The 44,109-nt window shown below is 52.0% G+C and carries 40 protein-coding genes, 3 pseudogenes and 1 riboswitch; of the genes and pseudogenes, 10 read left to right on the forward strand and 33 right to left on the reverse strand.

Annotation, left to right across the window (positions count from 1 at the left end; genetic code table 11):
- Window positions 1–217 (forward strand): annotated as a pseudogene (locus BZJ18_RS11285) (hypothetical protein); the annotation flags it as partial.
- A gap of 256 nt (window positions 218–473) precedes the next feature.
- Here the strand turns inward: BZJ18_RS11285 and BZJ18_RS11295 are convergent.
- The 4 genes from BZJ18_RS11295 to ftnA form a co-directional block, all read right to left on the reverse strand.
- Window positions 474–1,658, reverse strand: a complete 1,185-nt coding sequence (locus tag BZJ18_RS11295; RefSeq protein ID WP_077456801.1) for an NAD(P)/FAD-dependent oxidoreductase — start codon at window positions 1,656–1,658, stop codon at window positions 474–476.
- Window positions 1,659–1,734: 76 nt separating this feature from the next.
- On the reverse strand, window positions 1,735–2,856 hold the full coding sequence (locus tag BZJ18_RS11300; protein WP_077456803.1) for a mechanosensitive ion channel family protein: 1,122 nt from the start codon (window positions 2,854–2,856) through the stop codon (window positions 1,735–1,737).
- A 100-nt stretch (window positions 2,857–2,956) separates the two neighbouring features.
- A complete protein-coding gene (locus tag BZJ18_RS11305; protein ID WP_077456805.1) occupies window positions 2,957–3,304 on the reverse strand; it encodes a universal stress protein UspB in 348 nt (115 codons plus the stop codon).
- A 50-nt stretch (window positions 3,305–3,354) separates the two neighbouring features.
- Window positions 3,355–3,885, reverse strand: a complete 531-nt coding sequence (ftnA, locus tag BZJ18_RS11310; protein WP_069590230.1) for a non-heme ferritin — start codon at window positions 3,883–3,885, stop codon at window positions 3,355–3,357.
- Between the two features lie 221 nt (window positions 3,886–4,106).
- Here ftnA and BZJ18_RS11315 point away from each other — a divergent pair, with 221 nt between their 5' ends.
- Window positions 4,107–4,532: a universal stress protein gene (locus BZJ18_RS11315; protein ID WP_069590228.1), complete on the forward strand. Its 426-nt coding sequence runs from the start codon at window positions 4,107–4,109 to the stop codon at window positions 4,530–4,532.
- Between the two features lie 141 nt (window positions 4,533–4,673).
- Window positions 4,674–5,558, forward strand: coding sequence for a carboxylate/amino acid/amine transporter (locus BZJ18_RS11320; protein WP_077456807.1), 885 nt, complete (start codon window positions 4,674–4,676; stop codon window positions 5,556–5,558).
- Between the two features lie 87 nt (window positions 5,559–5,645).
- On the opposite strand, the gene fre is transcribed toward BZJ18_RS11320, so the two are convergent.
- From fre to trxA, 5 genes and pseudogenes are all read right to left on the reverse strand, one after another.
- Window positions 5,646–6,362: an NAD(P)H-flavin reductase gene (gene fre, locus BZJ18_RS11325; RefSeq protein WP_077456809.1), complete on the reverse strand. Its 717-nt coding sequence runs from the start codon at window positions 6,360–6,362 to the stop codon at window positions 5,646–5,648.
- Between the two features lie 131 nt (window positions 6,363–6,493).
- Window positions 6,494–7,945: pseudogene (ubiD, locus tag BZJ18_RS11330) on the reverse strand (4-hydroxy-3-polyprenylbenzoate decarboxylase); the annotation flags it as partial.
- Between the two features lie 74 nt (window positions 7,946–8,019).
- On the reverse strand, window positions 8,020–8,931 hold the full coding sequence (locus BZJ18_RS11335; protein ID WP_131825283.1) for a hypothetical protein: 912 nt from the start codon (window positions 8,929–8,931) through the stop codon (window positions 8,020–8,022).
- A gap of 239 nt (window positions 8,932–9,170) precedes the next feature.
- Window positions 9,171–10,436, reverse strand: a complete 1,266-nt coding sequence (gene rho / locus BZJ18_RS11340; RefSeq protein WP_069590220.1) for a transcription termination factor Rho — start codon at window positions 10,434–10,436, stop codon at window positions 9,171–9,173.
- A 183-nt stretch (window positions 10,437–10,619) separates the two neighbouring features.
- Window positions 10,620–10,946 carry a thioredoxin TrxA gene (gene trxA / locus BZJ18_RS11345; protein ID WP_069590219.1) on the reverse strand — a complete coding sequence of 109 codons (327 nt, stop codon included), beginning with the start codon at window positions 10,944–10,946 and terminating at the stop codon, window positions 10,620–10,622.
- Window positions 10,947–11,058: 112 nt separating this feature from the next.
- Here trxA and rhlB point away from each other — a divergent pair, with 112 nt between their 5' ends.
- Together rhlB and gppA are read left to right on the forward strand one after the other, a co-directional pair.
- Window positions 11,059–12,351, forward strand: a complete 1,293-nt coding sequence (rhlB, locus tag BZJ18_RS11350; protein WP_077456815.1) for an ATP-dependent RNA helicase RhlB — start codon at window positions 11,059–11,061, stop codon at window positions 12,349–12,351.
- A gap of 30 nt (window positions 12,352–12,381) precedes the next feature.
- Window positions 12,382–13,899, forward strand: a complete 1,518-nt coding sequence (gppA, locus tag BZJ18_RS11355) for a guanosine-5'-triphosphate,3'-diphosphate diphosphatase (RefSeq protein ID WP_077456817.1) — start codon at window positions 12,382–12,384, stop codon at window positions 13,897–13,899.
- A 60-nt stretch (window positions 13,900–13,959) separates the two neighbouring features.
- On the opposite strand, the gene prlC is transcribed toward gppA, so the two are convergent.
- Window positions 13,960–16,002 carry an oligopeptidase A gene (gene prlC, locus BZJ18_RS11360; RefSeq protein WP_077456819.1) on the reverse strand — a complete coding sequence of 681 codons (2,043 nt, stop codon included), beginning with the start codon at window positions 16,000–16,002 and terminating at the stop codon, window positions 13,960–13,962.
- A gap of 298 nt (window positions 16,003–16,300) precedes the next feature.
- Here prlC and gorA point away from each other — a divergent pair, with 298 nt between their 5' ends.
- Window positions 16,301–17,656, forward strand: a complete 1,356-nt coding sequence (gene gorA / locus BZJ18_RS11365; RefSeq protein ID WP_077456821.1) for a glutathione-disulfide reductase — start codon at window positions 16,301–16,303, stop codon at window positions 17,654–17,656.
- Between the two features lie 45 nt (window positions 17,657–17,701).
- Here the strand turns inward: gorA and BZJ18_RS11370 are convergent, their stop codons facing one another.
- The 4 genes from BZJ18_RS11370 to BZJ18_RS11385 all read right to left on the reverse strand — a co-directional run bounded on the left by BZJ18_RS11370 (window position 17,702) and on the right by BZJ18_RS11385 (window position 22,702).
- Window positions 17,702–18,061, reverse strand: coding sequence for an Hpt domain-containing protein (locus BZJ18_RS11370; RefSeq protein ID WP_077456823.1), 360 nt, complete (start codon window positions 18,059–18,061; stop codon window positions 17,702–17,704).
- Window positions 18,062–18,401: 340 nt separating this feature from the next.
- On the reverse strand, window positions 18,402–18,704 hold the full coding sequence (locus BZJ18_RS11375; RefSeq protein WP_077456825.1) for a hypothetical protein: 303 nt from the start codon (window positions 18,702–18,704) through the stop codon (window positions 18,402–18,404).
- Window positions 18,705–19,484 carry a class I SAM-dependent methyltransferase gene (locus tag BZJ18_RS11380; protein WP_077456827.1) on the reverse strand — a complete coding sequence of 260 codons (780 nt, stop codon included), beginning with the start codon at window positions 19,482–19,484 and terminating at the stop codon, window positions 18,705–18,707. It lies immediately after the preceding gene.
- A gap of 35 nt (window positions 19,485–19,519) precedes the next feature.
- Window positions 19,520–22,702, reverse strand: coding sequence for an ABC transporter substrate binding protein (locus BZJ18_RS11385; protein ID WP_241824953.1), 3,183 nt, complete (start codon window positions 22,700–22,702; stop codon window positions 19,520–19,522).
- A 95-nt stretch (window positions 22,703–22,797) separates the two neighbouring features.
- Here BZJ18_RS11385 and asnC point away from each other — a divergent pair, with 95 nt between their 5' ends.
- Complete coding sequence (gene asnC, locus BZJ18_RS11390; RefSeq protein WP_069588218.1) at window positions 22,798–23,259, forward strand: transcriptional regulator AsnC; 462 nt, start codon at window positions 22,798–22,800, stop codon at window positions 23,257–23,259.
- Window positions 23,260–23,368: 109 nt separating this feature from the next.
- Here asnC and hemB read toward each other — a convergent pair whose 3' ends face one another.
- From hemB to rmuC, 9 genes and pseudogenes are all read right to left on the reverse strand, one after another.
- A complete protein-coding gene (gene hemB / locus BZJ18_RS11395; protein ID WP_077456829.1) occupies window positions 23,369–24,421 on the reverse strand; it encodes a porphobilinogen synthase in 1,053 nt (350 codons plus the stop codon).
- A gap of 69 nt (window positions 24,422–24,490) precedes the next feature.
- Complete coding sequence (locus BZJ18_RS11400) at window positions 24,491–25,273, reverse strand: TatD family hydrolase (RefSeq protein ID WP_077456831.1); 783 nt, start codon at window positions 25,271–25,273, stop codon at window positions 24,491–24,493.
- Entirely contained in the window at window positions 25,270–26,022 is a 753-nt protein-coding gene (gene tatC, locus BZJ18_RS11405) for a twin-arginine translocase subunit TatC (RefSeq protein WP_069588224.1), read from the reverse strand. Before tatC ends, BZJ18_RS11400 begins: the two co-directional genes overlap by 4 nt.
- 15 nt (window positions 26,023–26,037) lie before the next feature.
- Window positions 26,038–26,394 carry a Sec-independent protein translocase protein TatB gene (gene tatB / locus BZJ18_RS11410; protein ID WP_077456833.1) on the reverse strand — a complete coding sequence of 119 codons (357 nt, stop codon included), beginning with the start codon at window positions 26,392–26,394 and terminating at the stop codon, window positions 26,038–26,040.
- Between the two features lie 2 nt (window positions 26,395–26,396).
- Window positions 26,397–26,645 (reverse strand): Sec-independent protein translocase subunit TatA, encoded by a 249-nt coding sequence (gene tatA / locus BZJ18_RS11415; RefSeq protein ID WP_069588228.1) that lies wholly within the window; start codon window positions 26,643–26,645, stop codon window positions 26,397–26,399.
- Between the two features lie 54 nt (window positions 26,646–26,699).
- Window positions 26,700–28,346 (reverse strand): ubiquinone biosynthesis regulatory protein kinase UbiB, encoded by a 1,647-nt coding sequence (gene ubiB, locus BZJ18_RS11420; protein WP_077456835.1) that lies wholly within the window; start codon window positions 28,344–28,346, stop codon window positions 26,700–26,702.
- A complete protein-coding gene (locus BZJ18_RS11425; protein WP_069588232.1) occupies window positions 28,346–28,957 on the reverse strand; it encodes a ubiquinone biosynthesis accessory factor UbiJ in 612 nt (203 codons plus the stop codon). The genes ubiB and BZJ18_RS11425 overlap by 1 nt, the downstream gene beginning before the upstream one ends.
- A 9-nt stretch (window positions 28,958–28,966) precedes the next feature.
- Entirely contained in the window at window positions 28,967–29,734 is a 768-nt protein-coding gene (gene ubiE / locus BZJ18_RS11430; RefSeq protein WP_069588234.1) for a bifunctional demethylmenaquinone methyltransferase/2-methoxy-6-polyprenyl-1,4-benzoquinol methylase UbiE, read from the reverse strand.
- Window positions 29,735–29,808: 74 nt separating this feature from the next.
- Window positions 29,809–30,939, reverse strand: a pseudogene (rmuC, locus tag BZJ18_RS11435) (DNA recombination protein RmuC); the annotation flags it as partial.
- Between the two features lie 257 nt (window positions 30,940–31,196).
- On the opposite strand from rmuC, the gene BZJ18_RS11440 reads away from it, so the two are divergent.
- Window positions 31,197–32,108, forward strand: coding sequence for a DMT family transporter (locus BZJ18_RS11440; protein ID WP_077456837.1), 912 nt, complete (start codon window positions 31,197–31,199; stop codon window positions 32,106–32,108).
- Window positions 32,109–32,173: 65 nt separating this feature from the next.
- On the opposite strand, the gene tsrA is transcribed toward BZJ18_RS11440, so the two are convergent.
- Together tsrA and BZJ18_RS11450 are read right to left on the reverse strand one after the other, a co-directional pair.
- Window positions 32,174–32,467, reverse strand: a complete 294-nt coding sequence (gene tsrA / locus BZJ18_RS11445; RefSeq protein ID WP_069588237.1) for an H-NS-like global regulator TsrA — start codon at window positions 32,465–32,467, stop codon at window positions 32,174–32,176.
- 208 nt (window positions 32,468–32,675) lie between these two features.
- Window positions 32,676–33,881: a multidrug effflux MFS transporter gene (locus tag BZJ18_RS11450; RefSeq protein ID WP_077456839.1), complete on the reverse strand. Its 1,206-nt coding sequence runs from the start codon at window positions 33,879–33,881 to the stop codon at window positions 32,676–32,678.
- A 98-nt stretch (window positions 33,882–33,979) separates the two neighbouring features.
- On the opposite strand from BZJ18_RS11450, the gene BZJ18_RS11455 reads away from it, so the two are divergent.
- Window positions 33,980–34,960 (forward strand): LysR family transcriptional regulator, encoded by a 981-nt coding sequence (locus BZJ18_RS11455; protein ID WP_077456841.1) that lies wholly within the window; start codon window positions 33,980–33,982, stop codon window positions 34,958–34,960.
- Between the two features lie 63 nt (window positions 34,961–35,023).
- Complete coding sequence (locus BZJ18_RS11460) at window positions 35,024–36,811, forward strand: aminopeptidase P family protein (RefSeq protein WP_077456843.1); 1,788 nt, start codon at window positions 35,024–35,026, stop codon at window positions 36,809–36,811.
- Between the two features lie 53 nt (window positions 36,812–36,864).
- Here BZJ18_RS11460 and BZJ18_RS11465 read toward each other — a convergent pair whose 3' ends face one another.
- The 8 genes from BZJ18_RS11465 to crcB form a co-directional block, all read right to left on the reverse strand.
- Window positions 36,865–37,095, reverse strand: coding sequence for a glutaredoxin family protein (locus BZJ18_RS11465; protein ID WP_069361819.1), 231 nt, complete (start codon window positions 37,093–37,095; stop codon window positions 36,865–36,867).
- A gap of 13 nt (window positions 37,096–37,108) precedes the next feature.
- Window positions 37,109–38,260: a 2-iminoacetate synthase ThiH gene (gene thiH, locus BZJ18_RS11470; RefSeq protein ID WP_077456845.1), complete on the reverse strand. Its 1,152-nt coding sequence runs from the start codon at window positions 38,258–38,260 to the stop codon at window positions 37,109–37,111.
- A complete protein-coding gene (locus BZJ18_RS11475) occupies window positions 38,260–39,033 on the reverse strand; it encodes a thiazole synthase (RefSeq protein ID WP_077456847.1) in 774 nt (257 codons plus the stop codon). The genes thiH and BZJ18_RS11475 overlap by 1 nt, the downstream gene beginning before the upstream one ends.
- A 2-nt stretch (window positions 39,034–39,035) precedes the next feature.
- A complete protein-coding gene (gene thiS, locus BZJ18_RS11480; protein WP_046074603.1) occupies window positions 39,036–39,233 on the reverse strand; it encodes a sulfur carrier protein ThiS in 198 nt (65 codons plus the stop codon).
- Window positions 39,217–39,984 (reverse strand): HesA/MoeB/ThiF family protein, encoded by a 768-nt coding sequence (locus BZJ18_RS11485; protein WP_077456849.1) that lies wholly within the window; start codon window positions 39,982–39,984, stop codon window positions 39,217–39,219. The genes thiS and BZJ18_RS11485 overlap by 17 nt, the downstream gene beginning before the upstream one ends.
- Window positions 39,974–40,636: a thiamine phosphate synthase gene (thiE, locus tag BZJ18_RS11490; RefSeq protein ID WP_077456851.1), complete on the reverse strand. Its 663-nt coding sequence runs from the start codon at window positions 40,634–40,636 to the stop codon at window positions 39,974–39,976. The genes BZJ18_RS11485 and thiE overlap by 11 nt, the downstream gene beginning before the upstream one ends.
- Window positions 40,633–42,609 carry a phosphomethylpyrimidine synthase ThiC gene (thiC, locus tag BZJ18_RS11495; RefSeq protein WP_077456853.1) on the reverse strand — a complete coding sequence of 659 codons (1,977 nt, stop codon included), beginning with the start codon at window positions 42,607–42,609 and terminating at the stop codon, window positions 40,633–40,635. Before thiC ends, thiE begins: the two co-directional genes overlap by 4 nt.
- 93 nt (window positions 42,610–42,702) lie before the next feature.
- Window positions 42,703–42,802: riboswitch (TPP riboswitch) on the reverse strand.
- Between the two features lie 56 nt (window positions 42,803–42,858).
- On the reverse strand, window positions 42,859–43,239 hold the full coding sequence (gene crcB / locus BZJ18_RS11500; RefSeq protein WP_069586806.1) for a fluoride efflux transporter CrcB: 381 nt from the start codon (window positions 43,237–43,239) through the stop codon (window positions 42,859–42,861).
- Window positions 43,240–44,109 lie beyond the last annotated feature (870 nt).

Here is a 44,109-nt window from a genome sequence, read left to right on the forward strand (position 1 = left end):
TCCGCAAACTGACGAAGACCAAGGGTGGCTTTGCCTCCGCAAACTGACGAAGACCAAGGGTGGCTTTGCYAACGAGAACGCATTGCTCAAGTTGCTGTATGCAGGTATGTTGAAGGCGTCAGAGAAGTGGACGCATCCGGTGCAGAATTGGAACCTGACATTGTCCCAATTGAGCATCCACTTCGAAGGACGGCTCGACGACTACGTAGATCTTTAAACGTTGGGTGACACAGAACTATGAACACCCTCAATTAAGGGGGAGTAACGGGAATTGCTCTCGAATATCAATAACACTATCTGAAAACTCACTTAGATAAAACAGTTGGTTTTCTATCGAAGATGGGAGATGGTGAACTCGCTGAGTTTTCCGATCATAAATCTGAGAACGTCCCATAGCTGATCTAATAAAGTTTCCTTTAATAGAAATAGAACATGTGGCTCTTAAGGGCAAACTTTATTGTCTCTAAACATTTTTACACATGCTGCCCGGCTACCCAGCCGGAACTCCAAGCCCATTGGAAGTTATAGCCGCCGAGCCAGCCGGTGACATCAAGCACTTCACCGATAAAATACAGGCCGGGGATATCTCGCGCTTCAAGGGTTTTTGAGGAAATTGCGTGGGTATCCACCCCACCAAGCGTCACTTCTGCGGTGCGGTAACCTTCAGTGCCATTTGGGGCAATGGACCACTGGTGAAAGTAGTAATGAAGCTGATCGAGCTGCTTGTCATCGAGCTGCTTGAGCGGTTTATCCGGCAAGCTATCGCGCGCAATCAAGACCTCGACCAAGCGTTTGGGGAATAGGCGAGACAGTGAGGTTTTTAAGGTTTGGTTGGGGTGCTTATCACGCATCGCCACCAGCACGTCTTTTAGCGACTCACTGGGGAGTAAATCGATAGTGACCGCTTCGCCCGGTTGCCAAAACGAGGAGGTTTGCAACACCGCCGGTCCCGATAAGCCGCGGTGGGTAAAGAGCAGGTTCTCGCTAAAGCAAACGCCAGACTCGGTGGTGATCGAACACGGCACCGACACCCCAGAAATATCGGCAAAGCGGGTTTTGTCTTCTTGATGCAAGGTATACGGCACCAAGGCAGCGCGGGTGGGCAGTACCTTTAAACCAAATTGCTCGGCAAGCTGGTAACCAAAGGGCGTGGCACCGAGCTTGGGCATGGAAAGGCCGCCCGTGGCGACCACCAACGACTGGCAGCGCACCGGCTCACCATTGAGTTTAAGACGAAAGCCGGCTTCTTCTTGTTCGATATCATGCACTTCACAGCGATAGCGTTGACTGATGCTGGCTTGGTCGCATTCGGCCAAGAGCAGGTTAACGATATCTTTGGCGCTGTCATCACAAAATAACTGGCCGTGGTCACGCTCGTGATAGGCCACACCATGGGTGGCCACTAGGCCAATAAAGTCCCATTGGCTGTATTGCGCCAATGCGGATTTGACGAAGTGCGGGTTCTCACACAAGAAGTTATTGGCGGTGACGTCATAGTTGGTGAAATTGCAGCGTCCTCCGCCCGAGATCAGGATCTTGCGGCCCGGCTTTTTGGCATGGTCCACCACCAAAACGCGGCGGCCACGTTGGCCGGCTTGTGCCGCACACATCAATCCGGCGGCACCGGCGCCAATCACAATTACATCATACTCAGTCACACGCTTACCTGTTTATTCTCTGCTCACCCTGTGGGAGCGGCATTGTAGCAGTCCGCACGTGAGCGGCAAGCGCGATTTAACGCGCCTGCGCGTCAGGCGGTGCCATCATGGCACCTGCGTTTTGCTCAATCATACGAGGGTCCATATGCAACGTACGGGTTGGGAAAGCAATATCCGCACCATGCTGATGAATAATTTCAATCACTTTTAATAACACGTCTTGTTTTACCTGATGATAACGCTGCCAGTTGACCGTTTTGGTGAAGGTGTAAATAAAGAAATCAAGTGAATGCGGGCCAAAACTGTTGAAGTTCACAATCAAGGTTTGCCGCGTTTCAATATCTGCATGCGCTTCTAACATCGCATACACATCATCAATTACCGTACTGATTTTATCGGCGTCTTGATAACGCAGCCCAATGGTTTCGTAAATCCGACGGTTCAGCATCCGCGAGGGGTTTTCCACCACCACGTTACTGAATACCGAGTTGGGCACGTATAAAGGGCGCAAATCAAAGGTGCGCACTACCGTCATGCGAATACCAATTTTTTCCACCGTGCCCTCAATGTTGCGATCGGGGGAGCGCACCCAGTCGCCTACTTTAAATGGCCGATCAAAGTAGATCATCACCCCACCGAAGAAGTTGGAGAGCAAATCTTTGGCGGCAAGACCGACAATTAAGCCCCCCACACCACCAACCGTGAGTAACCCGGAGACACTGACACCCAGGCTTTGTAGCAGCGTAATCACGCCAATGCAGACGGCGAGTGCGCGTAAGACGTTGCCAATGGCGTTAATCGTGGTGTGATCACGGCGCCCTTCGTCAAATAACAGCTGCTCACCACTGTTGACCAATCGAAGCAAAAACCAGATCAATAAGAACACGACCAGCAGTTCTCTGATCACACTCACCCAGCTTAAGTTCAAGTGACCTGCGGTATTATCAAGAAAAATTTCTAGCGCATGAAACGCAGGCCAGCCCCAGATCAAGAGGGAAAATGGCGTATCAATCGCGGGCCACAACACATCATCCCAACGTGTTTGCGTGCGCTCTGCCAGTGCCTTTAAGCGCCCCATCAACACACGCCATATCGCCCAGACGACGGCTCCAAGCCCCATCAAAATGACAATATCTGAGATCCAGTCCCACGCGGCGGCTTGATAGAGTGACTGCCACCATTGGATTAGGCTTTGCATGCTTCCCTCACAATTACGGTGTCTAGGCGTTTATGCTTGTCAGACTAACAAAAAAAATGCTGACCAAGGTCAGCATTTTGTCTAAAGGATGGTTATCCGTTTACCAGCCCGCAAAAGCGACAAGAAAAAAGGTCGCGAGCAAGGCACCGGACAATGCCACATTGAGCATAAACAGGTGACGAACTTTATTGCACTTACCCACAAACAGCTCGTCATGATGGTGCAAGTACTCTTGGCTACGAATGTACTGGTACAGGCGCTTTTGACGCGAAATATCGCCTTGGGGTGAGAGTGAGAAAAAGTTGTTATCTCCACGACAAATTTGCTGATAAAGCAATGGATTGGCGTCGCGTAACATCACAACCAGTGCGCGTAGTGAAGACAAGTAGCGCGCAAAATTAACCAATGTGACGGCAAACACTGCCACAATTAGGATATCACCGTTCATATACATCTCCCTCCGCAACCCAGTGAGGCGGCCGAGGGAGAAAGATAAACTTACAGCCCTGCGGTGCCGTCCATCACTGACGATGAGTCCTCTTGAGCCATGGCAGACAAGTCTTTATCAATAAAGAACAAGGCCTTGCCATCTTCGCCCACCAACTCGATCTTATCGAGTATGCCTTTAAACAGCTTTTCTTCCTCGTGCTGCTCAGCCACGTACCACTGCAGGAAATTAAAGGTTGAATAATCCTGAGTTGTAAACGCAACGTGCGCTAGGCTATTGATCTTTTCCGTGATTAAACGCTCGTGTTGATAGGTTTCACGGAACACTTCGCCCAATGATGCGAACTCGTGGCGCGGTGCGTCGATTGAGCCCAAAATAGGCATCGCACCAGTCTCGCTCACGTAGGTGAAAAGACGCTGCATATGCTGCATTTCTTCCTGCGCGTGCTTATGGAGGAATCGCGCAGCGCCTTCAAATCCTTTGTCTTCACACCAAGCACTCATTTGTAAGTATAGATTTGATGAGAAAAACTCCAAATTGATCTGCTCATTGAGCCTGTCAACCATGGCGGGTGCTAACATATAAAACGTCCTCTTTATTTGGGGTTAGCTGTCATTCTGACCAGCAGCACGTCCCTTTTCAAGCGGATATCGCCGACAAACGTGTGTGGTGCAGAGTCATCTGCCGAATTTATGACAAACATCATTGTCGAATTCTTAATCGGAATGCGATCGCAGTGACTGTTTTTAATACGCAAGCTCGCTAGACTGCGATGACAACCTCACATAAAAAGGATAACTCTATGTCATATAAGCATATTTTGGTTGCTGTTGATTTGTCGGAAGACAGCGAACGTTTGGTTGCCAAAGCCGATTCTCTTGCCCAAGCTGTCGGCGCGAAATTATCACTGGTCCACATCGATGTGAATTACGCCGAGCTTTATACCGGACTTATCGATATTAATTTGGTCGAATCGCGTAACCGCGTCATTGAAGAAGCTCAGCACAAACTAAATCAACTGGCGGGCAACGCACAGGTGCCAGTGACTCATACCCTGGTTAGCAGCGGCGACCTTGCTGAAGAGATCACAGAATCGATTCAAAACATGGGAATTGATTTGGTTGTCGTTGGCCATCACCAAGACTTTTGGAGCTCACTGCTCTCATCTACCAAGCAGCTTATCAACAAAACACCGGTCGATCTGTTGATGGTGCCGATCCGCGACTAATCTCTGGCGTCACACAGGGCGATGAAGGCGGTCAATCCGCCTTCTTTTTGACCTTATTGCACTGTGTTCAGCGAACCAATTGCGTCCCCGTAATGAAACGGTACACTGCCTTTTTATTTACGATATCGAAGGAACCGAGTCATGGGGTATCTTAGCGGGGTCACACTGCTGTGGGCCTTTTCATTTAGTTTGATTGGGGTGTATCTCGCCGGCCAAGTGGACAGTTATTTCGCAGTCCTGATGCGGATTGTACTCGCTGGGTTGGTTTTTTTACCCTTCTTGCGTCCTCGCCAAGTAAGGCCGGCCTTTGCCGCTCAACTGATGCTGGTCGGGGCATGTCAGCTCGGCATCATGTACTGCTTCTTCTATCAGTCTTTCCTATTCTTGTCAGTGCCAGAAGTGCTGCTGTTTACCGTCTTTACCCCGCTCTACGTCACATTGATTTACGATGCCTTGAAGCGTCAGTTTAGCGCGTGGTATCTGGTCACCGCCGCGATGGCGGTGCTCGGCGCCGTGGTGATCCGCTACGCCACCGTCAACCCAGACTTTCTGATCGGCTTTTTGGTGGTGCAAGGGGCGAACCTTTGCTTTGCGATTGGCCAAGTCGGTTACAAATACCTGATTGAGAAGGAACAAACGCCTCTTCCCCAACATGCGGTGTTTGGTTGGTTTTATCTTGGCGCCTTAGTGGTGGGCGTGCTGGCTTTTGCACTGTTGGGCAACAGCGACAAACTGCCTGCTACGCCAACCCAGTGGGGTGTATTAATTTACCTAGGCACTATCGCGTCAGGGCTGGGCTATTTCTTTTGGAACAAAGGCGCTACGCTGGTCAACTCGGGGGCACTCGCGGTGATGAACAATGCGCTTATCCCAGCGGGGATTGTGGTGAACGTGCTGATTTGGAACCGCGACGCGGACCTTCTGCCGCTACTCAGCGGTGGGATACTGATTTTAGCCGCGCTGTGGTTTAACCAAACGTGGGTAAAGCGCCGCGTCGAGGCCCAGCGGGGTGCCGCCCAGCGGTAGGTAGGCCGTCCCAAGACCTCGGTGTCTCAAGTACAAAACAGGCAGGGAAATCCCTGCCTGTTTACTTAGCCGATAAAGAAGGCTCAATCAGATAAAGGCAAACGCGTCTGAGTAGAGATGATCACGACTCACACCGCGCTCTTTACAGAACATGTCGCGTGCCACACCTGCCATTTCAAAACGGCCCGCGATATAAATGTCATAAGCGCCAAGGCTGACAAAATCTTCCATCACCGCTTCTAACACATTGCCCACTTTACCGCGCCACTCGCCTTCAGCTTGCTCCACAACAGGCATAAAGGTAATGTGCGGATGCTGTTCCGCCAATGCTTGCATCTCGTCATGGGCATAAAGCTGACAAGGGGTACGGGCGCCCCAATAAATAAAGATCGGCGACTGTATCTTCTGACTAACACAGTGATCGACCATGCTGCGCACGTAAGAAAAACCGGTCCCGCCAGCAATCAGTAGCAAGGGACGATCGCTCTCTCGCAGCCAAGCATCACCGGCAGGCTCAGTAATTTCAAAGCCCGCTTCACCGCTTTCTAGTACGGCTTTGGCTTTCTCAACCACTTCTAACGCAAACGGATTCTCGTCCGCCGCACCAACGTGCAGCTCGAGTTCACCGCCATTTTGACGACAAGGGCTACTTGCCAGCGAAAACGGGCGCTTATCTTTTTCGCCCATCACCGCCATCACGTATTGCCCTGGTTGATAACGCACCGCTTGCTGCGGCTTCAGGACAATGCGGTAGGTGTGACACGCCAACGGCTCAACGGCTGTCACTTCACATAGTATCGACATTCTGTTCCTCTGTTCGTTTTGCTACAGCCGATGAGGTTATAAGAGGCGGCATCACTACCGCCTTGGGCTGTGTTTTTATCGTTAACGGTGAATGCTAGCGCATTCCAATAGGATTAGTCTAAGATCCCTAATTCATCCCAAATCGCGTCGATGCGCGCAACCACGTCTGGGTCTTTAGCAATGGGCGTGCCCCACTCGCGATCGGTTTCCCCTTGCCATTTGTTGGTGGCATCGAGGCCCATTTTCGAGCCCAGCCCCACCACAGGTGAAGCAAAGTCGAGCGAGTCGATAGGGGTATTTTCCACCATCACGGTATCGCGCGCGGGATCCATACGCGTGGTAATCGCCCAAATGACGTCATTCCAATCACGTGCGTTGACGTCATCGTCACACACTATCACAAACTTGGTGTACATAAACTGACGCAAGAACGACCACACGCCCATCATCACCCGCTTGGCATGACCGGGGTATTGTTTTTTCATAGTCACCACCGCCATGCGGTACGAGCAGCCTTCAGGCGGTAGGTAGAAATCGACAATCTCTGGGAACTGCTTTTGCAAAATCGGCACAAACACTTCGTTAAGTGCCACGCCTAAAACGGCAGGTTCATCCGGTGGACGCCCCGTGTAGGTGCTATGGTAAATCGGTTTTTTGCGCATGGTCAGATGCGTCACAGTGAACACATGGTGACGCTCAACCTCATTGTAATAACCGGTATGATCGCCATACGGCCCTTCATCCGCGTATTCATTGGGGTCGATATAACCTTCCATCACGATTTCCGCACTGGCCGGCACATCCAAATCGTTGCTGATACACTTAGCCACTTCGGTTTTACTGCCGCGCAATAAGCCAGCAAACGCGTATTCCGATAAGGTATCAGGCACCGGTGTCACTGCCCCGAGAATGGTGGCAGGGTCAGCGCCATAAGCCACGGTCACCGGAAACGGTTCATTAGGATGGGTTTGCATCCAATCATGCAAGTCTAACGCGCCGCCGCGATGAGCCAACCAACGCATGATCACTTTGTTTTTGCCAATTTTTTGCTGACGATAAATGCCAAGGTTTTGTCGCTTTTTGTTGGGTCCGCGGGTAATGGTCAGCCCCCAAGTCAGCAAGGGTGCCACATCACCGGGCCAGCAGCGCATCACCGGAATTTTATCCAGATCGACCTCATCGCCGCTCAGCACCACCTCTTGGCAACGCGGACGCCGCACGGTTTTCGCTGGCATGTTGAGCACTTGACGAAACACGGGCAGTTTATCGAGCGCATCTCGAAAGCCTTTGGGCGGCTCAGGTTCTTTCAAGTAGGCAAGCAGTTTACCCACCTCTCGCAGCTCAAGCACATCCTCACGCCCCATGCCCATCGCAACGCGTTTTGGGGTTCCAAAGAGGTTGGCAAGCACGGGCATCTCATAGCCAATCGGGTTTTCGAACAATAACGCCGGACCGCCCGCTCGCAGGGTACGGTCGCATATCTCGGTGATCTCCTGATCAGGGTCCACCGGTTGGGCGATGCGTTTGAGCTCGCCTTGGGCTTCAAGATAATCGATAAAATCGCGCAGATCGGAAAATTTCATATCAGGCTCAACGGGTTAATAAACGCCTTAATGATACCAAGCAAACCGGTATCCGGATCGGTGAAGCGGTGACATTAGCGCGACGACAACGCAGATGCAATGTGCTGACGGCCTAGCGGACCCAACTCGGCTTGTAAGCCGGTTAGCCATTCCCCTTTACCCGCCTCGACGAGCAGTTGCGCTACCTGATCACCTTGGCGCAATGACAACTGTGCCACGAGAAAATCCGCAACCGGCGCTGGCAACGGTGACRAGCTGGCAAGCTGGCGAATCGCGGTGTCGCGCAAAGAGGGATTTCTCGCCGCTGCCATCATTTGGCTCACCGAAAAGCTATCACTCACCTGTCCTTTCAAGGCATGTAAGGCCTCTAAGCTATACGCATCCGTGCCTCGACGCCATAATCGGGCGTACAGTTCCGGATGCTGCGTTTTCTCAGCAAGCACCGCCAAGATCGCGTTGTCAGGCAGCCAGAGTAATCGTGGGTCATGCAGGTATTGCTCGGCCAAATAGGCCAAACCATTGGCCTCACAGTCACCAATCATCGCCACCAAGGCATCACGTCTCCGCGCATAATCTGCGCCGTCAGGTTTCACCCAATCAGCAATCACCAACTGGCGATAGCTTAATAACATGCCGAGCTCTTGGGTCAGTTGCTCGTGCTGATAACGGTTTAATTGCTGACGTGCCGCGGCCGCATAGTGGAAAGCGGGGGTGGTAACCCAATAGCCGTCTTGCTGATGACGTAATAAAAAATGCGGTTGCTGGTGACTAAGATCGCGCAAGAAAGTGCGCCAATCGGGGTTATCCAAACGTGTGGGTGTGGAAAGGAGTCGGAACAAGGTCGCCTCTTGGATCAACGGCGACAGGCTTTGTAGGTGAGCACGCAATCCGTCAATATCATCAGCCATTTGTCGCTGAAACGCGATCGCCATGGCTTGCTGGGTAGAAGGCGTCTCTAATAAGCCATCAATAAACGCCTGCGTCACGATTTGTCCGCTCGGCGTTGACGCCTCCGTGACCGCTGCGCGGCTGGGCATTGTGCCTACGACTAGGCATGCTATCAGCACTAACACGCGAAAACATCTTGCCATCCGTTGCAATCCTGTACCACTTGTAGCAATCCGGCTACATCCATGTAGGGTGAGACCATTGTGCGAAGTCAGCGTTCAATASGCAATAAAAAAGCACTGCCCGCAGACAGTGCTTTTCACAATTACGATCCGGATCAGGAGTTTTGACGTCGCATGGCGTCAAAGAACTCATCATTGGTCTTCGACATGGCCAGCTTATCAATCAAGAATTCCATGCCTTCGATTTCCCCCATTGGGTGGACAATCTTACGCAGGATCCACATCTTCTGTAGTTCATCCGCTTTGGTCAGCAACTCTTCGCGACGAGTGCCAGAGCGCGTGAAGTCGATGGCTGGGAAGACACGCTTCTCAGCAATCTTGCGTGACAGGTGCAGTTCCATGTTACCCGTCCCTTTAAATTCTTCGTAGATGACTTCGTCCATCTTCGAGCCTGTATCCACTAGCGCAGTCGCGATAATGGTCAAGCTACCGCCTTCTTCCACGTTACGGGCCGCACCAAAGAAGCGCTTAGGACGGTGCAAGGCGTTGGCGTCGACACCACCAGTCAATACTTTACCGGAAGACGGTACAACTGTGTTGTAAGCACGCGCCAGACGAGTAATCGAGTCCAGCAGGATCACCACGTCTTTTTTGTGTTCGACCAAACGCTTGGCTTTTTCAATTACCATTTCGGCCACTTGTACGTGACGGCTTGCTGGCTCATCAAAGGTCGATGCCACCACTTCCCCTTTCACCAAGCGCTGCATCTCGGTCACTTCTTCCGGACGCTCATCGATCAACAGCACCATCAACTCACATTCTGGGTGGTTGTAAGCGATACTTTGCGCGATGTTTTGCAGCAGCATGGTTTTACCCGCTTTTGGCGGCGCAACAATCAAACCACGTTGACCTTTACCGATTGGCGAGGCTAAGTCGAGCACACGGGCAGTGATGTCTTCTGTCGAGCCGTTTCCGCGCTCCATCACCATACGTTCGCTGGCGTGCAAAGGGGTTAAGTTTTCGAAGAGGATTTTACTGCGGGCGTTGTCTGGTTTGTCGCTGTTAACTTGGTTAACTTTCAATAGCGCGAAGTAGCGCTCGCCGTCTTTAGGGGGACGAATTTTACCCGCGATGGTATCGCCTGTGCGCAAGTTAAAGCGACGAATTTGGCTTGGCGACACATAGATGTCATCAGGGCCGGCCAAATACGAGCTGTCTGCGCTACGCAGGAAGCCAAACCCGTCTTGAAGAATTTCCAGCACGCCATTGCCGAAAATGTCTTCACCGCTTTTTGCGTGCTGTTTGAGGATCGAGAAAATGATGTCCTGTTTACGCAAGCGAGCTAGGTTTTCGAGTCCCATGCTTTCGCCAAGCGCAACCAGCGTCGAGACGGGTTGAGTCTTCAGTTCGGTAAGATTCATAGTGGTGAGTGTCTTGTTTGTCAAAGTTGAGGTCTGAAATTAGTTAGCGTGTCGAGACCAGTGGCATGTTCGAGAGATGAACAGAAGTACAATTTCCGTGCAATAAGGTAGCACCAAAATGGGGTATCGTCTAGTTGACAGAAAAACAACCGCCACTGGGAGGCAGTGGCGGCCGTCTTAACATTATAGGTTAGCGTCAAGGAACTCTTTCAACTGAGTTTTTGACAATGCACCAACCTTAGTTGCTGCCACGCCGCCATCTTTAAATAGCAGCAATGTCGGGATACCACGGATGCCGAACTTAGGCGGTGTACCTGCGTTCTGGTCAATGTTCAGTTTTCCGATGGTGACTTTACCTTCGTACTCGTCGGCGATTTCGTCCAGGATTGGCGCGATCATTTTACATGGCCCACACCATTCTGCCCAAAAATCAACCAGTACAGGTCCTGCAGCATTTAAAACGTCTGCGTCAAAGCTGTCGTCGGTTAGCTGCAAAATTTTGTCGCTCATCTTCTACTCCAATACATGTTTTTGTTACTGGCTAAATTGCGACCAGTAAATAATGGCACTATTTGACTGGATTCGCTTCCGTATTGCAAGCCTAAGCTGATATTCTATCCGGATGAAAATGACGCATATCACAGAGCAGAAATTTGCCGAGCTCGGCTTGCACGCCGATGTTCTCAAGAGCTTGGAGGCCAAAGGGTTCACCCAATGTACGCCTATCCAAGCAAAGGCATTGCCGGTCCTGCTCACCGGCCAAGACATTGCAGGACAGGCGCAAACGGGGACAGGCAAAACCCTGGCGTTTCTGGCTGCGACGTTTCATCACTTGTTAACCACTGACGCACCAGCGTCACGGAAAACTAACCAACCACGGGCAATCATATTAGCTCCTACGCGCGAATTGGCCATTCAGATCTATAACGATGCGGAACCATTACTTGCGAATACCTCGATCACTGCAGGGCTTGCCTATGGTGGCGAAGGTTATGACAAACAGCAACAGACACTTGAGCAAGGCGTTGATATTTTAATCGGCACCTGCGGCCGTATCATCGACTTCTATAAGAAGAAAGTGATTGATTTGCATGGCATTCAGGCAGTGGTGTTGGATGAAGCGGATCGCATGTTCGATTTAGGCTTTATCAAAGATATTCGCTTCTTGTTTAACCGTATGCCTGCGGCTAACAAGCGCTTGAATATGTTGTTTTCTGCCACCTTATCTTATCGCGTTCAAGAACTGGCCTTCGAGCACATGACCAACCCAGAGCATGTGGTGATCGAGCCAGAACAAAAAACCGGCCATCGCATTAAAGAAGAGCTTTTCCAGCCTTCTAACAACGAAAAAATGCCGTTGTTGCAAACCTTGATCGAAGAAGACTGGCCGGAGCGCGCGATCATTTTTGCTAACACCAAGCATCGCTGCGAGTCAATTTGGGCCCACCTTGCGGCAGACGATCATCGCGTTGGTCTACTGACTGGTGACGTTCCGCAGAAAAAGCGGGTGAAAATCCTCGAGCAATTCACCAAAGGTGAGATTGATTTGTTGGTGGCCACCGATGTCGCTGCGCGCGGCTTGCATATTCCGCAAGTCACCCACGTGTTTAACTACGACTTGCCCGACGATGCTGAAGACTATGTGCACCGCATTGGCCGTACCGGTCGTGCTGGTGCCAGTGGTAGCTCCATCAGCTTTGCCTGTGAAGAATACGCCATCAATTTGCCCGCCATTGAGGAATACATTGAACACAGTATTCCAGTCAGCGAATTTGATCGCAGCGCACTGCTCACGGATTTACCGGCCCCGAAAAAGATAGCCAAACGTCAGGTGAACAGTCGTCGTAATACTGGCAAAAACAACAGCGGCAACAACCGCAACCGTCAACGTCGACGCCCACAAAAGTCGGCATAACATTCGGCAGTTATGAGGTAAGGTCGCGCCATGCGTCGTGATGGAACCACCGCTCACACATCGTCGCTTTATGCGGCGATTGATTTAGGCTCTAACAGCTTTCACATGCTGGTTGTGCGTCAAGTGGCTGGCAGTGTGCAAACGCTCGCTAAAATTAAGCGCAAAGTCCGCTTAGCGGCGGGAATGAACGCACAACGCCAGCTCAGTGATGAAGCCATGCAGCGCGGCTGGGAATGCCTCGCGCTTTTCGCTGAACGATTGCAAGACTTTGAAGCCGATCACATTCGGGTGGTGGCGACAGCCGCATTACGCCGAGCCTCGAACGCTGATGCGTTTCTCGCCAAAGCAAACCAGCTATTAGGCCACAACATCGAGATCATCTCTGGTGAAGAAGAAGCGCGCACCATCTACCAAGGGGTAGCTCATACCTCGGGCGGCCCAGGAAAACGCTTGGTGGTAGATATTGGTGGGGCCAGCACCGAGCTGATCATTGGCCAACAATTCGAGCCCGCGCTACTGCAAAGCCTTAATATGGGCTGCGTGACCTTCCTTGAAGACTACTTTGCCGACCGTGTCCTCAATCAAGCGGCGTTCGATGCCGCAATTGCCGGAGCTAAAGCGGAATTAGCGCCTCATATGGCCGCTTATCGCGCCCTCGGGTGGGATTGTTGCGTAGGCGCCAGCGGAACAGTGCAAGCCTTGCAAGAAATCATGGTCACGCAAGGCATGGACGAAGTCATCACACTGGAAAAACTCCATCGTCTACGCGACCAAGCCATTGCGTGCGGTCAAATGGATGCTCTCGACATTGACGGCCTCACGCTTGAACGCGCCTTGGTTTTCCCAAGCGGCTTATCGATACTGATCGCCATTTTTGAATGCTTGGATGTCACCAGCATGACACTGGCTGGCGGCGCACTCCGTGAAGGTCTGGTGTATGAAATGATGACCGCAATGCGCCACAGCGATATACGCGCGCGCACCATCGCCAGTATTCAATCTCGCTATCAGCTCGATGAAGCGCATGGCATGACGGTAGCACAAACGGCGTTGGACTTACTTCACCAATGCCCGCCTGACTGGGTGCCAGAGCCCCACGCCAGTAGCTTGCTTCATGCCGCAGCCTGTGTGCACGAAATTGGCTTAAGCATTGGCTTTAAACAAGACGGCGACCATGCGGCCTATTTGATCACCCATCTCGACTTACCCGGCTTTACGCGCGCCCAAAAGCAGCTGATTGCCACCTTGCTTCGCTACTACCGTGAGCAACTGGTTCACATTGATGGCCAACATGCTTTGTCAGCGCAAAGTGCCAATCGCCTCCTGCGTTTGCTGCGTTTGGCGGTGATTTTGTGCCACCGCCGAGACAGCCGCGTACGGCCACTCAGTCGCCTTTGTGCAGACGGTGATGCGCTCACCTTAACCTTAGACACCACGTTGCTGGATACCAGCCCATTGCTGAGTGCCGAGCTGGAGCAAGAAGCCTTGCGTCAATCCAGCCTTGGTCAACCGCTGGTAGTGATCACCCACGCCGATGGCGGTGTCTAAATCGCACTCACCCATCCCGTTGAGCACAAAAAGGCCCGCATTGCGCGAGCTCTTATTTGGTCAATCCGCGGAAATACCACTGTGGCGCAGCAGCGCATCAGGGCTTGGCTCACGGCCACGGAAGCGAACAAACAACGCCATCGGCGCTTCGCTTCCCCCACGACTGAGGATATGGTTGAGGAAATCTTCACCGGTTTCGCGATTAAAGATCCCCTCTTCTTCAAAGCGAGAGTAGGCATCGCTCGACAGCACTTCAGCCCATTTGTAGCTGTAATAACCTGCGCTGTAGCCACCCGCAAAGATGTGCCCAAACGCATGCGGGAAGCGATTCCACTCCGGCGTGGGCACCACAGAAACCTGCTCACGTACGGCGTTGAGCCTTTCCATGATCCGTGGACCCACCTCGGGGTCAAATTGACTGAACAAGCTAAAGTCGAACAAGCTGAATTCGAGCTGGCGCAACATCGCCATCGCTGAATTGAAGTTTTTCGCCGCCAGCATCTTCTCTAGCATATCGTCCGGCAAGGCTTCTCCGGTTTGATAGTGGCCCGAGATAAAGCTCAGCGCCTCTTGCTCCCAGCACCAGTTCTCCAAAAACTGACTCGGTAGCTCTACCGCATCCCAAGGCACACCGTTGATCCCCGAGACATCCGCCACTTCGACTTGTGTCAGCATGTGGTGAATGCCGTGACCGAATTCGTGGAACAGGGTTTCAACTTCGTCATGGGTAAACAGCGCAGGATCATCACCGACCGGTGGGTTGAAGTTACAGGTCAAGTACGCCACCGGCGTTTGTAACTCGCCATTTGTTTTACGGCGACGAACGCGACACTCATCCATCCATGCACCGCCACGCTTATTCTCACGTGCGTACAAGTCTAAATAGAAGCTCCCGCGCAGCGTGCCCTGACTGTCGTGAATGTCATAAAAACGCACATCTTCATGCCACGTATCGACACCTTGGCGTTCGGTTACCGTCATGCCAAACACACGCTTCATGACTTCAAACAGGCCACTTAGCACGCGCGATTCTGGAAAGTAAGGACGTAGCGCTTCATCAGAAATCGCATAGCGCGCCTGCTTGAGTTTTTCGCTGTAGTAAGGGATATCCCAAGGCTCCAGCGTCTCTACCCCAAACTCTTGCTTGGCGTAAGCTTTTACTTCCGCGAACTCTCGCTCGCCTTGTGGACTGGCTTTGCTAACCAGCTCATTCAAAAAGCCCATCACCTGCTCGGGGCTCTCTGCCATTTTGGTCGCCAGCGACAACTCGCTGTAATTGTTAAAGCCCAACAAGCGCGCCAGTTCATATTTTAAACGTAGCGACTCGTTCATCAGCTCGGTGTTGTCCCACTGGCCGGCCTGCGGGCCACGWTCAGAGGCTCGCGTTGAGAAAGCTTCATACATTTCTTGACGTAATGCTTGGTTATCGCAGTACATCATGACTGGTAAGTACGAAGGAATATCGAGGGTCAGTAAGTAACCTTGCTGAGATTTACTCTCAGCTTGCGCTTTCGCTGCGTTCAGCGCTGATTCGGGCAAGCCCGCTAACTCACTTTTATCACTCACCAGCTTGCTCCACCCCATGGTGGCATCCAGCACATTGTTGCTAAATGAAGAGGAAAGCTCCGACAAGCGTTTTTGAATTTCACCAAAACGGTGTTGTTGATCGGCAGGCAGCGCAATGCCAGACAGCTCGAAATCACGCAGCGCATCGGTGATGGCTTTTTGCTGGGCCGTATCGAGTGATGAAAAGTCCGCGCTGTCTTTGATGGCTTTGTAGGCGTGATACAAGCCTTTGTGCTGACCGCGCCACGTCGAATATTCCGACAACAGCGGCAGACAGCTTTCGTAGGCTTCACGCAGTGGTTTGCTGTTAACTACCGCGTTCATATGGCTTACTGGCGACCATAAACGGCTGAGACGATCTTCGACTTCGGCGAGCGGAGCACAAACCGTCTCCCAACTTGGCGACGCTTGCTCAGCCGCCTGCTCGACTGCTTGGCGACAATCGGCAATTGCGGCGTCCACTGCCGGCTTAACATGCTCTGGATTGATCGCTGAAAATGGAGGTAAATCCTCAAACTGAAGTAGCGGGTTGGACATAATGCCTTCCTTTTTGCTGACGAGACGCCCGTGCTTCGCGCGTCTATCTAAACGATAAGTGACCTCATGTATATGCCGTCTGTGAGAACGCTTTTCAATCCCCACACTCCAACTTATACAGATTGCGACCGTTACAAAATGATTCTGAGACTGCCGCCACACCACAGGTTTGATAAGCTTACATTCACTCAACCTCAATGGTCAGCGCGGCGCCACTTTACAAGCGACCTGAAACGCGACAAGCTGACCACGAAACAAAAGCCAGAAGCACGCTCGTGCGTATAAGATGGAGAAAGACATGGCGAAGCATTTCGACTACATCTGTATTGGTGGCGGCAGCGGCGGTATTGCCTCTGCCAACCGTGCCGCGATGCACGGTGCCAAAGTCGCCCTGATTGAAGCAAAACACCTCGGTGGAACCTGTGTAAACGTGGGCTGTGTACCCAAAAAAGTGATGTGGCATGGCGCGCAAGTTGCCGAAGCCCTCAATCTTTATGCCCCGGATTATGGATTTGATGTTGAAGTGAAAGGCTTTGACTGGTCAACCTTGATCAATAACCGCGAAGCCTACATTGGCCGTATCCACAAAGCCTACGAAAACGTGTTGGGTAAAAACAACATTGATGTCATTCACGGCTTTGCGCGCTTTGTCGATAACAAAACCGTCGAGGTGGACGGCGAACACTACACCGCCGATCATATCTTGATTGCGGTTGGTGGCACCCCCACGATTCCGAACATTCCCGGTGCTGAACATGGCATCGACTCAGATGGTTTCTTTGCCCTCACCGAACAACCTAAGCGTGTCGCCGTAGTCGGTGCTGGCTATATTGCGGTTGAAATCGCAGGCGTACTGCATGCGCTAGGGTCAGATACCCACTTGTTTGTGCGCAAAGACCGTCCGCTGCGAAGCTTTGACCCCTTGGTGACTGACACCTTGGTCGAAGTGATTGAAAAAGAAGGCCCGACTCTGCATACCCAGTCGGTGCCTGTCTCTGTCACCAAAGAAAGCGACGGCAGCCTGACCCTTGCGTTCGAGAACGGCACCACGCATAACACAGACACACTGATCTGGGCGATTGGCCGCCATCCAACCACCGACAAGATCAATTTGGCCGCGACCGATGTACAAACCACCGCGGACGGCTACATTAAGGTAGACCCTTACCAAACCACCAGCGTGCCGGGCATTTACTGTGTCGGTGACATTATGGATGGTGGCATTGAGCTCACCCCTGTGGCGGTAAAAGCAGGTCGTCTGCTCTCGGAGCGCCTATTCAATGGCCAGAGCGAGGCAAAAATGGACTATGACCTCGTCCCAACCGTGGTATTTAGCCATCCGCCAATCGGCACTATTGGCTTGACCGAGCCCGAAGCGCGCGCCAAATATGGGGATGACAATATCAAGGTCTACACCTCGACGTTTGCTGCGATGTATACGGCCGTCACCCAGCACCGCCAACCTTGTAAAATGAAACTAGTGTGTGCCGGTGACGATGAAAAAGTCGTGGGCCTTCACGGTATCGGCTTCACCGTCGATGAAATGATCCAAGGATTTGCCGTCGCGATGAAAATGGGAGCGACAAAAGCAGATTTTGACAGTGTGGTCGCGATTCACCCGACCGGTTCAGAAGAGTTTGTTACCATGCGCTAAACCCGGTATCGGTAAGAGCAACGCCGAGCACTGTGCTCGGCGTTTTTATTTACTCCACTGCGCACAAAAGCGTGCCAAGCCTTCTTTGATATCCACCAACAACACGGACGCGGCATCAGCATTATCCTGTTTTGCTGCCAGCTCCAAGGCTAACGCTTGTTGTTGCAGTTCAATCGCCGCTAGGTTACTGGCACTACCCTTTAGCTTGTGCGCTTCACGCGCCAAGTTAGCAAAATCTGCCACTGCAATCTGTTGTGCCATGGTTGGAAGCTGCTCCTCAGTCTCTTCGACAAAGATGGTACAGGCTTCATCGAGCAAGGCTTGGCTATCCATCAACCGACTTAAGGCTTCCTCTTTGTCCCACACGCTTGCGTCGTGATCTGTCTTTCCGTGGCTGTCACTCATGCTCAATCCTTTTTTACTGAAGACGGTGATTCACCTACAAGCGACAAGGGCTTGTTGATTAGCTTATCATCACCTTGTTTCTAATCGTTACTAAGATTAACCGCCTGCGTCTAGCACATTGTAGATGTGGCAAAACTCAGGTCCAATCATGCTCGCTTTTCCCCCAATATCAATAATAGAAGTGAGTGCGAATCATGATGGATATGTTGCCTTGGTTAATCGTTTCTGGCCTGATCGTTTCCGTTATCACGGGTCTGTTGACCGTGTTGATGGTTAAAGGCCTCGATTAATCACCGCTGACTCCATGGGTAACCATGGAGTCTATTCCTGTACCTTCAGGCTAGGCGTTTTTACTGGCTTTGGCCTTTTTCTTCTCTTTTTTGCTTTTTGCCGTCTTTGTGCTTTTCTTACCCTTTTTCAGGGCTTTTTTGGTTAGCTTTTCATCCTTGGCTTTTTTCTTCACCTTTTTCGTCACTGATTCAGACGATGCAGGCAAAGGCGTAGGTCGACACAAATAGCTTTTATCTCTGGCCACACGCGCACATTTACTGCACGCCACGCAAGGCGGCGAAACAATCGTCGCGAGCAGCTCTAACTCAGCATCCACATCTCCGCGACGCCATTTACACAGCGACTTAGCCACCTAACGCTCCACCGTAAGTGCTGCATTGATATACATATCAAAGCGGTTTTTCTTTGTCTCAATGCTCGAATGGGGGGCCATGCCGGCTAACGGCTCAGCATAATCTGGGCGTTTAACCACCACACGACTGCGTGCCAGTGCCAATGCAGGGTCTAACAGGTTATCTGCATCTGTGTCCGCCCCGACTAAGGATTGAAAGACACGCATTTCTTTTTTGACTAACGCGGCCTTTTTTTTATGCGGATACATGGGGTCAAGATAAACCACATCTGGCCGCTGTAGCCCGGGTGTTTGCGCCATCTCGGTGAGAGCCTGCGCGCTGCTTGCATGCAACAAGGTCATGCGTGCGCGCATCCAAGTGCCAATTTCTGCATCCTGATAAGCGCGCTGCAGACCATCATCCAACAACGCTGCCACCACAGGATGACGTTCAATCAACTGTACCTCACAGCCAAGCGAGGCAAGAACAAACCCATCACGCCCAAGCCCAGCGGTGGCATCAAGAACACGCGGTGTCACGCCTTTATTTAATCCCACCGCTTTCGCGATCGCTTGGCCTTTGCCACCACCAAACTTACGGCGATGACCGACCGCCCCGTCGACAAAATCAACGTAGACCGCCCCTAATTTAGGCTCATCTTGTTTGCGAAGCTCCAACCGTGTCTCTGTCATCACCAACGCAAACGGCGAATCATCCTCATGAGTGAGTGACCACTTACTTGTTAGCCTTTCAAATTCTTGTTGTTTCTCTGCCACATCACAGATAAGGGTCAGTTGCACGTTGGATCTCCACAGCCAATGATTGGCCGAGTATATCAGAGATGGATTTTTTCCTTCACGCTGTTCTGTGTCTCGGGCCAGCCTCTCACTTGCTGCTCCAGCGGCGCTGGTACACTAAAGTGATAACCTTGTGCGTAATCGACCCCGAGTAAACGCAATTTCTCTAAAATCTCGCTATTTTCAACAAACTCAGCCACGGTTTTTTTGCCCATTTGCTTGGCAAGGTCGTTAATGGCTTTCACCATCGCAAAATCGGTGTCGTCCTTGGCAATGTCACGCACAAATTGCCCATCAATTTTCACGATATCAACCGGTAAACGCTTCAAGTAACCAAACGATGAGATACCCGCACCAAAGTCATCGAGTGCAATAAAGCAGCCTAACGCTTTAAGACGTGAAAATAAATCCATCGCACTGGTCATGTTGCTGATGGCGGCCGTTTCAGTGATCTCTAAGCAGATGCGTCGGCTGGGTATCACACTGTCTTTGATAGCGTGTACCAAAAATTGCACAAACTCTTTTTGCGCAATAGAGCGGCCGGATAGATTAATCGACACCATACCCAGCTTATCAACGTGCTCGGGATGCGCGGCGAACCAGGCCAAGGTTTTCTTCACCACCACCGTATCGAGTTGATGCGCCATGTTGTAGCGCTCTGCAGCGGGAATAAATAGCCCAGGTGAGATCCAGCCACCTTGGGTATCCCGCATCCGAACTAACACTTCCATATACAGCTTACGCTGGGGTGCGCCGCTAATATTCACAATGCGCTGTGCATACACTTCAAAGCGGTCTGCGGCAATGGCTTCATGAATATGGCTGACATAGGCCATTTCTTGCTCGCGACGTTTCAATTCTTCATCGTCCGGATGATAAAGATGGAGCCGGTTACGCCCCTCATCTTTAGCGGCATAGCAGGCTGTATCAGCTTGGGCATGCACTTGCTGCGGAGAGCCGGCGGTGCGGTCCAGTAAGCGGATCCCTAAGGAGCACTCCAACCGCATCCGGCTGTCATGCCAAAAGAACTCACTTCGCGCCAAGGCTGCCAGCAATGATTTCCCCCAACTCACCGCACGGGTAGCATCACAGTGATACACTAAAACGCCAAACTCATCGCCCCCAAGCCTTGATAGTACCGCGCCAGAAGGTAAGTGATGACTTACAATCAACGCCACTTGCTTTAACGCTTCATCCCCGGCTTCATGGCCTGCGGTGTCATTAATCAGCTTAAATTGGTCCATATCGATATAGAACATCGCATGGCACTGATCGTCTTCGCGGGCCTGAACCAAGGCATCGGCCAGCTTCTGTTCAAAATAACTGCGGTTATAGAGACCGGTTAAGTAGTCATGATGCGCTTGATACATCAGTTGGCTTTCCATCTCTCGGTGCGCAGTAATGTCTTCGCCGACCACCAGTATCTGTGCCTGAGTGTGCATGGCACGAACCGTTTCTCTCACCCACAAGGTCTGGCCCTTTTTAGAGCGATAAGGGATCTCTCGGCGCCAAAGTTGCTCGTCATTGTCTTGTGGGCGGCGCACCATTCGGTGGGGTGGCTCATGCTGCTCGGCATACAACTCAGTGATTTTATGGCCAAGGAGGCTTGATTTGTTGTAACCGAAAAGCTCTGCCGCATATTGGTTGATAGATTGGATCCGTGCTTGCTGATCGACGGTCAGCAAGATCACCGGTTGCTGTTCGTAAAGCATCCGGTATTCAATTTCACTGCGTTGCAGTTTCTCCTCGGTGTGCTTACGTTGGGTAATATCGCGCGCTTCAAACAGAATACGGGGTTGACCGGCTTCACCAGGAAAGCTTTTAACCGCCACATCCAAGATCAATTCACGGTGCGCCTCACTCAAACACAGTTCAAAACGCCGGGGCTGGGTCGTTTCAGTTAACTTTAGGTGCGACTCTAAGCGTGCAGGGTTACGCCATATCGGCCAAAACCAGAGCGGTCTTGCCTGATATTGGCGAGTTACATCCACCAACTGATTAAAACTGGAATTGCCTGACAGCAGAATCCCATTGCCATCAAGCAAGGCGATAAACTGATTACTCTGGTCGAACACCCCTTTGAGCATGGCACGGTGACGCATTAGTGCCGACTCACTACGACGCAGCTGACGCACATTGGCCCAAAGCATAACAATGATGCTACCCAACACCAGCACGGACAAAGACACCGCTTGTACGGTTATTTTGTGGGCCTGCCATAACGACTGCGGACGATTAGTGATCACCGCTGAACGTAGATCGCTAATATCCAAATCCCACCGTTTGACCAAAGGGTAATCAAACATGGTGACATTGGTGCTGTCGCGCTCAGCGGGCAGATCACCCGACAGCACTTTCAGTAGCAACTCACCTTGGTTCTTACCCTGCTCAACCCCATCAATCACCACACCGCCAATCACCCCGTGGCCGAGCATAAAGCTCATCGCCCCATACACGGGAACGGGGGCTTCACCCACAATGGTTTCGAGGTATTCTTGACGGGTCATAAAGCCGCCTTGGTTGTCGCGAAAGTAAGAAAGATAAAAGACGCCCTCACCCTCATGCATCGCTTGGATACGGTCATGCAGTGCCTGAAACGATAAGTCTGATAGGCGAACCACTTCGATACCCGACAAATCACTGTGCGCTAGCTGCGCTTGTACCACATTCCAGTACTGACGACTTGAAAAGGTGTTATCCAGCAACAGGTAAACACGTTCTAAATCAGGATGGAGGCGTTTCATCAACGCCAAGTTGCGAGGTAAGTCGACCTCTTCTTTCACCCCAGTCACACGCGGTAGCAGCGGGTAATGTTGGCGGCCAAAGTTATTCAGCCCCGCGTACACCACGGGCGTGTCTCCTACGTAGTCGTGGAGCTCGTGCATCAACCATAGCGCGGCGTTGTCTGTGGTTAAAATGGCATCGAAACGCTGGCTGGCGAGTTTTTGGATATAGAGTTTTTTCAGCTGTTCGCGATAGGCTTCTGATTGGTAACGCTTACTTTCTAAGTAAGTATGCTGAAAGCCGATATCGTGCCCTTGCGTCGCCGTATTTAATCCTTCGACCAACGCTTGATTCCAAAAGAACCCGGGATGATAGGAGTGCACGACCAAGACTTGTTGTTGAGCTGCACTCACGGCGCAGGTACACATCAGTAWTAACACGCCAAAAAGGTATTTGATCCCCACGCCCACTTCCTGTTGGTTTATTGGTATCTTCATAGACAACGCGATACCCTACATTAGATGCTCAATTGACTGTCAAGCAACTGAGACAGCGGAAAACATGGCTTAGCTACAACTACAAGACGACAACAATGAACGATTTACCCAAACTGGATGATCTCGATCGTCGTATTCTGTCCACACTCCTCGACGATGCGCGCGTGCCTTACGCGGAAATGGCCAAGCAGTTCCAAGTGAGTCCCGCGACAGTTCACGTGCGCGTGGAGAAAATGAAAGCAGCTGGCATTATCGAAGGTACCGAAATATTGGTGAACACCAAAAAGCTTGGCTACGACGTGTGCTGCTTTATTGGCATCAACCTCAAAGCCGCGCGGGACTATCACTCTGCGCTCGATAAGCTGAATCAGCTTGATGAGGTCGTTGAGGCTTACTACACCACCGGCGCCTATAACATCTTTGTGAAGCTGATGTGCCGCTCCATTGAAGAGTTACAGTTTGTGCTGATTGACAAGCTACAAGCCATCGATGAAGTCCAATCCACCGAAACGCTGATCTCACTACAGAACCCCATCAACCGCAACGTAATCCCCTAATTTTTGCGTGGTGATACGCTTTATCCCTGTATCTATCATGACGCAACCGCCACACAACCAAAACGCCCTGACCAAATAGCCAGGGCGTGGTTGATCGCGCGGTCTTTTTTTATCCCACGGTCTCTTCAGGACGCGGCGGCAACGGCACACCTGCATCTTCAGCAAGCCACTCGGCAACTTGTTTAGCAAAGTAAGTCAAAATGCCGTCCGCACCCGCACGTTTAAAGCACAAGAGTGATTCCATCACTGTCTCGCGCTCTTTTAACCAGCCATTATCGATCGCCGCTTTGTGCATGGCGTACTCACCAGAGACTTGGTAAGCAAAGGTTGGCACTTTGAGTTCACTTTTCACCCGGCGCACCACATCCAAATACGGCATCCCCGGTTTAACCATGACGGTATCCGCCCCTTCAGCAATATCCATCGCCACTTCATGCAGCGCTTCGTCACTGTTGGCCGGATCCATTTGGTAATTGGCTTTATTGCCCCCTTTCAGGTTCGCCGCAGAGCCTAACGCATCGCGGAACGGGCCATAATAGTTAGAGGCATACTTGGCAGAGTACGCCATGATTTGGGTATTGATGTGGCCGTTTTTCTCTAGTGCGTCTCGAATACGACCGATGCGCCCATCCATCATGTCTGACGGCGCAACAATATCCACACCCGCCTCGGCGTGTGACAAAGCTTGTTTGATCAGCACTTCGGTAGTGGGCTCGTTCATCACATAGCCGTCGTCATCAATGATCCCGTCTTGGCCGTGGATGGTGTAAGGGTCCAACGCCACATCAGTGATCACACCCATTTGTGGCACGTGCTCTTTGAGCAAGCGTACCGCGCGTGGCACCAGCCCTTCGGGGTTAAAGGCTTCAGAGGCACAGACGGTTTTAAATTCCTTCGGGATAACCGGGAATAGTGCAATCGCCGGCACACCTAGCTTGGCCAAGTAATCCGCTTCATACAACAGCAGGTCAATCGACATCCGCTCAATACCGGGCATCGACTCCACCGGCTCACGACGATTTTTGCCCATCAAAATGAAAACAGGGTAAATCAAATCGCTCGCGGACAATGAATGTTCCGCCACCATACGGCGGCTAAAGTCAGTTTTGCGTGTACGACGCAGGCGTCGAGCAGGAAAGGCGCCTTGAATGGATACGCTCACTGTATCCTCCTTTATGTTGCAGACCTGGGCTTTGGGGCAGAAGACTGCCTCACTGGGTTGTTCACCCCGTCACTGAATCGAAAAACAGCGCAGGGTGTTTTTTGTTGTACAGTCAATAACATGTTCGACAGGCTGTTGGCGAAGCCGTGCTACAGTTTGTGCGATATGGGGCAAATATTTAGGCTCATTACGGCTGCTTTTCGGCCGAGGACGTATATCGCGGGGCTGCAAATACGGCGCGTCGGTTTCTATCATCAGCCTATCATCTGGGATCCAACTAATCTGCTGCTGTAAGGCTTGTCCACGGCGCTCATCACACACCCATCCGGTGACGCCGATGTATAATCCAGCGTCCAAACACTCACGCAATGCGCGATCATCGCCGGTAAAGCAATGCAGCACCGCTGCGGGCAGTTTATCGAGCCAAGGGCGTAAAATCGCGAACCAGCGATCGTGCGCATCGCGACAGTGCATGAAGACAGGCATCGACAGCTCAGCCGCCAGCGCAAGCTGCGCATCAAAGACCACTTCTTGTTGCGGCCGTGGCGAGAAATCTCGATTAAAATCGAGGCCACACTCACCGATCGCCACCACCTCGGCGCGCTGCGCTAATTGCCGGATAACGGATAAATCCGCGGGGTCGACAGACTTGGCATCATGCGGATGGACGCCAGCGGTGGCATAGGCAAACGCCGGATAATGGGTGGCGAGATCCGCCGCTGCTTGGCTTTCTTCCAGATTAGTGCCTGTCAGCAGCATACCGGTGACGCCCGCTTGCTGCGCGCTCGCAACCACCGCGTTTCTGTCCTTATCAAATCGCGTGCTGGTCAAGTTCACGCCAATATCGATCATTCACTGGCCTCTTGTGATTCCGATGACGCACGTGGCACGTAAAAGCGCGATAGCAACACACCTAGCTCGAACAATAAACACATAGGAATCGCGAGCAAGGTTTGCGAAATCATATCCGGTGGCGTCAGCATCATACCGACTACGAACGCGGCGACGATAACGTATGGACGTTTTTGACGCAGGCTTTGTGCACTGGTCGCGCCGGTCCAAACCAGCAAAATAATGGCAATGGGAATTTCAAACGCGATCCCAAACGCCAAAAACAGTGCCAAGATAAAATCGAGGTAACTAGCAATATCGGTCGCCACTTGCACCCCTTCGGGCGCTATCGAGGTGAAAAAACCAAACACCAATGGCAGCACCACCCAATACGCAAACGCGACGCCCGCGTAGAAGAGCAACGAACTCGATACCAATAAAGGCAACACTAACCGCTGTTCATGCTTATACAAACCGGGGGCTACAAACGCCCAAATTTGGTACAAAATCACCGGTACCGCCACGAACACCGATATCACTAACGTCAGCTTTATCGGAGTGAAAAACGGTGACGCCACATCCGTGGCGATCATGCTCGCGCCTTCTGGCAGCTTATCAATCAGCGGCTGTGCCACCACGCTGTATATATCGTTAGCAAAATAAACCAAGCCAATAAAGACGACGAGAATCGCAATGATCGCTCGCAACAAGCGGTTGCGCAGCTCCATCAAATGGCTAATGAGCGGTTGGGTATCATTTACGGAGGACATAGTAGCCTTGCTCGTTTATCGCTTATCGGTCGGCGACGGCTCTGAAGACGATGCCTCAGGGCGCGGTTTCTCTGTCGACGATGCATAAGGGCGTTGGACATCCGCAGCATGCTGACGCAAGGTATCCACCGATTGCTGCAGCTCAGGGTCAAGGTCTTTCATGCCAGCCTGCTCGGCTTTGCGTAAGTTGTCTTGCAGCTCTTTAATTTTAAGCTCTTGCTCGAGCTCGTCTCGAACAGAGCCCGCCATACGCTTCGCTGCCCCCACCCAACGCGACACATTCCGTATCGCGACGGGCAGTCGCTCTGGGCCCAGAACCACTAAGCCAATCACGGCGATCAGCACCAGTTCCCAGAAACCTATATCAAACACGGTTATACCTGCTCTTTATCTTTACGTGCTTGCTCGTTTGTTGACGTCTCAGCCCCAGTATCATCAAGGGTCTTTTGCTGGAAGTCTGCGTCTTTGCCTTTTTGGCTGTCTTCGTCGTCGTTCATGGCTTTCTTAAAGCCTTTCACCGCTGAGCCTAAATCGCCGCCCATGTTACGAAGCTTTTTCGTGCCAAATAGCAATACCACAATCACTGCGATAATCAGTAACTGCCAAATACTAATTCCACCCATACTGGTTCCCTTCCACGTGTTGGTTTACATCAATTGAACGCAGCAGTGTAGCTGCTATTTATTACAGGTTTTATTACAAAGTCGCCAACCCCACAACCAAAAAATCACCGCGCCGCCGGCTGCGACCGAAGGTAAGACCTCTACCTGATTGGCAAACAGTATGGTTGCTGTCAGTAGCAAGGTGGCGCCAATACCGAGCATGTAAGTGGCGCGTGAATGACGTTGCCGTGTTTGCAAATAACCATGATAGTAAGCATCGAGCCGTTGGTTGATTTGTCGCCCTTGACGCAATCCGTCATACACCAGCTCTGGGATCTCGGGTAGCTTCTCAGCCCAAAATGGCGCTTTCTCTTTGACCGCCGCCCACACCGCTTGTGGCCCCACTTGCTGTTTCATCCACGACTCTAAAAACGGCTTGGCCGTGGTCCAGAGATCCAACTGCGGGTAGAGCTGACGCCCCAGTCCTTCGATGTAGAGCAAGGTTTTTTGTAACAGTACCAGCTGTGGCTGCACTTCCATATTAAAACGGCGCGCGGTGTTAAATAGGTTCAATAAAACATTACCGAACGAGATTTCGCACAGCGGTTTTTCGAAAATAGGCTCACATACGGTGCGGATGGCAAACTCAAAATCATCCACATTGGTGTCATGCGGCACCCAGCCAGAATCGACGTGCAACTCAGCGACTTTGCGATAATCACGGTTAAAGAACGCGATAAAGTTTTCCGCTAAATAGCGTTTATCGTCGCGATTTAAGGTACCGACAATTCCGCAGTCCAGTCCAATCCACTGTGGGTCATGCGGGTGTTCGTAGGAGACAAACACGTTGCCCGGGTGCATGTCCGCATGGAAAAAGCTATCTCGGAATACTTGGGTAAAGAAGACCTCAACCCCGCGCTCGGCGAGCAATTTCATATCAGTGCCATTCGCTTCCAGCGCTTCGATATCCGACACTTGAATACCATAGATACGCTCAGACACCATCACGTCTTTGCGGCAGTAGTCACTGAATACTTCAGGCACATACAGTGCGGGGTCGTTTTCAAAGTTGCGGCGCAGCTGAATGGTGTTGGCCGCTTCGCGCATTAAGTCCAGCTCATCAAGCAAGGTTTTCTCATACTCGCGGATCACTTCAACCGGCTTTAACCGGCGAGCATCGGGCAGAAAACGCGCCACCAGCCGTGCCACGCGATACATCAAGCGCAAGTCAGCTTGAATAACCGGCAAGATATCGGGACGGATCACCTTCAGCACCACTTCACGCCCATTCGATTTTAAGGTGGCAGTATGCACTTGCGCGATCGACGCGGAGGCGAGTGGGTTAGGATCAAAGTCGCTGAACCAGGTCTCCAGTGGGCCACCCAGCGAGGCTTCGATTTGCGCCTTGGCTTTGTGGCCATCAAACGGCGCGACTTTATCTTGTAGCTGGGCCAACTCGTTGGCGATATCGGCGGGAAAAAGATCACGGCGCGTCGACATCATCTGGCCAAGCTTCACCCACACCGGGCCCAAGCTTTGCAGCGCCAAACGCAGTCGCTCACCCACCGACTTATCGGGGTGCTGGTTTTTCAACCAAAATAAAGACTGGCGCCCCAGGTGCGCTAAGCGGGTGATCGGCTGCTTAGGCAACAAGGCGTCTAACCCATAAAGCAGCAGGGTGCGAATAATAAAATATAAACGACGAATTTCACTGAGCGTCATTAGGACTCCATCCGTTCAGCCAACTGCTTAAAACGCGCCTCAAGTCTGGCAACATCACTGCGGATCTCATCGACTTGATCCGAAAAGTAAGCCACTTCCAATGGTCCCGGCGCCACGCGCCATTCTTCGGTTAATACCTCGCCAAGGTAGCGCTGCTGACGCGAGGCAAGTTGGTTCGCTTGCTGCCAGCGCTTTTGGGCGTGACTCACCACAGTATGTGCCATCACATCCCCCATATAGGGCGAGAGCCACTCGGCAATATCAAACTGCAACCCGCTGAGCAGTTGCGAGAATTGCTGGGCGACATCGATATCGCCATCAAGCGTCAGCTGATCAGCTTTGATCAGCGCGGTAATATTGGCTTTTTGTTGCAGTTTAGGCAGCGCGGCAAGCGAGAGAGAGAGTGCACAGTCAGGCTGTGCTTCGTAGTGGCTGAGCACATCCACACGTTGGCTGAACGCGAAGACAAATTGCTTATTCCACTCTTGCAAAGAAACGCGAATCGTACGGCCTTTGAGGCGCGCCAAACGGCGCTGGCTATCAGCATCGCGTGTGATCACGCCATTTAATGCTGTCTCCAAGGCGGCACACACGAGAGAATCAAAGGCCATACTGGCTCCTTAGAATTTGAATCCGCGGTGCAGGGCGACAATGCCACCGGTCAGGTTGTGGTAGCTGGTTTGTTCAAACCCGGCTTGTTCCATCATTCCTTTTAATGTTTCTTGATCAGGGTGCATGCGAATCGACTCGGCCAAGTAGCGGTAGCTATCTGGATCGTTGACAATAAGCTGGCCCATTTTCGGCAAGACGTGGAATGAGTAGGCGTCATACACTTTGGAAAGCGGCGCGACGACTGGTTTAGAGAATTCCAAGACCAACAGACGTCCCCCCGGTTTGAGCACACGGAACATCGAACGCAAGGCCGCATCTTTATCGGTGACGTTACGCAGGCCGAACGCGATGGTGATGCAGTCAAAGTGATCATCGGGAAATGGCAACGCTTCGGCGTTCGCTTGTACGTAACTGACATTGCCCACAATGCCTTTGTCACGCAGTTTGTCTCGGCCCACTTTCAGCATGGAGTTATTGATATCGGCGAGTACCACTTCTCCGCTCTCACCGACCAGACGCGAGAATTTGGCGGTCAAATCGCCCGTTCCACCGGCTAAGTCGAGAACTTTCTGCCCTGCGCGCACGCCACTGCAGTCAATGGTAAAACGCTTCCATATCCGATGGATGCCCATCGACATGACGTCGTTCATCAGATCATATTTTGCGGCCACCGAGTGAAATACATTGGCTACCATGCTTTCTTTTTCTTGGCGTTTAACTTGCTGAAAGCCAAAGTCGATGGTCTCTTGGTCCTGATGCGTTTGTTTATCTGTCATGTTAATCCCCTAACGTGTTGGCCCTAGTTTACTTTATCGCCCATCCGGACTCCAAGCGCGGGACCAAGTTTCTTCTATTTGTTCACAGACGAGATGTCAGACACCGGATCGTCTTCATCTGCGCCTTGGGGAGAAAAAGAGGTTAATGCCGCATTCGCAAGCGCTGGACTGATATCGCGCTTTACCTCGACGCCAAGGGCTTTAAAGCCCTCGGCTTGGCGAAGAATATTGCCTCGACCTTGGCTGAGCTTATTCATCGCGCCATGATAGCTGTCGTTCGCCTTGCCCAATGCGCTCCCCAACCCTTCCATGTCGCTGACAAATAAACGTACCTTGTCGTAGAGCTTACTGGCTTTCTCTGCAATTTGTTTGGCGTTCTGATTTTGATATTCGTAGCGCCAAAGGTTATTGATGGTACGCAACGCCACCAGCAAGGTGGTGGGGCTAACTAACATAATATTGTTATCCATCGCCTCACGAATCAGACTAGGATCGGCTTCAATGGCAATTTGGAACGCAGGCTCCACAGGGATAAACATCAACACATAATCCAGCGTCTTCACGCCATGCAGTTGGTGATAGTCTTTGCGTCCAAGGCCACGGATGTGGGCGCGGATAGCTTGCACGTGCTCTTTCAACGCCGCATCTTGCTCGACAATGGACTCCGCATTGTAATAACGCTCGTAGGCCACCAATGCCATCTTGGCATCGATCACCACATCTTTGTCTTGCGGTAATTTGACAATCACGTCCGGTTGATAGCGTTTGCCTTGCTCATTCTCAAGGTTCACTTGAGTATGGTATTCATGCCCTTCACGCAAACCGGATTCTTCTAACACTCGCGCCAACACCACTTCGCCCCAGTTACCTTGCTGTTTGTTATCCCCTTTAAGGGCTTGGGTAAGGTTATGAGCTTCGCGAGTCATATCTGCGTTTAATTGCTGCAGATTTTTGATTTCATGAATGAGGGTATGACGCTCTTTGGCTTGTTCGCCAAAACTGTCGGTTACTTGCTTTTTAAACCCTTCTAATTGCGATTTCAGCGGCCCGAGTAAGGTCTCGAGACTCATTTTATTTTGCTCGTCAACGGAGTGAACTTTTTGTTCAAACACTTGATTGGCCAGCTGTTCGAATTGGGCGCGTAAGCGTTCCTCTGCATTTTCGAGCAATGCTTGTTTTTCTTGCGCAGCGTGTAATTGTTGTTCGATACCAATGTTGGTATTGCGCGAGCACGCGTCGATGCACCGCATAACCGAGCACACAGGTACCGCCCGCCCCGAGTAAAAACGCAATGAAATGCAATGAGGTTAACGACAAGCCATCCAGCATAGCGAGGTCTCTATTTTACAGTCAGTTATGTCAGCAAAGGCTAATCGCACACTGGATAAATGTCCAGTCTATCTCAGAGACTCGGGATCCCGTAGACTGCCTAAAAACACTGGCATAACCGCAAGGACGCAGCATGCATGATGAGCGCAAGGCGCTGATATTCGCCCTATCAGCCGTCTTACTTTGGTCGACCGTCGCCACCGCATTTAAGATAACGCTACGCTATATGTCGCCCATACAGATGCTGGCCGCCGCCAGTGTCGTCTCTGTGGTGATCCTACTCGCCATTGCCGCGCTCCAAGGCAAATTGGGCGCCATCTGGCCAACCTTTCGCGCGCGACCGGGTTACTACCTCGTATTGGGACTCGTCAATCCACTGATTTATTACTTAGTCCTATTTAAAGCGTACGATCTATTACCTGCCTCATTAGCGCAGCCTTTAAATTACAGCTGGGCCATTACCTTAACGTTGATGGCAGCGCTTTTCTTAGGGCAGACGATTCGTCGTCAAGATTGGATTGCTGCGGCATTGGGGTATTTCGGCGTGGTGATCATTGCCACCAAGGGACAGTTATTTTCGCTGCAATTTGATAGCCCATTAGGGATTGGGTTGGCATTATTATCGACACTACTATGGGCTGGGTACTGGATATTAAATACTAAAAACGCTGCCGATCCTGTCGTCGGGATATTATTAAGCTTTATCCTTTCGCTACCCATTTCTCTTACTTTGGCGGGGCTAACCGCATCATGGCAAGGCATTCCATGGCAAGGGTGGCTCGCGGTGAGTTACGTCGGTCTTTTCGAAATGGGCGTGACATTTATGCTGTGGCTTAGCGCAATGAAATATACTCAGAATACCTCTCGGATCAGTAATCTGATATTTATATCACCGTTTATTTCGCTGCTATTACTCACCACCATTATTGGTGAGACCATTCATCTAAGCACTTTAATTGGTTTGATGTGTATTGTGGTGGGATTATTAATTCAACAGCGCACAGGCAAGCGTGGCAAACCGTCCGCTGCCAGTGCGTCGTCATAGTCATTCATGTAAAGCTCAGTGGCGTCACCTTATGGGCGCCACAATCACACAGTGTGGACTAAGGGTTAGCCAACTTTACGCTGTGTCATGTACTGATAGAGCTCGTCAGCAGAGAGTCCATCTTGCAGTAAGCCTTGAGTGATTTCTTCAATGCGCTCAGAACGGCGCTCTTCAATCACAGAATTAAATTGGTAAACCAGTTCACGCAAGTATTTCAGTGGCACTTGACGTGCAGCACTGCGTACACGCTCTTCACTTTGGCTACCTAATTCTTGCAGTAATTTGCCAAACATGATTTTTTCTGGCGACTCCTCAAGTTGTTCGAGGACGCGCGCCATTTCGATTGTCGATAATGACATAGTGTGTAACTGACCTTTGAGATAAAAACGAAAAGGAATGAGCGTTAATTCGATTTGCTTAGTAAATATACTCCGAACCACGCACTTTTAGCAAAATAAAAAAACGCTGGCCGGAGCCAGCGAAAAGGGATGATGGGTTGTCGAGACCCCTGCGTTTTGCACGTCTTATTATACCTTGCCAACTGAGACGTTGTTTTTATTGATTTTCTTACCGTTTTACCGTTGCTGCATGCCATTGCTTCCCAACTGGGGACCATAAAATCACGAGACCGGGCAACAAGAGCCACATATGCACTGTCATCAGATCGCTGGCCGATAACCCCAAGCGCTGGGTTAAGCTGACCAAAAGCCCTGCGCCACTCATTTGGAACAATCCCAGCAAGGCTGCCGCTGTGCCAGCACGGTCAGAAAATGGGGCTAAAGCGGCGCCGGCTGACGCGCCTAACACCCAAGCAAAGCCAAATGATGAGGTAAAAATCGGCAACATAAAGGCCCAAGGCGTCGCAATAGCGCTTAATGCCAGCATCAGCCCACCCGAGCCTACCAGCATCATCAAGCCAATATTGAGCGCACGGCGGCTACCAAATTTTTCCATATAGCGCGGCGCTAACATCGCCGCGGCAATGTTTAGTGCCGCGTTAGCACCAAACCAAAAAGTGAAGCTGTTCATGGAAATACCGTATCTATCCATCAGTAATACAGGCGCGGAGGTGACATACGCTAAGATCACCGCCATGGCCAGCATGCAAAGGATGATGTGGTAGGTAAATGTTGGTACGCGTAGCACTTGCCAATAACGGCGTACGCTAAATAGGCGACCCGAGGTGTCCGTGTGCGCCGGGCGTGTCTCGGGCAAAAAGACCATAACTAATACCAACCCTAATACCGCATAACCGAGCATAAAGGTGAAGTTAGCGCGCCAGTCAAAGACTTGGGTAAGCCAGCTCCCCAATAGCGGCGCCAAGGCAGGAACAAAGCAAATCGCGCCATTAAGATAGCTAATCATATGGCCGCTGCGCTCAGCACCGAATCGGTCACGCACCGCTGCAAATGCACACACGGAAGTCGCGCACGCGCCAAAACCTTGCAGCAAACGCGCCACCAGCATCATATCCATCGAGGTGGCGAGCCACGCCATCAAAGAGCTCAGTCCATAGAGCAGTATGCCAATGACGGCTACAGGTTTGCGACCAAAGCGATCAGCCAACGGCCCAGCGAACAGCTGACCTAAGCCTAAGCTAAACATAAACCAAGTGATGGTGTCCTGTACCAACGTCGGGTTAACGTTAAAGTCCCCCGCCATATGCGGCAACGCCGGTAAATAAATATCAATCGCCATCGGGCTAAACAGCACCAGTAACACCATTAAGGCGACCAGTAAGCGATTCGATGTCGGTGAATCAGTGTGTGACATTGGTTACTCCTCTATACAGGCACGCAGTATAGTGGCTTCAGGATATGAACCATAATGGTTTATAGTAAAAGCAGTTATTCCTAAGGAGAATACCTTTAATGGATTTGGACCAGCTGCAGCGTACCGACCTTAACTTATTGGTGTGCTTACATGTATTGTTGGAAGAGTGCAATGTCACGGGGGCGGCAAAACGCCTGCACTTAAGCCAATCGGCAGTGAGTAAAAACTTAGCCCGGCTAAGAGCGCAATTTAACGATCCGCTTTTTACGCGAGCGGCCCACGGGCTTAAACCCACCGTTCGGGCGCAAGCCTTACAGGCAAAATTACGGGCTTTACTCAATGATGTTGCGGCGATGACCGAGCCGGACCACTTTCAGCCACACTTAAGTGACCGCTGTTTTCGCTTTGCCCTCGTCGAGAGCGCCTACCCATTGCTACTGCCACAGTTTATTGGCGATATGCTGGAAGCGGCTCCAGCTATCACTCTTAATACCGCCGCTTGGGATCAAACCACCTTTGATGGCCTCGCCCGCGGCAATATCGATTTTGGTATTACCGGTAAAGATTTAAATCCCGCCGATGCCATGTTGACCATGATGCCGCCCAAAGGCGTACGCTACCAAGAGCTTTGCCAAGATCACCAGTGTGTGTTGATGCGCGCCGATCACCCGGCGCTCAAGGGCCCATGGGATGAAGCGCGTTACCTTGGACTGCGACATGTACAGGTGAAGTGTGATGGGAATGACCGCTGGCTGTTGGACTATAAACTGGCAGAGCGTAATATTGAGCGTGACATTGCCATGTACGTGCCAGATTTCAACAGTGCGGCGAGCCTGTGTACCTATACCGACCTGGTGTTTACTTCACCAAGCCAGTTTGCGCATTATATTGCCGCGTCGCTCAATTTGGTGGTAAGGCCGTTACCGACGCCAATACCGCCGATGGCGTACACCTTGTTTTGGCATCAAAATCAAGAAAATGACCCGGGGCACCAATGGCTGAAAGCCTTGATTATTTCACGCTGTCAGCAATTTAGCTCAGCAAAATTGCAGCCTATCGCCAATCGCGCTAGGGTCTAACCCACTGGTTTTTTACGCGTGGCCGAACATGGCAAGTTCACCCCATACAAAGAAGGAAGAATAATGGACGCGACCCTTACCAAGCGTATTGAACAGCTAAGACACTGGCTGGCTCAACACGATTATGACGCCCTACTCATCCCCCATGAAGACGAATATCTCGGTGAGTATGTGCCTGAGCACAACGAACGTCTCCACTGGGCGACCGGCTTTACCGGCTCAGCAGGCGCTGCGGTGATCACCCGCGACAAGGCGGCGATTTTTGTTGATGGCCGCTATGTGGTTCAAGTCCGTAAGCAAGTCCCCGCCGGCCTGTTTGACTACTGCCACCTGATTGATGAGCCACCGGTGCAATGGGCCCAGCAACAATTGCCAAAAGGTGCCAAGCTGGCTATCGACGCTCGCATGCATAGCGCTGCTTGGTACAAACGTACCCAACGCGCGTTGGATGGGGCTTTGACATTGGTGAGTGTTGAGCAAAACCCGATTGAAAGCTTGTGGGACGATCGTCCCGCCCCGCTTAATAGCCCTGCCATTTTACTGGGTGAAGAGAAAACCGGCCGCGCCAGCTTAGATAAACGTCAAACCATTGGCCAGCAGTTAGCCGATCAGAATCTTGATGCCGCGGTACTCACTCAACCAGATGCCGTCTGTTGGCTGCTCAATATCCGTGGTCGCGATATCCCACGTTTGCCCGTGGTACTGACCCAAGCGATTATCAAGCAATCCGGTGACGTCACCGTGTTTATCGACCCTGACCGTCTCCCCGACGGCTTTGATGCACACGTGGGCCAAGGCGTGAGTGTCGCGCCCCCTGATAGCCTGGTTGATGCCCTGCAAGCGCTGAGCGGTCAACGTGTATTGGTCGACCCAAACGGTGCCAATGCGTGGACACTGGACACGCTCCAACAAGCGCAAGTCACCGTGGTGGAAGCGCAAGACCCATGTGCGCTTGAAAAAGCGGCCAAGAACCCGCAAGAAATCGCCGGTATGCGTGCCTGTCACGTGCGCGATGGTGTTGCCGTGACCCGCTTCTTGGCGTGGTTTGACCGTCAAGTCGACGCCGGTGAACGCCCTGATGAAGCCGTGCTCGCGGACACCCTGTATCAATTCCGCCAACAAGACGATCAACTGGTCGACTTAAGCTTTGATACCATTTCCGCCGCCGGTGGCAATGCGGCCATGTGTCACTATAACCACAACAATCAGCCTAAACCGAGCGTGATTGAGAGCAACAACGTCTACTTGGTCGACTCAGGCGGTCAATACTATGACGGCACCACCGACATTACCCGTACCGTGCCGGTGGGCGAATGCAGCGCTGAGATCAAAAAGGCCTTCACGCTGGTGCTTAAAGGGCATATTGCGCTGGCCACTGCGCTGTTCCCGAAAGGCACCTCAGGCAGCCAGCTTGATGCCTTAGCACGCCAGTATTTGTGGCAACACGGCTATGATTTTGACCATGGCACCGGTCACGGTGTCGGGCATTTCTTGGACGTGCACGAAGGTCCGCAGCGCATTTCCAAAGCGCCCAATAGCGTCGCGCTATTGCCAGGCATGGTGGTGTCAAACGAGCCGGGCTACTATCGCGCCGACGCGTTTGGGATCCGGATTGAAAACCTCGAGTTGATTGAAGAAAAGCCCACCGAGGGTGACATGACGATGCTCGGATTTGCCTCACTCACGCGTGCACCGATCGATCGTCGTTTGGTCGATGTGAGCTTACTCAGCGAGGCGGAAATCCAGTGGTGGAATCGCTATCATCAAACCGTGTGGGATGAAATCAGCCCGCACCTCGATGATCAAGACCAAGCTTGGTTAAAACAAGCGACCGCGCCACTAAGCCGTTAAGTCGCGTCTTCACCGAGTATGAAAAACAAAAAGCGTCCGATTGGACGCTTTTTTTATTCCCCTTTCAGGGCTTTCTCGACCGCTTTGGGCGAAAAGCCGCGCAAGGTGGTATCGCCAATGCAAATCACCGGGACACCCCGCGAGCCAGTTGCCGCCAGCAGCTTCTTACCTTTGGGCGTGGCTGTATCGACAACACGATAACGCAGCCCTTTTTTATCCAAGTAAGCTTTGGCCGCCTCACAGTGAGGACAGCGTGGACCTACATATACAGTAATACGTTTCATGCCCGCATTGTCGCTAACCCACTGCCGTTTGTGAAGCCATTTGCGCCTGACGCGCGATATCGTAGATGTTATCCCAATCTTTCCATACCACCTCAAAACCGAGGGCTCGGACGCTGGCGGCCACCTCTGCCGCGCTCCGTTCATCACTGATGGCAAACTGCTCTAATTGTGGCTCAGGGTTCGCGTAACCGCCCGGTTGGGTTTTTGACGCCGCGGATAGGCTCGTGACCCCAAGGGGCAGCACATTGTCGCGAAAGTGGGGGGACTCTCGTGTCGATAGCGACAGCTCTACCTGCGGATTCCACAACCGATAGGCACAAATCAGCTGAACCAGCTGCTTGTCCGTCATCACCGATTTCGGCTGTAACGCCCCCGCGCAAGGACGTAAGCGCGGAAAAGATAGCGAATAGCGGCTTTGCCAGTATTGCTTTTCCAGATAATCCAGATGCTGGGCGGTAAAAAAGCTGTCGGTGCGCCAGTCCTCAAGGCCAATCAAGGCGCCGAGACCGATCTTATCGACCCCTGCTTGTGCCAACCTATCTGGGGTTTGCAGCCGGTAGTGAAAGTCGGTTTTATTCCCGCGCTTGTGGTGTTTCCCATAGGTTGGAGCGTGGTAGGTTTCTTGGTAAACCATCACCGCATCCACACCCTGTGCCACCAAGGCGCGATATGCCTCGGTATCCAGCGGCTGCACCTCCATCGCCACATGATGAAAGTATCGCTTCACCAAGGGTAAGGCGCGGAGAAAATACTCGAGCCCTACCTTGGTTTCATGCTCACCGGTCACCAATAGCACACTGTCAAAGCCCATTTTTTTGATCGCTTCACACTCGGCGGCGATCTCGGCTTCATCCAGCGTGCGCCGTTTAATTCGGTTTTCCATCGAAAAACCGCAATAGGTACACACGTTGGCGCACAAATTGGAGAGATACAGCGGAATGTAAAACCCCATGGTGTAGCCAAACCGCTGCCGCGTCAGCGCCGCAGATTGCTGAGCCATGGCCTCAAGGTAGCCTTCAGCGGCAGGACTGATCAGGGCAGCGAAGTCGTCCAAATTACGCGAAGATTTAGCCAGCGCCCGCTCGACATCTTGGCGCGTTTTGCTGTAAATCGAAAGGCGATGATGATCCCAATCGAGTGCCGCCCACCGCTCAGAAAAGCTCATCACGCCTCCTTAGCGTCAAGAAACGCGGTTAAGGGGCTAGACGCGTGGGCGTGATTGTGTGTGCCCGCCAGCCCAGCACGATACGCACAGTGTCCGGCTTCAACCGCTTGTTTAAACGCTGCGCCCATGGCAATCGGATCGCCAGCCGTGGCAATGGCGGTGTTGACCAATACCGCATCAGCGCCGCGCTCCATCGCTAACGCCGCATCTGACGGTGCACCAATGCCGGCATCAATGATCACCGGCACGCGAGCTTGCTCGATAATGATGTCGAGAAACGCCATTGAGGCCAGCCCTTGGTTGGATCCAATCGGTGAGCCAAGGGGCATCACCGCCGCGCATCCCACCTCTTCCAAGCGCTTACACAGCACAGGATCGGCATGACAATATGGCAGCACCACAAACCCCTCATCCACAAGCGTTTTCGCCGCTTGAAGAGTTTCAATCGGATCAGGCATCAAATATTTGGGGTCGGGGTGAATTTCCAGCTTCACCCAATGCGTTCCCAATGCTTCTCGGGCAAGACGCGCCGCAAAGACCGCTTCTTGCGCATTTTTCGCCCCTGAGGTATTGGGCAGCAGGCGTACACCGAGCTCGCGCAGCGGGGTTAAAATATCGTCTTGTATAGCATGCACATCGACTCGCTTTAGCGCCATGGTGACAAGTTCAGTACCACTGGCCGCCAGTGATTCGGCCATGGTCTTGCGACTGGCAAACTTGCCGGTGCCTGTTAACAGCCGAGATGAAAACGTCGTATCCGCAATGGTTAACATAATTATCCTCCGGCAATCGCTTGAAAGACCGCCAAGCTATCGCCAGCGGTGAGTGACGTGGACGACCAAGCATCACGCGCAATAATGGTCTGATTTAGCGCGACCGCGACTGATTCAGCCGGCACCTTCATCTCCTCAATCAATTGCGCGACGGTCGTGGCATTGACCTCTGTAGGCGTGTCATTAATGGTTAACTGCATCGCTTACCTCCCGCTTTGGCTGACAAATCGCACAGTGCGGATGCACAGGCAGCGAAAAGTGCTGCCATGTCATGGTTTGTCCATCAAACCGTGACAAGCGATTGGTCCCGACCGCCTGTCCTAATAACAGTTTTATCCCTTCCAGCGCTTGCGCGGTGGCCATCATGCCGACCACAGGTCCCATGACCCCAGCTTCAGCGCAGCGTGTGGGTTCGGAAAGCGTCACGTCTGCGAAGGCGCACGCATAACATGCGCTATGCGGTTGATAAACCAATAACTGGCCTTGCCAACCGATCGCCGCTGCGCTCACCAAGGGTGTACCTGCCTCTACACATGCTTGGTTAACCGCATGACGAGTGGCGAGATTATCACTGCAATCGAGAACCACATCCGCCATCGCCACTTCAAGCTCCAGACGCTCACCTTCTAGATAGGCATTGATGGCTCGGCACTGGCAATGTGGATTCAGCGCGACCAAGTTAGCGGCTAGCGCTGCGGCTTTATCGGTGCCGATTTGCTCATCCCGATACGCCACCTGACGCGACAAATTAGATAGCTCAACGTGGTCTGAGTCAGCAATCGCTAACTGACCCACGCCAGCGCCTGCAAGATAGAGGCCCGCGGTGGTTCCAAGCCCACCGGCACCGACCATCAACACGCGCGCCTTGCTCAGTGCCTGCTGCCCGCGCTCTCCAACTTCTGGCAGCATGATTTGCCGGCTATAACGCAGGTATTCACTGTCAGATAGCATCACGCCCTCCTTGCTGTCTTGATGGATTAAGACAGCGATTAAATGCGTCAATGCGCGCCGCTAAATCAGGCGCTTGCGTCACAGCGCGGACCACCGCAATGGCGTCCACGCCGGTGCGCCAAACGTCAGGGGCTCGATCGAGATCAATACCGCCAATCGCCACCGTCGGGAAACGGCCATCCACAGTCGCCACCTGCTGTGCTAACGCAGAAATGCCTTGCGGCGGCTCGGCGAGCTGTTTGGTAGTGGTGGGAAAAATATGGCCGATGGCAAGATAACTGGGCGAGAGGTCAATCGCTGCAGCGAGTTGTTCGGGACTGCGTGTCGATACGCCAAGGCGCACGCCTTGCCGCGCAAGCCGGTCAAGATCCGCCTCTTGTAAGTCTTGCTGCCCCAGATGAACGCCATAGGCGCCAGCCTCAAGCGCGAGCTGCCAGTGATCGTTGATAAACACCTGCGCATGGTGCGCGCGGCCCAATGCCACCGCACGCTGTATCCAATCTAGCAATTGTGGATGCGCTGGCTGCTTCACACGCAGTTGCACGGTTTTCACCCCCAAGCAAAGCAAGCGTTCGAGCAAATCCACATCGTCCACTACCGGATATAATGGGCCTATACCTTCAGACATAGGCGCAAATGGGGTCAGGCTCATGACTCCACCTTATCGCTGTCCGCTACCTCAGCGCCTTGTGGTGACGAATGATGGGATTTTTGCAGGTAGAGCTCACTGCCCTTTTCTCGAAACTCTTGCGATTTTTGCTGCATGCCTGCTAACGGGTCTTCCAGCATAGTGACATCAATCGCTTCACCCGCGGCGGCATAGCCATTTTCTTTGGCATAATCTCGGACTTCTTGGCTGATTTTCATGGAGCAGAATTTCGGCCCACACATGGAGCAAAAATGCGCGACCTTGCCGGACTCTTGAGGCAGTGTTTCATCGTGATAAGCACGCGCCGTCACCGGATCTAAAGCAAGGTTGAACTGATCTTCCCAGCGGAATTCAAAGCGCGCTTTGGAAATGGCGTTATCTCGCACCTGCGCGCCCGGATGTCCTTTGGCTAAGTCGGCGGCGTGCGCGCACAACTTGTAAGTAATCAGTCCGGTTTTAACATCCTCTTTATTGGGCAGACCCAGATGCTCTTTGGGCGTGACATAGCAAAGCATCGCACACCCAAACCAGCCAATCATCGCCGCACCAATCCCGGAGGTGATATGGTCGTAACCAGGCGCGATATCAGTAGTCAGCGGGCCTAAAGTATAAAAAGGCGCTTCATGGCAATGGGTGAGCTGCTCGTCCATGTTCTCTTTGATCATATGCATGGGCACATGGCCGGGGCCTTCAATCATCACCTGCACATCGTATTCCCATGCCACCTTGGTAAGCTCGCCTAGAGTACGTAGCTCACTGAATTGCGCTTCGTCGTTCGCGTCAGCCACTGAGCCGGGACGTAATCCATCGCCTAGCGACAGCGATACATCATACGCGGCACAAATCTCGCAGATTTCACGAAAATGGGTATAGAGGAAGCTTTCTTGATGATGCGCCAAGCACCATTTGGCGATAATCGACCCACCACGCGAGACAATCCCAGTCACGCGATTGGCGGTCATGGGCACATAGTGCAAACGCACCCCAGCGTGAATGGTAAAGTAATCGACCCCTTGCTCGGCTTGCTCTATCAAGGTATCGCGCATCACTTCCCAAGTCAGGTCTTCGGCAATGCCATTCACTTTCTCAAGCGCCTGATACATAGGCACAGTGCCAATCGGGACTGGGCTATTACGTAAAATCCACTCGCGGGTTTCGTGGATATTGCGTCCGGTCGATAAATCCATCACCGTATCCGCGCCCCAACGGGTCGCCCACACCAACTTTTCGGTTTCTTCTTCAATGGAAGAGCTCACCGCCGAGTTACCAATATTGGCATTCACTTTCACGAGAAAGTTACGCCCAATGATCATTGGCTCCGCTTCTGGGTGGTTAATGTTGGCAGGAATAATCGCACGCCCTTCAGCAACTTCTTGGCGCACAAATTCGGGAGTGATGTTTGATGGCAAGTGAGCACCAAAGCTTTCCCCTGGGTGCTGGCGATTGAGCTGCTCTTCACGATACTGCTGGCGACCCATATTTTCTCGAATAGCGATAAATTCCATCTCTGGGGTGATAATGCCTTGGCGTGCGTAGTGAAGTTGAGTCACACATTGGTTAGGTTTCGCCCGACGGATAGACGGTAAGGCACTAAAGCGAAGATCATCCAAGGTTTCATCACTAAGGCGAGTCTGCGCATAGTCTGAGCTCACTGCATCAAGAAACTCTGTATCGGCACGCTCATCAATCCAGGCTTTGCGCACTGGGGCTAAGCCTTGGTAAATATCGATAGCACTCTGTGGGTCGGTATAAGGCCCTGATGTGTCATAAACCCGAATGGATTCATTTGCCTCGTACTGCGGATTATCTTTACTCCCGCCCACAAAAGTCGGAGAAAGGTGGATTTCGCGCATGCCTACGCGAATATCGGGTCGCGATCCCTCGACATAGACTTTTTCCGAGTTAGGGTAGGTTTGCGCAGAGAGGGAATCGATAAAAGATTTGGCCTCAAGACGGGCCTGTTTACGGGTCGACATAGCATTACTCCGGTGTTCATTATGGGAATTAATGCTTGCCGGAAAACGCTGAATTGAGATGTGAGCAAACTGGCAGACGCGTACGGTCTGTGATCTGATGCATCTCTTGTTCCCTTCGCTGGTCCTAACCAGATCAGGTTCAACGGATCCCACTTCACGTGGTCTCAGCCAATTGGCACTCCGACAAGTTCAACGCCAGTATAAGAAATCACCGCCGCAACAACAAGCGACGTAATGGCATGTTTTTACCTACCCAGTAATGCGTCCTAGCAACCAAGCCCCCATCGCGGCCGCTCCTAAGCATAACGCAAGGTTGAGACCCACGTTTAACAAGGCTTTCACCGTCTCACCATGTTGAAAAAGAAGCAAGGTATCCACTGAAAAGGTCGAGAAGGTGGTGAACGCGCCCAAAAAGCCAATCGCAATCAGTTGACGCCAAGGCACTGGGGCAATCAGCTCTTGGCTCATCGCCGCTAAAAAGACACCCATCGCTAATGAGCCCAGCACATTAACCATGAGGGTGCCGTAAGGAAATCCTCGACCAAACACCGCGACGCTCCACTCTGAAACTAAAAAACGCGAAGACGCCCCTAATGCGCCACCAAGTCCTACCCACAATATGCTTACCACTGGGTGCCCCTTTCGATTGGTAAAAAGTCATCATACCGCGACATGTGAACAAGAAACAGGAGGAAGAAAAAGGGAAGAGGGTTAGGAGTGCTAGAAGCTTAATGATTCACATACAAAAAAAGCACCGACGATGTCGATGCTTTGGTATTTGGCAGGGGTAGAGGGATTCGACCGGGCTGGCGACCCAGCCCCCAACACGCCTTTTTTGTCGTTTGCATGTTCTCAGCTATCTCTTATCGGATTACGAGAAGCTTGATGATTCACATACAAAAAAGCACCGACGATGTCGATGCTTTGATGTTTGGCAGGGGTAGAGGGATTCGACCGGGCTGGCGACCCAGCCCCCAACACGCTTTTTTGTCGTTTGTATGTTCACTTCACATACAAAAANGACGATGTCGATGCTTTGGTATTTGGCAGGGGTAGAGGGATTCGACCGGGCTGGCGACCGGCAGGGGTAGAGGGATTCGACCGGGCTGGCGACCCAGCCCCCAACACGCCTTTTTTGTCGTTTGCATGTTCTCAGCTATCTCTTATCGGATTACGAGAAGCTTGATGATTCACATACAAAAAAGCACCGACGATGTCGATGCTTTGATGTTTGGCAGGGGTAGAGGGATTCGACCGGGCTGGCGACCCAGCCCCCAACACGCTTTTTTGTCGTTTGTATGTTCACACCTACCCTTAATCGGGTTACGAGAAGCTTGATGATTCACATACAAAAAAAGCACCGACGATGTCGATGCTTTGGTATTTGGCAGGGGTAGAGGGATTCGACCGGGCTGGCGACCCAGCCCCCAACACGCCTTTTTTGTCGTTTGCATGTTCTCAGCTATCTCTTATCGGATTACGAGAAGCTTGATGATTCAC

The organism is Salinivibrio sp. IB872 (assembly GCF_001995345.1).
In the GTDB taxonomy this organism is placed as follows: Bacteria; Pseudomonadota; Gammaproteobacteria; order Enterobacterales; family Vibrionaceae; genus Salinivibrio; species Salinivibrio proteolyticus.

Coding starts and splice junctions, on each gene's coding strand:
- BZJ18_RS11475 (WP_077456847.1), bottom strand. CDS start 39,033: ATGTTAACCATTGCGGATACGACGTTTTCATCTCGGCTGTTAACAGGC.
- BZJ18_RS11440 (WP_077456837.1), top strand. CDS start 31,197: ATGCATGATGAGCGCAAGGCGCTGATATTCGCCCTATCAGCCGTCTTA.
- thiS (WP_046074603.1), bottom strand. CDS start 39,233: ATGCAGTTAACCATTAATGACACGCCTACAGAGGTCAATGCCACGACC.
- fre (WP_077456809.1), bottom strand. CDS start 6,362: ATGTCGATACTATGTGAAGTGACAGCCGTTGAGCCGTTGGCGTGTCAC.
- BZJ18_RS11400 (WP_077456831.1), bottom strand. CDS start 25,273: ATGATCGATATTGGCGTGAACTTGACCAGCACGCGATTTGATAAGGAC.
- ubiE (WP_069588234.1), bottom strand. CDS start 29,734: ATGACAGATAAACAAACGCATCAGGACCAAGAGACCATCGACTTTGGC.
- gorA (WP_077456821.1), top strand. CDS start 16,301: ATGGCGAAGCATTTCGACTACATCTGTATTGGTGGCGGCAGCGGCGGT.
- gppA (WP_077456817.1), top strand. CDS start 12,382: ATGCGTCGTGATGGAACCACCGCTCACACATCGTCGCTTTATGCGGCG.
- BZJ18_RS11455 (WP_077456841.1), top strand. CDS start 33,980: ATGGATTTGGACCAGCTGCAGCGTACCGACCTTAACTTATTGGTGTGC.
- BZJ18_RS11315 (WP_069590228.1), top strand. CDS start 4,107: ATGTCATATAAGCATATTTTGGTTGCTGTTGATTTGTCGGAAGACAGC.
- asnC (WP_069588218.1), top strand. CDS start 22,798: ATGAACGATTTACCCAAACTGGATGATCTCGATCGTCGTATTCTGTCC.
- trxA (WP_069590219.1), bottom strand. CDS start 10,946: ATGAGCGACAAAATTTTGCAGCTAACCGACGACAGCTTTGACGCAGAC.
- BZJ18_RS11465 (WP_069361819.1), bottom strand. CDS start 37,095: ATGAAACGTATTACTGTATATGTAGGTCCACGCTGTCCTCACTGTGAG.
- BZJ18_RS11300 (WP_077456803.1), bottom strand. CDS start 2,856: ATGCAAAGCCTAATCCAATGGTGGCAGTCACTCTATCAAGCCGCCGCG.
- tatC (WP_069588224.1), bottom strand. CDS start 26,022: ATGTCCTCCGTAAATGATACCCAACCGCTCATTAGCCATTTGATGGAG.
- rhlB (WP_077456815.1), top strand. CDS start 11,059: ATGAAAATGACGCATATCACAGAGCAGAAATTTGCCGAGCTCGGCTTG.
- BZJ18_RS11450 (WP_077456839.1), bottom strand. CDS start 33,881: ATGTCACACACTGATTCACCGACATCGAATCGCTTACTGGTCGCCTTA.
- BZJ18_RS11305 (WP_077456805.1), bottom strand. CDS start 3,304: ATGAACGGTGATATCCTAATTGTGGCAGTGTTTGCCGTCACATTGGTT.
- thiH (WP_077456845.1), bottom strand. CDS start 38,260: ATGAGCTTTTCTGAGCGGTGGGCGGCACTCGATTGGGATCATCATCGC.
- thiE (WP_077456851.1), bottom strand. CDS start 40,636: ATGAGCCTGACCCCATTTGCGCCTATGTCTGAAGGTATAGGCCCATTA.
- thiC (WP_077456853.1), bottom strand. CDS start 42,609: ATGTCGACCCGTAAACAGGCCCGTCTTGAGGCCAAATCTTTTATCGAT.
- tatA (WP_069588228.1), bottom strand. CDS start 26,645: ATGGGTGGAATTAGTATTTGGCAGTTACTGATTATCGCAGTGATTGTG.
- BZJ18_RS11370 (WP_077456823.1), bottom strand. CDS start 18,061: ATGAGTGACAGCCACGGAAAGACAGATCACGACGCAAGCGTGTGGGAC.
- BZJ18_RS11320 (WP_077456807.1), top strand. CDS start 4,674: ATGGGGTATCTTAGCGGGGTCACACTGCTGTGGGCCTTTTCATTTAGT.
- rho (WP_069590220.1), bottom strand. CDS start 10,436: ATGAATCTTACCGAACTGAAGACTCAACCCGTCTCGACGCTGGTTGCG.
- BZJ18_RS11485 (WP_077456849.1), bottom strand. CDS start 39,984: ATGCTATCTGACAGTGAATACCTGCGTTATAGCCGGCAAATCATGCTG.
- tsrA (WP_069588237.1), bottom strand. CDS start 32,467: ATGTCATTATCGACAATCGAAATGGCGCGCGTCCTCGAACAACTTGAG.
- BZJ18_RS11425 (WP_069588232.1), bottom strand. CDS start 28,957: ATGGCCTTTGATTCTCTCGTGTGTGCCGCCTTGGAGACAGCATTAAAT.
- ubiB (WP_077456835.1), bottom strand. CDS start 28,346: ATGACGCTCAGTGAAATTCGTCGTTTATATTTTATTATTCGCACCCTG.
- ftnA (WP_069590230.1), bottom strand. CDS start 3,885: ATGTTAGCACCCGCCATGGTTGACAGGCTCAATGAGCAGATCAATTTG.
- BZJ18_RS11460 (WP_077456843.1), top strand. CDS start 35,024: ATGGACGCGACCCTTACCAAGCGTATTGAACAGCTAAGACACTGGCTG.